General features: G+C 70.9%; 53 protein-coding genes, 1 tRNA gene and 1 pseudogene (2 of these 55 only partly in view). 28 read left to right on the top strand and 27 right to left on the bottom strand.

The features are described 5' to 3' along the window. The 6 genes from ACGF3I_RS13730 to ACGF3I_RS13705 all read right to left on the bottom strand — a co-directional run. On the bottom strand, positions 1–692 hold the 5' portion of the coding sequence (locus tag ACGF3I_RS13730; protein ID WP_393131437.1) for a lysylphosphatidylglycerol synthase domain-containing protein. It extends 259 nt beyond the left edge of the window; the window shows 692 of its 951 coding nt (coding positions 1–692); its start codon is at positions 690–692; its stop codon lies beyond the left edge, outside the window. Then, positions 689–1,648: a UbiA prenyltransferase family protein gene (locus tag ACGF3I_RS13725; protein WP_393131435.1), complete on the bottom strand. Its 960-nt coding sequence runs from the start codon at positions 1,646–1,648 to the stop codon at positions 689–691. Before ACGF3I_RS13725 ends, ACGF3I_RS13730 begins: the two co-directional genes overlap by 4 nt. Before the next feature lie 74 nt (positions 1,649–1,722). Then, positions 1,723–2,742, bottom strand: coding sequence for a glycosyltransferase family 2 protein (locus tag ACGF3I_RS13720; RefSeq protein ID WP_393131433.1), 1,020 nt, complete (start codon positions 2,740–2,742; stop codon positions 1,723–1,725). A 51-nt stretch (positions 2,743–2,793) separates the two neighbouring features. Beyond that, positions 2,794–3,006 carry a hypothetical protein gene (locus tag ACGF3I_RS13715; protein WP_393131431.1) on the bottom strand — a complete coding sequence of 71 codons (213 nt, stop codon included), beginning with the start codon at positions 3,004–3,006 and terminating at the stop codon, positions 2,794–2,796. Between the two features lie 72 nt (positions 3,007–3,078). Beyond that, a complete protein-coding gene (locus tag ACGF3I_RS13710; RefSeq protein ID WP_393131429.1) occupies positions 3,079–3,249 on the bottom strand; it encodes a hypothetical protein in 171 nt (56 codons plus the stop codon). Between the two features lie 327 nt (positions 3,250–3,576). Further along, a complete protein-coding gene (locus tag ACGF3I_RS13705) occupies positions 3,577–4,341 on the bottom strand; it encodes a GntR family transcriptional regulator (RefSeq protein WP_393131768.1) in 765 nt (254 codons plus the stop codon). Between the two features lie 467 nt (positions 4,342–4,808). On the opposite strand from ACGF3I_RS13705, the gene ACGF3I_RS13700 reads away from it, so the two are divergent. From ACGF3I_RS13700 to ACGF3I_RS13660, 9 genes are all read left to right on the top strand, one after another. Next, positions 4,809–6,089, top strand: a complete 1,281-nt coding sequence (locus ACGF3I_RS13700) for an extracellular solute-binding protein (RefSeq protein ID WP_393131427.1) — start codon at positions 4,809–4,811, stop codon at positions 6,087–6,089. Positions 6,090–6,163: 74 nt separating this feature from the next. Next, complete coding sequence (locus ACGF3I_RS13695; RefSeq protein WP_393131425.1) at positions 6,164–7,162, top strand: carbohydrate ABC transporter permease; 999 nt, start codon at positions 6,164–6,166, stop codon at positions 7,160–7,162. 29 nt (positions 7,163–7,191) lie between these two features. Next, positions 7,192–8,061 carry a carbohydrate ABC transporter permease gene (locus tag ACGF3I_RS13690; protein ID WP_393131423.1) on the top strand — a complete coding sequence of 290 codons (870 nt, stop codon included), beginning with the start codon at positions 7,192–7,194 and terminating at the stop codon, positions 8,059–8,061. Positions 8,062–8,069: 8 nt separating this feature from the next. Further along, positions 8,070–9,587, top strand: a complete 1,518-nt coding sequence (locus ACGF3I_RS13685) for a glycoside hydrolase family 3 protein (protein WP_393131421.1) — start codon at positions 8,070–8,072, stop codon at positions 9,585–9,587. Positions 9,588–10,528: 941 nt separating this feature from the next. After that, entirely contained in the window at positions 10,529–11,608 is a 1,080-nt protein-coding gene (locus ACGF3I_RS13680; protein ID WP_393131419.1) for a phytanoyl-CoA dioxygenase family protein, read from the top strand. Further along, positions 11,608–12,927, top strand: a complete 1,320-nt coding sequence (locus ACGF3I_RS13675) for a DUF6271 family protein (RefSeq protein WP_393131417.1) — start codon at positions 11,608–11,610, stop codon at positions 12,925–12,927. Before ACGF3I_RS13680 ends, ACGF3I_RS13675 begins: the two co-directional genes overlap by 1 nt. Next, positions 12,920–14,092 (top strand): type III PLP-dependent enzyme, encoded by a 1,173-nt coding sequence (locus ACGF3I_RS13670; RefSeq protein WP_393131415.1) that lies wholly within the window; start codon positions 12,920–12,922, stop codon positions 14,090–14,092. The genes ACGF3I_RS13675 and ACGF3I_RS13670 overlap by 8 nt, the downstream gene beginning before the upstream one ends. Further along, positions 14,093–14,638: a GNAT family N-acetyltransferase gene (locus ACGF3I_RS13665; RefSeq protein ID WP_393131413.1), complete on the top strand. Its 546-nt coding sequence runs from the start codon at positions 14,093–14,095 to the stop codon at positions 14,636–14,638. Between the two features lie 6 nt (positions 14,639–14,644). Continuing rightward, complete coding sequence (locus ACGF3I_RS13660) at positions 14,645–15,856, top strand: MFS transporter (protein WP_393131411.1); 1,212 nt, start codon at positions 14,645–14,647, stop codon at positions 15,854–15,856. A 336-nt stretch (positions 15,857–16,192) separates the two neighbouring features. Here the strand turns inward: ACGF3I_RS13660 and nagB are convergent, their stop codons facing one another. Beyond that, complete coding sequence (gene nagB / locus ACGF3I_RS13655; protein ID WP_393131409.1) at positions 16,193–16,978, bottom strand: glucosamine-6-phosphate deaminase; 786 nt, start codon at positions 16,976–16,978, stop codon at positions 16,193–16,195. A gap of 528 nt (positions 16,979–17,506) precedes the next feature. On the opposite strand from nagB, the gene ACGF3I_RS13650 reads away from it, so the two are divergent. Then, positions 17,507–18,973, top strand: a complete 1,467-nt coding sequence (locus ACGF3I_RS13650; protein ID WP_393131766.1) for a sensor histidine kinase — start codon at positions 17,507–17,509, stop codon at positions 18,971–18,973. 157 nt (positions 18,974–19,130) lie between these two features. Here ACGF3I_RS13650 and ACGF3I_RS13645 read toward each other — a convergent pair whose 3' ends face one another. Next, positions 19,131–19,388: a WhiB family transcriptional regulator gene (locus tag ACGF3I_RS13645; protein WP_004937597.1), complete on the bottom strand. Its 258-nt coding sequence runs from the start codon at positions 19,386–19,388 to the stop codon at positions 19,131–19,133. 319 nt (positions 19,389–19,707) lie between these two features. Further along, positions 19,708–20,673, bottom strand: a complete 966-nt coding sequence (locus ACGF3I_RS13640) for a diacylglycerol/lipid kinase family protein (RefSeq protein WP_393131407.1) — start codon at positions 20,671–20,673, stop codon at positions 19,708–19,710. Positions 20,674–20,767: 94 nt separating this feature from the next. Between ACGF3I_RS13640 and ACGF3I_RS13635 the strand changes: the two genes are divergently transcribed. Continuing rightward, complete coding sequence (locus tag ACGF3I_RS13635) at positions 20,768–21,202, top strand: hypothetical protein (RefSeq protein ID WP_393131405.1); 435 nt, start codon at positions 20,768–20,770, stop codon at positions 21,200–21,202. Positions 21,203–21,259: 57 nt separating this feature from the next. Here the strand turns inward: ACGF3I_RS13635 and ACGF3I_RS13630 are convergent, their stop codons facing one another. The 3 genes from ACGF3I_RS13630 to ACGF3I_RS13620 form a co-directional block, all read right to left on the bottom strand. Next, positions 21,260–22,210 (bottom strand): RNA polymerase sigma factor SigF, encoded by a 951-nt coding sequence (locus ACGF3I_RS13630; protein WP_393131403.1) that lies wholly within the window; start codon positions 22,208–22,210, stop codon positions 21,260–21,262. Continuing rightward, a complete protein-coding gene (locus ACGF3I_RS13625) occupies positions 22,207–22,620 on the bottom strand; it encodes an anti-sigma regulatory factor (protein ID WP_073718917.1) in 414 nt (137 codons plus the stop codon). The genes ACGF3I_RS13630 and ACGF3I_RS13625 overlap by 4 nt, the downstream gene beginning before the upstream one ends. A gap of 289 nt (positions 22,621–22,909) precedes the next feature. Beyond that, positions 22,910–23,170, bottom strand: a complete 261-nt coding sequence (locus tag ACGF3I_RS13620) for a UBP-type zinc finger domain-containing protein (RefSeq protein ID WP_393131401.1) — start codon at positions 23,168–23,170, stop codon at positions 22,910–22,912. 56 nt (positions 23,171–23,226) lie between these two features. Here ACGF3I_RS13620 and ACGF3I_RS13615 point away from each other — a divergent pair, with 56 nt between their 5' ends. Further along, a complete protein-coding gene (locus ACGF3I_RS13615; protein ID WP_393131399.1) occupies positions 23,227–24,825 on the top strand; it encodes a Na+/H+ antiporter in 1,599 nt (532 codons plus the stop codon). A gap of 581 nt (positions 24,826–25,406) precedes the next feature. On the opposite strand, the gene ACGF3I_RS13610 is transcribed toward ACGF3I_RS13615, so the two are convergent. From ACGF3I_RS13610 to ACGF3I_RS13595, 4 genes are all read right to left on the bottom strand, one after another. After that, positions 25,407–26,288 (bottom strand): 1-aminocyclopropane-1-carboxylate deaminase/D-cysteine desulfhydrase, encoded by an 882-nt coding sequence (locus ACGF3I_RS13610; protein WP_393131397.1) that lies wholly within the window; start codon positions 26,286–26,288, stop codon positions 25,407–25,409. A gap of 115 nt (positions 26,289–26,403) precedes the next feature. Continuing rightward, positions 26,404–26,994, bottom strand: coding sequence for an N-acetylmuramoyl-L-alanine amidase (locus tag ACGF3I_RS13605; RefSeq protein WP_393131395.1), 591 nt, complete (start codon positions 26,992–26,994; stop codon positions 26,404–26,406). A 134-nt stretch (positions 26,995–27,128) separates the two neighbouring features. Further along, entirely contained in the window at positions 27,129–28,427 is a 1,299-nt protein-coding gene (locus tag ACGF3I_RS13600; RefSeq protein WP_393131393.1) for a globin domain-containing protein, read from the bottom strand. Positions 28,428–28,542: 115 nt separating this feature from the next. Next, entirely contained in the window at positions 28,543–28,992 is a 450-nt protein-coding gene (locus ACGF3I_RS13595) for an RrF2 family transcriptional regulator (protein ID WP_393131391.1), read from the bottom strand. Between the two features lie 249 nt (positions 28,993–29,241). Here ACGF3I_RS13595 and ACGF3I_RS13590 point away from each other — a divergent pair, with 249 nt between their 5' ends. From ACGF3I_RS13590 to ACGF3I_RS13575, 4 genes and pseudogenes are all read left to right on the top strand, one after another. Continuing rightward, the gene (locus ACGF3I_RS13590) at positions 29,242–30,639 is read left to right on the top strand and encodes a family 2B encapsulin nanocompartment shell protein (protein WP_393131389.1); all 1,398 of its coding nucleotides are present in this window, start codon (positions 29,242–29,244) and stop codon (positions 30,637–30,639) included. Between the two features lie 76 nt (positions 30,640–30,715). Beyond that, on the top strand, positions 30,716–31,747 hold the full coding sequence (locus ACGF3I_RS13585; protein WP_393131764.1) for a family 2 encapsulin nanocompartment cargo protein polyprenyl transferase: 1,032 nt from the start codon (positions 30,716–30,718) through the stop codon (positions 31,745–31,747). Positions 31,748–31,889: 142 nt separating this feature from the next. Then, a complete protein-coding gene (locus ACGF3I_RS13580) occupies positions 31,890–33,113 on the top strand; it encodes an MFS transporter (protein ID WP_393131387.1) in 1,224 nt (407 codons plus the stop codon). Positions 33,114–33,305: 192 nt separating this feature from the next. Continuing rightward, a pseudogene (locus ACGF3I_RS13575) lies at positions 33,306–33,716 on the top strand (DUF6304 family protein); the annotation flags it as partial. Positions 33,717–33,925: 209 nt separating this feature from the next. On the opposite strand, the gene ACGF3I_RS13570 reads toward ACGF3I_RS13575, so the two are convergent. Together ACGF3I_RS13570 and cpt are read right to left on the bottom strand one after the other, a co-directional pair. Beyond that, positions 33,926–34,336 carry a VOC family protein gene (locus tag ACGF3I_RS13570; protein WP_393131385.1) on the bottom strand — a complete coding sequence of 137 codons (411 nt, stop codon included), beginning with the start codon at positions 34,334–34,336 and terminating at the stop codon, positions 33,926–33,928. Between the two features lie 150 nt (positions 34,337–34,486). Then, complete coding sequence (gene cpt, locus ACGF3I_RS13565) at positions 34,487–35,017, bottom strand: chloramphenicol phosphotransferase CPT (RefSeq protein ID WP_393131762.1); 531 nt, start codon at positions 35,015–35,017, stop codon at positions 34,487–34,489. A 238-nt stretch (positions 35,018–35,255) separates the two neighbouring features. Here cpt and ACGF3I_RS13560 point away from each other — a divergent pair. Both ACGF3I_RS13560 and ACGF3I_RS13555 read left to right on the top strand, forming a co-directional pair. Next, positions 35,256–35,330, top strand: a tRNA-Ala gene (locus ACGF3I_RS13560). Positions 35,331–35,966: 636 nt separating this feature from the next. Then, positions 35,967–38,420 (top strand): SIR2 family protein, encoded by a 2,454-nt coding sequence (locus ACGF3I_RS13555; protein ID WP_393131383.1) that lies wholly within the window; start codon positions 35,967–35,969, stop codon positions 38,418–38,420. 21 nt (positions 38,421–38,441) lie between these two features. Here ACGF3I_RS13555 and ACGF3I_RS13550 read toward each other — a convergent pair whose 3' ends face one another. The 3 genes from ACGF3I_RS13550 to ACGF3I_RS13540 all read right to left on the bottom strand — a co-directional run bounded on the left by ACGF3I_RS13550 (position 38,442) and on the right by ACGF3I_RS13540 (position 41,908). Then, a complete protein-coding gene (locus tag ACGF3I_RS13550) occupies positions 38,442–39,494 on the bottom strand; it encodes a macro domain-containing protein (RefSeq protein WP_393131381.1) in 1,053 nt (350 codons plus the stop codon). 527 nt (positions 39,495–40,021) lie between these two features. Then, a complete protein-coding gene (locus ACGF3I_RS13545; RefSeq protein WP_393131379.1) occupies positions 40,022–40,519 on the bottom strand; it encodes an NUDIX domain-containing protein in 498 nt (165 codons plus the stop codon). A gap of 33 nt (positions 40,520–40,552) precedes the next feature. Next, positions 40,553–41,908: a tetratricopeptide repeat protein gene (locus ACGF3I_RS13540; RefSeq protein WP_393131377.1), complete on the bottom strand. Its 1,356-nt coding sequence runs from the start codon at positions 41,906–41,908 to the stop codon at positions 40,553–40,555. 223 nt (positions 41,909–42,131) lie between these two features. Between ACGF3I_RS13540 and ACGF3I_RS13535 the strand changes: the two genes are divergently transcribed. The 4 genes from ACGF3I_RS13535 to ACGF3I_RS13520 all read left to right on the top strand — a co-directional run bounded on the left by ACGF3I_RS13535 (position 42,132) and on the right by ACGF3I_RS13520 (position 45,163). Then, positions 42,132–42,881, top strand: a complete 750-nt coding sequence (locus tag ACGF3I_RS13535) for a hypothetical protein (protein WP_393131375.1) — start codon at positions 42,132–42,134, stop codon at positions 42,879–42,881. Positions 42,882–42,956: 75 nt separating this feature from the next. After that, on the top strand, positions 42,957–43,868 hold the full coding sequence (locus ACGF3I_RS13530; RefSeq protein ID WP_393131373.1) for an aminoglycoside phosphotransferase family protein: 912 nt from the start codon (positions 42,957–42,959) through the stop codon (positions 43,866–43,868). A 1-nt stretch (position 43,869) separates the two neighbouring features. After that, on the top strand, positions 43,870–44,562 hold the full coding sequence (locus ACGF3I_RS13525; protein ID WP_393131371.1) for a class I SAM-dependent methyltransferase: 693 nt from the start codon (positions 43,870–43,872) through the stop codon (positions 44,560–44,562). A 31-nt stretch (positions 44,563–44,593) separates the two neighbouring features. Continuing rightward, positions 44,594–45,163, top strand: a complete 570-nt coding sequence (locus ACGF3I_RS13520; protein ID WP_393131369.1) for an HAD domain-containing protein — start codon at positions 44,594–44,596, stop codon at positions 45,161–45,163. Between the two features lie 143 nt (positions 45,164–45,306). Here the strand turns inward: ACGF3I_RS13520 and sodN are convergent, their stop codons facing one another. Further along, on the bottom strand, positions 45,307–45,702 hold the full coding sequence (sodN, locus tag ACGF3I_RS13515; RefSeq protein WP_053730656.1) for a superoxide dismutase, Ni: 396 nt from the start codon (positions 45,700–45,702) through the stop codon (positions 45,307–45,309). Positions 45,703–45,876: 174 nt separating this feature from the next. On the opposite strand from sodN, the gene sodX reads away from it, so the two are divergent. After that, positions 45,877–46,302, top strand: a complete 426-nt coding sequence (sodX, locus tag ACGF3I_RS13510; protein WP_393131367.1) for a nickel-type superoxide dismutase maturation protease — start codon at positions 45,877–45,879, stop codon at positions 46,300–46,302. Here the strand turns inward: sodX and ACGF3I_RS13505 are convergent. Next, the gene (locus tag ACGF3I_RS13505) at positions 46,221–46,835 is read right to left on the bottom strand and encodes a CGNR zinc finger domain-containing protein (protein ID WP_393131365.1); all 615 of its coding nucleotides are present in this window, start codon (positions 46,833–46,835) and stop codon (positions 46,221–46,223) included. The genes sodX and ACGF3I_RS13505 overlap by 82 nt on opposite strands. Positions 46,836–46,998: 163 nt before the next feature. Here ACGF3I_RS13505 and ACGF3I_RS13500 point away from each other — a divergent pair, with 163 nt between their 5' ends. Beyond that, positions 46,999–47,751, top strand: a complete 753-nt coding sequence (locus ACGF3I_RS13500) for a class I SAM-dependent methyltransferase (protein WP_393131760.1) — start codon at positions 46,999–47,001, stop codon at positions 47,749–47,751. Positions 47,752–47,876: 125 nt separating this feature from the next. On the opposite strand, the gene ACGF3I_RS13495 is transcribed toward ACGF3I_RS13500, so the two are convergent. Genes ACGF3I_RS13495 through ACGF3I_RS13485 form a run of 3 tightly spaced genes read right to left on the bottom strand, consistent with a single transcriptional unit; the run spans position 47,877 to position 50,571 of the window. Beyond that, positions 47,877–48,644, bottom strand: a complete 768-nt coding sequence (locus tag ACGF3I_RS13495; protein WP_053730660.1) for an amino acid ABC transporter ATP-binding protein — start codon at positions 48,642–48,644, stop codon at positions 47,877–47,879. Positions 48,645–48,648: 4 nt separating this feature from the next. Then, a complete protein-coding gene (locus tag ACGF3I_RS13490; RefSeq protein ID WP_393131363.1) occupies positions 48,649–49,581 on the bottom strand; it encodes an amino acid ABC transporter permease in 933 nt (310 codons plus the stop codon). Between the two features lie 27 nt (positions 49,582–49,608). Beyond that, positions 49,609–50,571 carry an ABC transporter substrate-binding protein gene (locus ACGF3I_RS13485; protein ID WP_393131361.1) on the bottom strand — a complete coding sequence of 321 codons (963 nt, stop codon included), beginning with the start codon at positions 50,569–50,571 and terminating at the stop codon, positions 49,609–49,611. 616 nt (positions 50,572–51,187) lie between these two features. On the opposite strand from ACGF3I_RS13485, the gene ACGF3I_RS13480 reads away from it, so the two are divergent. The 4 genes from ACGF3I_RS13480 (at position 51,188) to ACGF3I_RS13465 (ending at position 54,733) form a co-directional block, all read left to right on the top strand. Further along, positions 51,188–52,396, top strand: a complete 1,209-nt coding sequence (locus ACGF3I_RS13480) for an NADP-dependent malic enzyme (protein WP_393131359.1) — start codon at positions 51,188–51,190, stop codon at positions 52,394–52,396. A 227-nt stretch (positions 52,397–52,623) separates the two neighbouring features. Beyond that, a complete protein-coding gene (locus ACGF3I_RS13475; RefSeq protein WP_393131357.1) occupies positions 52,624–53,589 on the top strand; it encodes a zinc-binding dehydrogenase in 966 nt (321 codons plus the stop codon). 380 nt (positions 53,590–53,969) lie between these two features. Further along, positions 53,970–54,179: a helix-turn-helix domain-containing protein gene (locus ACGF3I_RS13470; protein ID WP_393131355.1), complete on the top strand. Its 210-nt coding sequence runs from the start codon at positions 53,970–53,972 to the stop codon at positions 54,177–54,179. Next, on the top strand, positions 54,179–54,733 hold the full coding sequence (locus tag ACGF3I_RS13465) for a Clp protease N-terminal domain-containing protein (RefSeq protein WP_393131353.1): 555 nt from the start codon (positions 54,179–54,181) through the stop codon (positions 54,731–54,733). Before ACGF3I_RS13470 ends, ACGF3I_RS13465 begins: the two co-directional genes overlap by 1 nt. Before the next feature lie 922 nt (positions 54,734–55,655). Here the strand turns inward: ACGF3I_RS13465 and ACGF3I_RS13460 are convergent. Next, positions 55,656–55,825, bottom strand: the 3' end of a protein-coding gene (locus tag ACGF3I_RS13460) for a helix-turn-helix transcriptional regulator (RefSeq protein ID WP_393131351.1). The gene runs 961 nt beyond the window's last position; the window shows 170 of its 1,131 coding nt (coding positions 962–1,131); its start codon lies beyond the right edge, outside the window — the gene reads right to left on this strand; the stop codon is at positions 55,656–55,658.

Raw genomic sequence — 55,825 nt, 5'->3', positions numbered from 1 at the left:
GCGGGCGCGCCCAGCATCACGGCGAGCGCCCACAGGTGCAGCCCGGACACCGCCCAGGACGCGGCGGCCGAGGCCATCGCCCGGCGCATGCCGCGGTCGCTCGCGGTGGCGGTCGGCGCGGGGCGGCGGGTGAGCCTGGCGCCCAGCGCGGCAAGGGAGTTGATGAGGCCGGGGCGCACGGCGCAGGCCACCGTGACCGCGACCGGGAGCAGCAGCCACCAGGCGTCGCCGCCCAGCGTCCAGGGTGCCGCGACGGGGCCGATGGTGAGCCCGGTGAGGACCGCCGCCATCAGGTTGAGCAGGAAGACGGCCACCATCACCGGCCCCGGCACCCCCACCGCGCGGCCCATCCGCACCTGGGCGAGCACGCCCCACACCGCCCCCGGCAGGTACTTGCTGAGGAAGGAGGTGAAGAAGATCCGGGTGGCGGCGGCCCCGGACACCTTCGGGCCGAGGTCGCCCAGCAGGGTGCGCCAGGTGACCATGGACAGCAGGACGGCGCCCGCGTTGGCGGCCAGCGCGCCGAGCAGGTAGGGCACGGCTCCCGGCCGCACCACCAGGTCGGCCAGGTCGCCGATCCGGTCGTGCAGGGCGAAGCCGATGCCGGCGGCGACGGCGAGCGGGAACAGGACGGGCACGGCCCGGCGCACGAGACCGCGCGGCGCGGCCGGGGCGAGGTCGGCGGCCGTCATGACGCGGTGTGGACGACGAGCACCGAGCCGCCGACCAGGCAGGACCACACCAGTGCGTTGGACACGGTCACGCGGTCCCTGAACAGGGCGCGGGACGGGTTGCCGCCGCCGGAGTCGACCGTGATCAGCTGGAGGTAGCGGGCCAGGCCGAACAGCGCGAACGGGGCGGTGAGCATCGCGACGGCGGTCCCGTGGGAGCCGAACACGGCACTGCCCTGGACCTGGAGCACATAGCTGATCGCGGTCAACACGGCCGCGAACACCAGGAGTTGGTCGAGGAAACCGACGGTGTAGCCGCGCAGGGCCGGGCGGTGCAGGACCCCGCCCACGGTCATCTCGTGGCGCCGCTTGCCGAGGATCAGCATCAGGCACAGCGAGAAGACGCACAGCGCCAGCCAGTCCGGCACCGGCGAGGACGCGGCGAGCGCCCCCTGCACGAGTCTGAGGACGAAGCCGAGCGCGACGATGAAGACGTCGAGCAGCGGCACGTGCTTGAGGCCCCTGCTGTACGCCACGTTGAGGCCGAGGTAGGCGAGCACCGGCCACCAGGCCACGGCCGGAGTGACGCCGAGCAGCGCGCAGCCGGTGACGGCGGCGCCGAGCAGGACGACGAGCACCGCGGCGAACAGGACGGCGGTGCCCACGCCCACCCGGCCCGCGGCGATGGGGCGGTTGCGCTTCTGCGGGTGGCTGCGGTCCCGGTCCCGGTCGCTGATGTCGTTGACCAGGTAGACGAGCGCGGACGCCAGCGTGAAGGCGACGACGGCCGCGACCGCGCCGCCGAGCAGCTGGCCGGCCGGGCGCTGGGCGCCGAGCAGTCCGAACGGCACCACCACCAGGTTCTTGGACCACTGGCCGGGGCGGACGAGCGAGGTGAGGTCACGGAGGAGGCTGGGGGGCCGGGCCTGCTGGGTGCGGGCCGGCGTCTGGGCGAGCGTGGGGCCGTAAGTGGCCATGGACAGGCTCCAGTTGCTGACGGGTGGTGGCGGGGGACACCGGGCGGGGATGCGGGGCGGGGTGCGGACGCGCGTCACCTGCGGCCGGCGGCGGGCACCGGGGTGCGGCGGCGGACGGTGGGCCCGAAGTCCGGTTCGGTGAGCCAGCGCACGACACCGCGTGCGGCGCCGAGCACCAGCGCGAGGTGCAGCACGAAGTGGACGCCGGTGAACCACAGGAGGAAGCCGGGCCCCTTGGTGCGCAGCACGAAGCGGCTGAGCTCCGGGTCGGCGCAGGCGAAGACGAGGACGCACAGGGCCGGCACGAGCAGCAGCCACGGCGACAGGAGGCCGAGCAGCAGGGCGGGTGGGGCGAGGGCCGCGGCGAGCACGCCGAGCGGCCGGTTGGCGCTGAGCCCGCCCGCCCGCATCTGGCCCACGGCCGCGATGAGGAGCTGGGAGCGCCGGTACTGCTCGCGCAGCATCGGCACCAGCCGGTCGACGTCGTCGTGCCGGCCGGTCACGGCGGGCGACATGCGGATGCGGTGGCGCTCGACGAGCCGCCCGCTGTACTCGACGTCCTCGGAATCGCGGAGGTTCTCGTCGAACGGGCCGATCTCCTCGAAGACGTGCTTCCGGATGGCGCCGAGCGCGAAGAACGCGGTGCGCACCTCACCGGCGCCGCGGCGGCGCCAGAAGTGGGCGTGCAGCGCGTGGTAGCGCTCCACCGGGCCGTCGTCGAACAGTGGCTCGGGGTCGAGCACGCCGTGCACACAGCCGAGGCCGGGGTCGGCCACCAGCTCGTCGACGGCGTTCGCCACGGCGTCCGGGGCCAGCGCGGTGTCGGAGTCGAGGAAGAACAGGATCTCGCCACGGGCGGCGGCGGCGCCGAGGTTGCGCGCCGCGGACACGCCCCTGTTGTGGGGGCTCGCGATGAGGACGCACGGGAATTCCCGGGCGATGTCGCGGGAACGGTCGGTGCTCGCGTCGTCCACGACAATGACGTCGAGCGGTGCGCAGGTCTGCGCGAACACCGATTCCAGGCAGGCCCGCAACGTCTTCTCGTAATTGAAATTGGGGATGATGACGGACACGCTCGGGCGGGCCCTGGGCATGACGATTCCGTTTCTGTGCTGCTGAAGGTGGAGTGCTGGGGATTTCGGCGGTCAGAGGAGCCTGAAGTCCGTGATGTGGAAGCGGGCGAACTCCGGCGACGCGGCGAGCAGGCGCACGCAGACGTCCAGGGCCCGGGCCACGGCCTCGGTCTCGTCCGGACTCCGCAGGTAGAGGGCGAGCCGGATCGACTGCCCGATGACCAGCGCACGGGCCGGTCCCGCTTGGACACAGGTCTCGTCGACGCGGCGGAGCGTCTCGATCACCTGCGTCCTCGTCGGGGGTTCGGCACGGTCCCCGGCGCAGGCGGTCATCGAGATGCCGACGAGATAGATGGGTCAGCCCCAGGAGAATCCGTCGCCGGGGTCGCTGGTCGGGACCGCGGCGGTGGTGGATTCGGCGATGTGGTGAACCGGTGCGGCGGAATTCCCCTGCGCGGTCAGTACGAATGCGATCGTGGCGGCGACCGGAAGGAGAAGGGCCGCGATCGAACGGAACCTGGCACGCATGAGAACCACCTTTTCGTCAGGAGCTTTGTCGGAGATTTGCCAGGAGCGGATTTCCTTTGGCGAGTTCAAGATTGGCCGACGGGGGCCGGGGTGTCACCGGGAAACGGGTGGCCACAACCGCGCGGCAGGACGGTGCCACCCCGCCCGGCCGCTACGGACACCCCGGACGCCGGGCCCAGCAGGGACTTCGTCCGGGCGGGCACCAAGGTGCCAGGCACAAGGTGCCGGAGTCCGGACGGAGTTGGACAGGAGCGCCCCGGAACGCACGACGGCCACGCCCCGTGAGCGGGACGTGGCCGGTTCTGAGCGCTGGTGGTCCGGGGGTGGTCAGTCGGTCGGGCGCTTGAGGCGGGCGACGAACTTGTAGCGGTCGCCGCGGTAGACCGAGCGCACCCACTCCACGGGCTCGCCCTGGCCGTCCAGGGAGTGGCGGGACAGCATCAGCATCGGCAGGCCCACGTCGGTGCCGAGCAGGCCGGCCTCGCGCGGGGTGGCGAGCGAGGTCTCGATGGTCTCCTCGGCCTCCGCGAGATGCACGCCGTACACCTCGGCGAGCGCCGTATAGAGCGAGGTGTACTTCACCAGGGAGCGGCGCAGCGCCGGGAAGCGCTTGGCGGACAGATGGGTGGTCTCGATGGCCATCGGCTCGCCGCTCGCCAGGCGCAGCCGCTCGATGCGCAGCACGCGCCCGCCCGCGTTGATGTCGAGCAGCCCGGCGAGGGTGTCGTCCGCCGTGACGTACCCGATGTCGAGGAGCTGGGAGGTCGGCTCAAGGCCCTGGGCCCGCATGTCCTCGGTGTAGGAGGACAGTTGCAGCGGCTGGGAGACCTTGGGCTTGGCGACGAAGGTGCCCTTGCCCTGGATGCGTTCGAGGCGGCCCTCGACGACCAGTTCCTGCAGGGCCTGGCGCACGGTGGTGCGGGAGGTGTCGAACTCGGCGGCCAGCGTCCGCTCGGGCGGCACGGGGGTGCCGGGCGGCAGCGTTTCCGTCATCTCCAGCAAGTGGCGCTTGAGGCGGTAGTACTTGGGCACGCGCGCGGTGCGGGCGCCGGCGCCCGCCTCCGTCTCGCTTCCGCTGCCGTCGGCGGCCATGGTGGTCTGCCTTCCCGAGTGCTGCGCTGCTGCCGTCACCGGCTCCTCCGTCTGTCGCGGCTCACATGGTGGCACGGACCGGTCACGGGTCGTCGCCCTCCGTCAGGGTGTCGGTCCGGGAACGCGATCGACAAGCCCTTCTTATACACCGCCGCGCGGCGGACGTGCGGGGAAGTGTGCAAGTTGGTCTAAACCATTAAAGCCCAGCCCCCTCTCCGGAGGCGCTCGGGGCGGTGCCGGACGGGCGCGTGGGGCCGCTGTTGTGGGGCGTCCCGAACGGTGAGGTGTCGGTCCGATAACGGACGGTCTCAGCGTTCTTATCGACTCTTGACACCCCAATAGGTCTAGGCCAAGCTCCCGGTACTGGTCTAAACCATTAAAGACCAGAACCCAGCCCCACGGGCAGTACTCGTCGTATGTGGCATCGCGGTGGGCGGGGGGTTTCAGTCATCCCTGAGGAGAGTGGCGTGAAGCGCAAGCTCATCGCGGCAATCGGCGTCGCGGGCATCATGATCGGCGCCGCGGCATGCGGCGGCAGTGACAAGAAGGACGGCGCCGCGGGGGGCGACGCCAAGGAGCTGACCGTCTGGCTGACGGTCGACGCCCAGAAGAACTGGCCCGAGCTGGTGAAGGCGGCGGACGACGCGATCGTCGCCAAGCACCCGGGTCTGAAGATCAACCACGAGTACTACGGCTGGCCGGACAAGAACGCCAAGCTCGACGCCGTCCTCGCCACCGACAAGGCGCCGGACGTCGTGGAGATGGGCAACACCGAGATGCTCGCCTACTCGGTCAAGGGCGCCTTCGCCGAGGTCGACGCCTCGAAGTTCGACAACTCCGCCGCCTGGCTCGACGGCCTCAAGGCCTCGGTCACGTACAACGGCAAGACCTACGGCGTCCCCTACTACGCCGGTGGCCGCACGGCGACCTGGCGCAAGGACATCGCCACGGACGCGGGCATCACCGCGACGCCGAAGACCTACGCCGAGCTGACCGCCGACCTGGACAAGATCCAGGCCAAGCAGGGCGACAAGTTTAGTGCCTGGTACCAGCCCACCCGTGACTGGTACGCGGCCATGTCCTTCGTCTACGACGCCGGCGGCTCCATCGCCAAGCAGGACGGCGACAAGTTCAAGGCCAACCTGTCCTCGCCGGAGTCCATCAAGGGCCTCACCGAGTTCAAGAACGTCGTCGACAAGTACATGAAGGGCGACAAGACCAAGGACGAGGCGGACCGCCCGATCGTCTACGGCCAGGGCAAGTCCGCCCTCGTCTTCAGCCCGGCCTGGGAGGGCGCCAACGCCGCCCTGCCGGAGAACGACAAGGTCGGCAAGCTCGCCGACAAGATCGAGAGCTTCGTGATGCCGGCCCCGTCGGGCAAGGCCATGCCGGTCTTCCTCGGCGGCTCGGACCTCGCGGTCCCGGTCAAGTCCAAGGCGCAGGGCCTCGCCGCCGAGTGGATCAACGCGTTCACCGGCACCCAGGGCCAGAAGGGCCTGATCGCCAAGGGCAACCTGCCCAACAACAAGACGGACCTCGCACCGCTGAAGTCGGACCCGAAGACGGCCGTGCCGGCCACCGCGGCCGAGTCCAGCTGGTTCGTCCCGATGGCGCCGGGCTGGGGCCAGGTCGAGAAGGCCAAGACCCTCCAGGACATGCTCCAGGCCATCGGCACCGGTAAGAAGACGGTCGAGGCCGCCGCGAAGGACGCGGACGCCGCGATCGACAAGGTCATCAACACCAAGTGACCTTTGGGCAGGGCCCCGTCACGTGACGGGGCCCTGCCTGGCCAGTTCCAGAGAGGGATCACCAGGAGCGCGCGATGAGTGCCGCAGAGACAACCACCGCCAAGGTGCCGCCGGCGCGGCGCGACCCACTACCGGGTGCTGGATCCGGTCAGCCCGGCAGGCCGGGGAAGAAGCGTGGCACGGGCGGGGGAGCGGCGGTGCCCTGGGCACTGCTCGCGCCCTGTCTGATCGTCCTCGCCATCGTCCTCGGCTATCCGCTGGTCCGGCTGGTCACCCTGTCCTTCGAGAAGTTCGGGCAGCCGCAGCTGTGGGGCTTCCAGGCCGCCGAGTCCGTCGGCCTCGACAACTTCACCAACGTCCTCGGCGACTCCGAGTTCTGGGACGTCGTGGTGCGCACCATCGTCTTCGCCGCCTCCGCGGTCGTCCTGACCATGGTCATCGGCATGCTCATAGCCCTGCTGCTCCAGCGGGTCTCGGGCTGGGTCAAGACGCTCATCAACATCGCCCTGGTGGCGAGTTGGGGCATGCCCATCGTCGTCGCGATCACCATCTTCAAGTGGATGTTCGACAGCGACTACGGCGTACTGAACTGGCTGCTCAGCCAGTTGCCCGGGGTCGACGTCACCGGGCACAACTGGTTCATCGACAGCACCCAGGGCCTCGCCGTCATCATGCTGCTGGTGGTCTGGGGCGCGGTGCCCTTCGTGGTCATCACCCTCAGCGCCGGCCTGACCCAGGTGCCCAAGGAACTCGAAGAGGCCGCGCGGCTCGACGGCGCCGGCTCCTGGGGCGTGTTCCGGCACGTCACCCTGCCGATCCTCAAGCCCATCATCGTGATGCTGGCGACGCTCTCGGTGATCTGGGACATGGGCGTCTTCCCGCAGGTCTTCGTGATGCGCGGCGGCCACCCCGAACCGGAGTACCAGCTCCTCACCACGTACTCCTACGACAAGGCCTTCGTCGTCAACGACTACTCCCAGGGTTCCGCGATCGCCCTGCTCACCGTGCTCCTGCTGCTCGGTGTGATCGCGGTGTACATGCGCCAGATGCTCAAGATCGGGGACGTCGAGTGAGCACCGCGATCGCAAAGGACGGAGTGACGATGGCTGCCTCGACCGCCGCGGCACCCGGCGCCACGCGCGCCAAGCCCACCCGCAGGAAGACCAGGGCCGGCTGGAACCTGCTCGGTCTGCTGGTCTTCGTCACCGCGGGCTTCCCGGTCTACTGGATGCTGAACACCGCGTTCAAGCCGGCCAAGGACGCGATCGACCCCGATCCGCACCTGTTCCCCACGCACGTCACGCTCGACAACTTCAAGCGGGCGCTCCAGATCGGCGACTTCTGGGGTTCGATCGGCCGGTCCCTGACCGTCTCGCTCGTCGTGGTGGTGATCGGCATCGCGGTCGGTCTGCTCGCGGCGCTCGCCATCTCGCGGTTCGCCTTCCGCGGCCGCAAGATCGTCATCGTCGGCATCCTCGCGGTCCAGATGGTGCCGCTGGTCGCCATGATCATCCCGGTCTTCCTGCTCCTGAACGACCTCGGTCAGTACGACAAGCTCACGGGCCTGATCATCACGTACCTGACCTTCATCCTCCCCTTCACGGTGTGGACGCTGCGCGGTTTCATCGTCAACGTCCCCAAGGAGCTGGAGGAGGCGGCCATGGTCGACGGGTGCACCCGCACCGGCGCCTTCATCCGCGTGGTCTTCCCGCTCCTCGCCCCCGGCATGGTGGCCACCTCGGTCTACGGTTTCATCCAGGCCTGGAACGAGTACCTCTACGCCCTGATGCTGATGAGCCAGAACCACCAGACGGCCACCGTCTGGCTGTCCAACTTCACCACGCAGCACGGCACCGAGTACGCCCCGATGATGGCCGGATCGACCATGATGGCCGTCCCCATCGTGATTCTCTTCCTCCTCGTCCAGCGCAAGATGGCCGCGGGTCTGACGGCCGGCGCAGTGAAGGGATAACCCTGCCCATGACGACTATGACCACGGGTTCCGGCACACTGACCCGCGACGCCCTCGCCGTCCTCCAGCCCGGGTTCGTCGGCACCACCGCGCCGGACTGGCTGCTCCGCCGGATCGGCGAAGGCCTCGCCTCCGTCGGCCTGTTCGGGCGCAACATCGTCTCCGCGCCCCAAGTGGCCGCGCTGACCGCCCAGTTGAGGGCCGAGCGGGACGACGTCCTGGTGGCCATCGACGAGGAGGGCGGTGACGTCACCCGCATAGAGGTGCGCACCGGTTCCTCCTTCCCCGGCAATCTGGCGCTCGGCGCGGTCGACGACCTGGAGCTGACCCGCGCGGTCGCCCACGAGCTGGGCCGCCGCCTCGCCGAGTGCGGCGTCAACCTGAACTGGGCGCCGTCCGCCGACGTCAACTCCAACCCGGACAACCCGATCATCGGCGTACGGGCCTTCGGGGCGGACACCGAACTGGTGGCCCGGCACACCGCCGCCTACATCGAGGGCCTCCAGGCGGCCGGTGTCGCCGCCTGCACCAAGCACTTCCCCGGCCACGGCGACACCAACGTCGACTCGCACCACGCGATGCCCCGCATCGACGTCGACCTCGACACGCTGCACCGGCGCGAGCTGGTGCCTTTCCGCGCCGCCATAGCCGCCGGTTCCAAGTCGGTCATGAGCGCGCACATCCTTCTTCCCGCGCTCGACCCCGCACGTCCCGCCACGCTCAGCCCGCGCATCCTCACCGGACTGCTGCGCGAGGAGCTCGGCTACGACGGGCTGATCGTCTCGGACGCGGTGGAGATGCAGGCCATCGCCGGAACGGTCGGCATCGAGCGGGGATCCGTCCTCGCGATCGCGGCGGGCGCCGACGCCCTGTGCGTCGGCGGCGGCCTGTCCGACGAGGGCACCGTACTGCGACTGCGCGACGCGCTGGTCCAAGCGGTACGGGACGGCGAGCTGGCCGAGGAACGCCTGGCCGACGCCGCCGCGCGCGTGCGCGCGCTGGCGGCGTGGACCGGCGCGGCCAGGGGGGACAGGACGGCGCCGGGCGCGGCGGTGCAGGAGGGGACCGCGCCCGGCACCGGCGGCGACATCGGTCTGGTGGCCGCGCGCCGCGCCGCCAGGGTCACCGCGTCGCCGTCGTGGCGCCCGCTGGAGCGGGCCGCGTACGTGGCCACGTTCACGCCCGTGATGAACATCGCGGTGAGCAGCGAGACGCCCTGGAGCATCGGCGCCGAACTCGCCGAGCTGCTGCCCGGCACCGAGAGCGGCACCTTCGGCACGGACAGCGGCGCCGCGGACGTGCTCGCGGCCGCGGGGGAGCGCCGGATCGTCGCCGTCGTGCGCGACGAGCACCGTCACCCGTGGATGGCGGCGGCGCTCGACGCCCTCCTCGCGGCCCGCCCGGACACGGTCGTGGTCGAGATGGGCGTGCCGCGGGCCGCTCCGCGCGGCGCCCTGCACATCGCCACGCACGGCGCGGCCCGGGTGTGCGGACGCGCGGCGGCGGAGGCCATCGCGGGAAGCTGACGCGCTCCGGCGCGGCGAGAAGCAGTGGCGGGGGGGGGGGGGGGGGGGGGGGCCCCCCCCCCCGCGGGCGCGGGGGGGGGGGGGGCGGGCGGGGGGGCGGCGGCGGGCCCCCCCCCCCCGGCCGGCCCCCCCCCCCCGGCGGGGGGCCGGGGGCCGGGCCCCCCCCCCCCCCCCCCCCCCCCCCCCCCCCCACGTTTGCATGTGCGGGTCCTGCCAAGGGTGCGTGGAGGAGATGTACGAACGGGCCGACTTCGGCTGTCCGGGAGGGCCGACTTGTCCCCGCGGCCCGGAACGGGGAACTCCGCCGGTGCTGTCCGCGCGCCGTCAACTGGGTCTCGCGGGGCTCTACTTGACAGTACGTATCCCCTGTGTGTCCGGTGCGTGAACCAGCCCGAATTGTGCCCGGCAGGGCCCCAACTTGGGGGTTGACACCGTAAGTTGGTCTAGTCCACCTTGGAAGTACGCAAGATCGGTGCAGGTATCCTCGGGTCGCGAGTGGTGCCGCATGCAAGGAGGTAACGACCCCGGCCCAGCTTCGTGGAGACCCGCCGTCTCCACCGGGTGACCGGCCGGCGCGACGGTGCGCCGGGCCCGCCAACACCGGTCGCCCCACGCCTGTTTGCCCTCGCAACGCCCGGCCGTGAACCGGTTCGGGCGCGGCCCTGCCGAGGGCACCCCGCATCGCCCGGCACCCGCACATCCCCGGCCCCGGACGGCCGCCAGGTGCACGCCGGACGCGAGCACACCCGTACGCCGAAGCCGTTTCGCCGCAGCGCGCCGCGCCGCCGACCGTGACCTCACCCGGTCCGCGCGGACCGGTGCCGCTGCCCCGTCCCGCCGGCCCCCGCCGCCCGGCACCGCCGTCCGGGCCGCCCTCCCGCGCCGACCGGGAGCGCGGGGACGACACAAGACACCGCCCATCCGACCCCTGGAGTGACCCCATGCCGGGCCCCGACCGCTATCTCTACCGTGCCGCATCCGACGTCCCCTACTTCAGCTCGGACGGCGGCGAGACCTACCTCGCGCGCACCCCGCTGCGGGACATCGAGAAGTCCCGTCCGCTGCGCGTGCTGTCCGACGAGGACTTCGCGTTCTGGCAGACGTACGGCTACGTCGTGGTGAAGGAGGCCATCCCGGCCGAGGCCGCCCGGCGGCTGCTCGACTTCACCTGGGACTTCCAGGGCCTGGACCCGGAGCGGCCCGAGACCTGGTACCGCGACGACCGGGAGTTCGCCACCGAGCTCGAACAGCACCTGCACGTCTACGGGTTCGTCGAGGCCTACCACCACCAGCTCCTGTGGGACAGCCGTCAGTCGCAGCGGGTCTACGACGCGTTCGCCGACGTATGGGACTGCGAGGAGCTGTGGGTCACCCTCGACCGGCTCAACCTGAACCCGCCCAACGTCCGGGACCGCGACCGCGCCCTGATAGAACCCACCGACAAGGGCTTCGACATCGAGCTGCACTGGGACGTCGACACCACGCTCGGCGTGCTGCCGCAGCGCGTCCAGGGCATCATCGCGCTCAACGACACCCAGGACGACCACGGCGGCTTCCAGTGCTCGCCCGAACTCTTCCGCCGCTTCGACGAGTGGCGGATCGGACAGCCCGCCGACCGCGACCCGATCCGGCCCAACACCGACCGCGCCGAGTTCCCGGTCGTGCGGCCCGAGCTGAAGGCCGGCGACCTGCTGATCTGGAACGGCCTCCTCGCGCACGGCGTGGCCCGCAACACCTCTGACAACGGTGTCCGCGCGGTGCAGTACCTCTCGATGATGCCCGCCCTGGAATCGGACCACGAGGTGCGCAAGTCCCGCGTCGAGTCCTGGCGCAGCCTCAGCACCCCCGACTGGAACAAGACCCTGGTCGGCGACGCCCGCAGACACGAGTCCCTGCGGTATCCCACCGCCACCCTCAACGACCTCGGCGCCAAGCTGCTCGGCCTCGAATCCTGGCACGGGCGGGACGCGGCGGAACAGCGCGCGCACCAGCACGCCGAGCGGCCCACCGGAGAGCAGTGATGCGCGCGATCTGCCTGACCCTGCCCACGAACCGGCCCTGCGCCGGCACGATCACGGCGCTCGGCCAGGAGGCCGCGTACGCCGCCGAGCACTTCGGTGTCGAGGTGCACCTGCTGGTCCTGGACTCCTGCGACGAGCCCGTACGCGCCGAACACGCCGCGGCCCTGGGCCGGTTGAGCCCCCGGCCCGACGTCGTCGTGCACCACCTGGACGAGGCGGCCCAGCGCGATTTCCTCCAGCGCGTGATCGAGCGCTCGGGCGTCCCCAAGCCCGATCTGATGCTCGATCTCATGCTGCCCGCCGAGGTCTCCTACGGGGCGTGCACCAACCGCGCCTTCCTGATCGCGAGCGCGCTCGGCTGTGACTCCGTCCACCGCCGGGACTCCGACAGCGACTACCAGCTCCTGGACGGCGATCCCGTCTACCCCGTCCACCACGAGCTGCTCTCGCTCGGCAAGCGGGCCGTGGACGCCGTACCGCACGTCACCCGCACCCTGCTCGACCCGGCCGACGTCTACAAGCCCGTCGCCATGGTCGGCAGCTCCTTCGTGGGGGAACTCTCGGTGGACATCGGCGAGATCCGCGATCTCGACCCGGCCGTCTATTACGAGGTGGTCGGCCTGTGGGCCGAGGCCGGGGCATCCGAACAGGAACGGCGCGAGCTGGTCGACGAGTCGTTCGTCGGAGCCGGCACCGAGCCCTTCACCCACGACGAGTCGACGCTGGGCGAACCCGACATCTGGCGGGTCGACATGTGCAACATCGGCCTTGACCACGAGGTCTACGAACGCGTGCCCCTGCCGCCCGCCACCCGCACCATAGGCAGCGACTACTTCCTGCTGCACCTGGTGCGCGACGCGACACTGCCCGGCGTGGTCCACAACCGCAACATCGTGAACTACTACACCCCCGAGCGCCGGACCGGCGCCGGCTTCACCGCCTACCAGCTGCGGTTCACCAAGTTCCTCCTGTCGATGCTCTACCTCTACCCCGTCTACACGGCGATGGAGAAGGCGCGCGGAGCGCTGCTCGACGAGCACCACCACGTGCGGGCCGCCGCCATCGCCGAGCTCGTCGCCGCGGCCGCGGGCACCGACCGCACCGAGAACGTCCGCAGACTCGACGTGCTCGACCGCTCCTACCGTCAACTGGGCGGCAAATACGCCGAGTTCGCGGATCACCTGGTGCCGCTGCGTGAGCGGCTGCTCGACGAGGCGCAGGCCGACACCGAGGAGTTCGCCCTGCTCATCGAGGCCTGGGGCCCCCTCGTCGCGGCCGCCAGGTCCGAGAGCCCGGACCGGGGTGCCGACCATGCCTGAGAGCGCGGCCCTGCGAGCGGCGCTCGCCGCCACCACCGACGATCGGATCCTCTTCGACCTCGACGGGATCGAGGCCCAGTACGCGTCGCTGCTCGCCGAACTGCCCCGCGTCGCGGTCCGCTTCGCCATGAAGGCGTGCCCGGTCGGCGAGGTGCTCGACCTCCTGGCCCGCCGGGGCGCCGGCTTCGACGCGGCGAGCCCGCGCGAGATCGAGCAGGCCATCGCGACGGGCGTGCCCCTGGAGCGGATCCACTACGGCAACACGATCAAGTCGGACGAGAACATCGCCGAGGCCCACCGCATGGGCATCCGCGACTTCGCGACCGACAGCGTCGAGGACGTCCTGGCCATCGCCCGGCACGCCCCCGGATCACGGGTGTTCTGCCGCCTCGCCACCAGCGGCGAAGGCGCCCTGTGGGGTCTCAGCCAGAAGTTCGGCTGCTCGGCCGGCGAGGCGGTGCGCGTCCTGGAGGCAGCGCGGGACGCGGGCCTCGTCCCGTCCGGCCTGTCCGTGCACGTCGGTTCGCAGCAGATGACGTCACAGGCCTGGCGGAGCGCCCTGGACGACCTCGAAGACCTCCTGGTGGTCCTGGATGGCCGCGGCATCCGGCCCGACCGGATCAACCTCGGCGGCGGCCTGCCCGCGCTCGGCTGCCTCGACAAGCGGGGGCGTCCCCTCGACCCGCCGCTGGACAAGATGTTCGCGGTGCTCCGCGAGGGCATGGAACGCCTGGAGGCGCGGGCCGGGCGAGCGCTGGAGTTCCTGATGGAGCCCGGCCGCCATCTGGTCGCCGACCACGGCGCCATCCGCGCCCGGGTGTCCCGCCTGACGTCCCGGCGCCGGCCCGACGGCGACGTCCGGCACTGGCTCTATCTGACCTGCGGCAAGTTCAACGGCCTGTACGAGATGGACGAGTTGCAGTACCGCCTGGAATTCCCGGGCCACCCGGCCGCCGACACCGTACCGGCCGTGATCGCCGGACCCACCTGCGACAGCGACGACGCCTACGACCACGAGCTGGGACGCGTCCCGGTCCCCGCCGCGGTGGTCTCCGGCGACCCGGTCTGGGTCCGCTCCTGCGGCGCGTACGCCGTCGGCTACACCACCCAGGGCTTCAACGGCTTCGACCCGCTGCCGTACACCTGCATCGGAGGTTCGAGGTAGATGACCCCGCCGGACACCGGGCTCCTCCCGGACGCCCGCTCGGCCGCCGACGTCCTGGTGCGCCCGCTCGCCGAGCGCGACTGGGACGCCATCGTGGCCCTGGAGGCGCGCGCCTACGCCGCGGACGGACTCTCGGAGGGTCGCGAGGCCCTCAAGTCCCGCTACCACCAGGGCACTTGCTTCGTCCTGGACGATGCCGAAGGCCGGCTCGGGGGCTACCTCCTCGCCCTGCCCTACCCGCCCTTCGCCAGCCCCGACCTGAGCCGCGCCGAGCGGGCGGAACAAGGAGCGGAGCACTCCGCCCGCAACCTGCACGCGCACGACCTGGTCATCGCCGAGCACCTGCGCGGCCGGGGTCTGGGCCCCCGGTTGCTCACTCATCTCCTGCACACGGCAGAGGAGTTGGCGTATGAGCGCATCTCCCTGGTGGCCGTGCGGGGCGCCCACGTGCTGTGGGCGGAACTCGGCTACCGCGCGCACCCCGAGGTCGAACTGCCGTCGAGCTACGGCGCGAACGCGGTGTACATGTCCATGGAAGTAGGCTGAATTCGCATGTATCGCGTCCGCGATGACTTCCGCAGATCGCAGCTGGCGATCGCGGCACTGTTCTGCTGTCTCGGGTTCCAGTACGCCACCTGGGTCTCCCGGATCCCCGCCCTGAAGACCAGGCTCGACCTGTCCGAGGCGGAACTCGGGCTGCTGCTCATGGTGTGCGGGGCGGGTGCGGCGCTGTCCTTCCCGCTGGTGGCGGTCCTGACCAGGCGGCTCGGCTCGCGGCGCCTCGCGATCCTGTCGGCGCTCGCCCTCGGTCTCGTCCTGCTCGCCCTCTCGGTCACGCCGAACTATCCGGTCACGCTGCTGGTCGCCGCGTGCGACGGGGTGGCGGTCGGCTGTCTGAACGTGGCGATGAACGCGCAGGCGGCGGCGCTCGAAGTCACCTACGGGCGGACCACCATGGCGAAGATGCACGCCACCTTCAGCGCGGGCTCCCTGCTCGCCGCCCTGCTCGCCTCCGGCGTGACCTCCCTGACCACCGCCCTCCCGGCCCACTTCGGCACGGCCACGGTGCTGCTGGCGCTGCTGGTCCTGGGCGCGCGGGGCGGCCTCCTGCCGGAATCCGGGGACGCCGCCGACGCTGCGGGCCCGGCCGAACCCGCCGCTGCGAAGAAGCGCCGGGGCCTGACCCTGCCCACCCGCGTGACGATCTGGATGGGGCTCGCGATGGCCTTCGGCACCGTGACCGAAGGGGCCATGAACGACTGGTCGGCGCTGTACCTGAAGGACTCGGCGGGGGCGTCGGCCTCGCTCGCGCCGCTGGGCATCGCCGTCGTCTCGGTGATGATGGTGCTGGCCCGGCTCTTCGCCGACGGCTGGCGCACGAAGTGGGGGGACGCGCGGATCGTGCGGGCCGGCAGCGCGGTGGCGGGCACGGGGCTCGCGCTGGCCCTCCTCGTCGGCGGCGTGGTCCCGGCGCTGCTGGGGTTCGCCTGCGTCGGGCTCGGCATCGCGGCGGTGACGCCCTGCGTGTACGTGGCCGCCGCCCGCCAGGGCTCGGACGCGCTCGCGCTGGTGGCGGCGATGGGGACGACGGGGTTGCTGGCGGGGCCGGGGGTGATCGGGTTCGTGGCGAACGGGACGAGCTTGGTGTGGGGGATGGGGGTGGTTGCGGTGACGGCGCTGGCGGTGTCCGCCTGCAGCACCCGGATCCACTTCCCCACCCCGGCCCCGACCCCTGCCCCTGTCCCGACCCCGGCCGAGGGGTAACCCCGCCCCGGGCGCGCATTTTGTCTGCGGGTGGTGGGGGCTGGTCGCGCAGTTCCCCGCGCCCCTTGCTTTCCGTGCGGACCGTGCTGGGTTGCTCGCGCAGTTCCCCGCGCCCCTGGGGGGTGAAGGTGGACCCGACGCGAGGGTTCAGCGCCCCGAAGGGGCGCGGGGAACTGCGCGAGCAGCCACGCACGGTCCGCGGCCAAAGGTGCTTGGGGGCGCGGGGAACTGCGCGACCAGCCGCGCACGGGCCGGGGCAGGGGAGAGCCCCCTCGGGGGTGGGGCCGAGGGGGCTGGGCTCCCAGGGGCTAGACCGAGGGGGCTGGGCCCCAGGGGCTAGAGGCCCTGCCAAGTGGGCTTGTTGGTGAAGGTGTGCCGGAAGTACGGCGCAAGCTTCAGCTTGGAGGCGGCCGCCTCGTCGACGACGACCGTCGCATGCCGGTGGAGCTGAAGCGCCGACGCCGGCACCACCGCCGCCACGGGCCCCTCCACGGTCTGCGCCACCGCCTCCGCCTTCCCCTCACCCGTCGCGAGCAGCACCAGGTGCCGGGCCTCCAGGATCGTCCCGATGCCCTGGGTGATCACGTGGTGCGGAACCTGGTCGATGTCGTCGTCGAAGAAGCGCGCGTTGTCGACCCGCGTCTGCTCGGTCAGCGTCTTGATCCGGGTCCGCGAGGCGAGCGAGGAGCAGGGCTCGTTGAACCCGATGTGCCCGTCCGTGCCGATGCCCAGGATCTGGAGGTCCACCCCGCCGGCCGAGGCCAGCGCCAGGTCGTACGCCTCGCACGCGCCCTGGACGTCCTCGGCCGAGCCGTCGGGCCCGATGAAGGAGTCCGCCCCGAGCCCGAGCGGCTCGACGACCTGGCGGATGACGGTGGCCCGGTAGGACTCGGGATGCCCGGCGGGCAGCCCCACGTACTCGTCGAGCTGGCACACGCGGGCCCGCGAGACGTCCACCTCGCCGGCGGTCACCTTCGCGGTCAGCGCGTCATAGATCGGGATGGGCGTCGAGCCGGTGGCCACGCCGAGCAGCGCGTCCGGCTTGCGGCGCCACAGCGCGGCGATCGACTCGGCGATGAGCTCGCCGCCTGCCTTGGCGTCCGGGACGATGACAACTTCCACGTGGGCCTGCCGATCTGGAGACGTGAAAAACGGGTGTGGTATAGACCAATCTAGCAGAGTGCGGGCCCCTCGGACCGGTGAAGCCGACCGCTCCCATGGTCGACCGGCCGGGTTGCTGGAACGCATACGGAGACGGCCATTCGGGGGCGGGGGACATGACGCGGGGCGACCCGGGCCCGCACGGGCGCACCGCCCGCGCGGGAATCCGACGCGGCGGCCCGAAGGGTTGCGCCCCCGGGGCCGGCAGGGAATATTGCGGGGTGCAGATGGATGGACATGCAAGAATGGTCTAGTCCACAATGAAACAACACTGAGCTTCCGCCCACCCCGCACAGGCGGGCGGAACCGAGGCCCCGGCGCTCTCTGCCCTGACTGCGCCGTGACCTCCCTTTGAAGGCCGGGGGGACCGCACACCCGCCGGCCGGCAACCGGGCTGCGGTGCCCGGACGGGCTGAGGGTCCCGTCCTGGCGCCGCGGCCCGCAGTCCTTCCCGGGCCGGGTCGCGGGTACGCTCACAGCGTGCCCTCCATGAACGACCTCGTACGCCAGCACACCGCTCTGAGTGAGTCCGACCTCGAGTGGCTCCATCTGCTGGTCTCGGAGTGGCAACTGCTCTCCGACCTGTCCTTCGCCGACCTGGTCCTGTGGGTGCCCACCCTGGACGGCACGCGCTACGTGTCGGTCGCGCAGATGCGCCCCAACACCGGCCCCACCTCCTACCAGGACGACATGGTGGGCCACCTCGTGCCGCGCGGCCGGCGCCCGCTGCTGGACGCCGCGCTCGACGAGGGCCGCATCGTGCGCGAGGGCGACCCGGAGTGGCGCGAGGAGGTGCCGGTCCGCGTCGAGTCGATCCCGGTCCGCCGCGAGGGGCGCGTCCTCGGCGTCATCGCCCGCAACACCAACCTGCTCACCGTGCGCACACCCTCGCGCCTTGAGCTGACCTACCTCCAGTCCGCGTCCGACCTCGCCCAGATGATCGCCGCGGGCTCCTTCCCCTTCCCGGGCCAGCAGGTCGACATGGACGCCTCGCCGCGCGCCGGTGACGGCCTGATCAGGCTGGACGCGGACGGCATCGTGCAGTACGCCTCGCCCAACGCGCTCTCCGCCTACCACCGCCTCGGCCTCGCCTCCGACCTGGTCGGACAGCACCTGGGGCAGCTGACCTCCGACCTCGCCCCGGCCCGCGGCCCGGTGGACGAGGCCATCGTGAAGCTCGCCAGCGGCTACGCGCCGAGGGAGGCCGAGGTCGAGGGCAACGACGGCGTGATCCAACTGCGCGCCATCCCGCTGAAGCCGAAGGGGCCGCGCATCGGTTCCCTCGTGCTCCTGCGCGACGTGACCGAACTGCGGCGCCGCGAGCGGGAGTTGATCACCAAGGACGCCACCATCCGGGAGATCCACCACCGGGTGAAGAACAACCTCCAGACGGTGGCCGCGCTGCTCCGCCTCCAGGCCCGCCGGATGGACTCCGACCAGGGCCGCGAGGCGCTCAACGAGGCGGTGCGGCGCGTCGGTTCGATCGCGATCGTGCACGAGACGCTGTCCCAGAACCTGGACGAGCGCGTCCAGTTCGACGAGATCGCCGACCGGGTGCTCGCCATGGTGGCCGAGATCTCGCCCGGCAAGGTCAACTGCCGCCGCACCGGCCGCTTCGGGATACTCGACGCCGAGGTGGCCACCCCGCTGTCCATGGTCCTGACCGAGGTGCTGCAGAACGCCCTTGAGCACGCGTTCGCACCGGGGGAGCAGGGGTCGGTGGAGGTCGCGGCGCTGCGCGGCGGCACCCGCGAGGACGCCCGGCTGCTGATCACGGTGCGGGACGACGGCCGCGGGCTGCCCGAGGGATTCGACGCCCAGCGCACCGGCAACCTGGGTCTCCAGATCGTACGGACGCTGGTGGAGGGCGAGTTGGGCGGAAGCTTCGACATGGTGCCGGCCGCCGAGCGCGGCACCAAGGTCGTCCTCGACATCCCGGTGGGTCCCGACAAGTAGGGCCGGTAAGCGAGTAGGGCACAGCAGCGAGCCCCGAACCGGAAGAACCGGTTCGGGGCTCGAATGCTGTGGGTTACTGCTGCGCGCTGCGGCTCGGGGGGCGGTGAGTGCGTACGCTCTGTACGCGCCGCGCGGGGCTAAGGCAGGAAGTGGTGGCTCAGGCGGTCGCGTTGCGCGCCCGGTTGCGAGCGGCACGGCGCTTCATCGCGCGGCGCTCGTCCTCGCTGAGGCCACCCCAGACGCCGGAGTCCTGGCCGGACTCGAGCGCCCACTGCAGGCACTGCTCCATGACGGGGCAGCGGCGGCAGACGGCCTTGGCTTCCTCGATCTGCAGCAGCGCAGGACCGGTGTTGCCGATGGGGAAGAACAGCTCGGGGTCTTCCTCACGACAAACGGCGTTGTGACGCCAGTCCATGGCTGCTACCTCTCTTGGTGTTGCGTGCAAAGGGTGCTTGTGAATGTGAACGCTTTCACGAATCCCTCAACAAGGGAAGGGCCATCTTCCAGTTGGACTGGTGGTGGTCCGAGTTTGAGGAGGGGTTCTGGCTTTCAGTGGAGGCTGGTGTTGCGGGCCGTCCCGATCGCCATGTAGAGATTCGCAAACCTCGGCGGCGGATACAACCCCTTCAGGAAAGTTTTTTTGGATTCCTCGGTGTCGACTGGGTCACAGTCGTACTTCCATGGGGTGGATGCCAGCCTAAACGTTCGAGTGAAAGGACTTTGGGCCCTTCCACTCACACAATCACACGCAGTGCACGGCGTACGCCTGTGAACGCGACGCTCGTGCGCAGGCCCAGGTGGTCGCCGTCCATCTGGAAGGGGAGCGGAGCCTTGGAATGCAAGGTGAACTCCGTCAGGTCGTGCAGTGATACGGCGTGCTTGCCGTGCGGACCCCGCTCCGGCGTGGAAGTGAGCAGCTGGGTCGCGTAACGCGTCGCCGACGGCGTGGTCATCCGGGTCAGCGCCAGGACGTCCAGGGCGGCCTCGAAGGAGGCGTCGGGGGAGGCGTACAGCGGACGATTGCCCAGGTAGGTGTAGGGGGAGGTGTTGCAGACTATCGACAGGACGAGGTCCTCGACGGGGTCGGCGCCGGGCCGCTCCAGGGTGATCTGGCCGTGTCTGCGGTGGGGCTCCCCGAAGAACTGACGGGCCACCTGGCGCAAATAGAGCGCGTGCGTCGAGCGCTTTCCGCGCTCCCTCTGCTGTTCGACCCGGCCGACCACACCCGCGTCGAATCCGAACCCGGCACAGAAAGTGAACCAGCGTTCCGGTACGCCCTCGTCGACGCTCCCGGGGACTCCGGAGGCGAGACCGAGGCTCACCGTGCGGCTGCGCCGCTCGCGCAACGCGTCGAGAATCACACCGGTCGACTCCACCGCGTCGTTGGGCAGCCCCAGCGCGCGGGCGAACACATTGGTGGAACCGCCGGGGACCACCGCGAATTCCGGGAGCTTCTCGCTCGGCCCGTTGTGCAGCAGACCGTTCACGACCTCGTTGACCGTGCCGTCGCCGCCGAGCGCCACCACCAGGTCGATGTCACTGCTCTCGGCGGCCCTGCGCCCCAGGTCCTTGGCGTGCCCGCGGTACTCGGTGGTCACCGCCTCCAGCTTCATCTCGCTGGCGAGCGCGTGGATGAGGACGTCACGCGTGCGCGCACTGGTGGTGGTAGCCGCCGGATTGACCACGAGAAGTGCACGCATGGGCGCCAGACTACCTACCGGGGGGTACCGGGGCGCACCTGGGCCGGACCGGCCGCCCCGGGGCGGGCCCCGCCGCCCGGGCTACCCTGGCCGGGTGAGTACTGAGCAGACCCCCGAAGCCCCCGCCGCACCGCGCCCCGGCCGGCTGACCGCCGCGGCGGCGCTGTCCGCGCTGGAAGGGCTCGCCCTGGTCGCCGGTGGCCTCTACATGCTCGTGATGGGCCTGACCGGCAAGCCCGACCGGCCCACCCAGGCCGAGACGGGCGGACTGACCCTGATGGTCCTCGGCCTGATCCCGCTGATCGCCGCCCGCGGCCTCCTCGGCCGGCGCCGCTGGAGCCGGGGCCCCGCAATGATCACCCAGATCATGGCGCTGCCGGTCGCCTGGATGTTCCTCAACTCCGACGGCGCCCCCTGGATCCCGGCGGGCATCGCGCTCGCCGCGGTGGCGATCACCGGGCTCGTCCTCCTGGTGAACCCCGCCACCACCGAGGCGCTGGGCATCCGCGGGCCGGTCCGCGACGCGTGAACGAAAGGGTCCGGAGGCACCGCCTCCGGACCCGTCCCGCCCACGACGTCTCCCGGCCTACTCCTCGACGAGGAGCTTCTCGCGCAGCTGGGCCAGCGTGCGGGCCAGCAGCCGCGAGACGTGCATCTGCGAGATGCCGACCTCCTGGGCGATCTGCGACTGGGTCATGTTCCCGAAGAACCGCAGCAGCAGGATCCGCTTCTCGCGCGGCGGAAGGTCTTCGAGCAGCGGCTTGAGCGACTCGCGGTACTCGACGCCCTCCAGCGCCTCGTCCTCCGCGCCCAGCGTGTCCGCGACCGCGGGGGACTCGTCGTCCGTGTCCGGCACGTCGAGGGAGAGCGTGGAATAGGCGTTGGCCGACTCCAGGCCCTCCAGCACCTCTTCCTCCGAGATGCCGAGCCGCTCGGCCAGTTCGTGCACCGTCGGCGAGCGGCCGTGCTGCTGGGACAGCTCCGCCGTGGCCGTGGTCAGCGAGAGCCGCAGCTCCTGGAGGCGGCGCGGCACCCGCACCGCCCACCCCTTGTCGCGGAAGTGCCGCTTGATCTCGCCGACGACGGTGGGTGTCGCGTACGTCGAGAACTCCACGCCCCGCTCGGGGTCGAACCGGTCCACCGACTTGATCAGACCGATCGTGGCGACCTGCGTCAGGTCGTCGAGCGGCTCGCCGCGATTGCGGAAGCGCCGGGCCAGGTGCTCGACCAGCGGCAGGTGCATCCGGACCAGCCGGTTGCGCAGCTCCGCCTTCTCGGCCGAGCCCTCGGGCAGCTTGCGCAGCTCGATGAACATCGCCCGCGCCCCGCTGCGGTCGTGTGGATCGTGGTGCCTGTGCTCGGTGTGCTCGCTCATAAGGGCCGCCCGCTCTGCCTGCTCCGCCGCGTACAAAACGCCATCTGGGCCATTCACAGGGCTGTCCACCGGATGCGGCCGGGCCTGTTGCTCCGGAATGCCCGCGGGGCGCACCGCTTCCGGGATGCGCTGGTCGTCCCGCACCGGACCCTCCCCGCTCACGCCGGTCCGGGTCCCGCGCCGCGCTGTTTGTACAGGCTGATGGAGACCGTACGGTCCTCGGCCACCGTGGAGTCGACCTTGCCGGCCAGGGCGGAGAGCACCGTCCACGCGAAGGTGTCGCGCTCCGGGGCCCGTCCGTCGGTGGTCGGCGCCGAGACGGTGACCTCCAGCGAGTCGTCGACCAGGCGGAACACACAGCTCAACACCGAACCCGGGACGGCCTGCTGGAGCAGGATCGCGCAGGCCTCGTCGACCGCGATGCGCAGGTCCTCGATCTCGTCGAGGGTGAAGTCCAAACGTGCCGCGAGACCGGCCGTGGCCGTACGCAGCACCGACAGATAGGCACCCGCGGCCGGCAGCCGGACCTCCACGAAGTCCTGATTCCCGGGCTCGCCTGCGATCTGGGACACCCTCACCTCCAAGGTGGCACAAGCTCTGTCAAGGCCCGGGAAGGGGGGATGTCCCGGGGCCGTGGGTACGGGGTCCGTACCTGGACTGGCGACGCTATCGCGATCCATGGTGCCCTGTCGCCGGGAGCTCTCCCGGCGGCTGTCACTCATGGTAAGCCTATGAGTACGGACAGTGGCTAGAGGTTGGCAGTGCCCAATTGCTGTGAACCGGGACCGGGTTGACGTACCCAGGCATCACCGACTTCGAACCTTCCCGCCCGCCCGGTACGAGCGGCACGCGAGGCGATCCTCACACCAGCAGCCCGTCCACGAAGCACCAGCGCCAGCTCTCGCCGGGCTCGAAGGTCCGCATCACCGCGTGACCGGTCTCCTTGTAGTGTCCGGTCGCGTGCTGGTGCGGCGAGGAGTCGCAGCAGCCCACGTGTCCGCAGACCAGGCACAGGCGCAGCTGTACCGGGTGCGTACCGTCCTTCAGGCACTCCGGGCAGGTGTCGTTCAGCGGGGCCGGCTCGGGGCGCGGCAGTTCTGCAACGTGCGGGCACTCGCTCATGATGGCCAGGTTACGACGGAGCGCGCGGCGCTGGTGTCTGGGGAGGGACGGTTCTGATGGACGCATTGCCGCTGGTGGCGCTCATCGCGGTGAGCGCGGCGGTCGCGGGGGGTGCCCGCAGGACACCGGTGCCCGCGCCGCTGCTCCTGGTGGCGGTGGGTCTGATCGCTGCGTACCTGCCCGGTGTTCCGGAGTACACCCTGGATCCGCACGTCGTACTGCCGCTGGTGCTGCCGCCGCTCCTGCACACCGCCGCCCTGGAGAGCTCCTACCTCGATCTGCGGGCCAACATCCGTCCGGTGGCGCTGCTTTCGGTCGGTTACACGCTGTTCGCGACCGTGGTCGTCGGCTGTCTCGCCTATCTTCTGGTACCCGACCTCCCGCTGACGGCGGCGCTGGTGCTCGGCGCCGTCATCGCGCCGCCGGACGCGGTCGCCGCCACCGCCATCGCGCGGCGGCTGCGGCTGCCGGGACGCATCACGACCGTGCTGCAGGGCGAGTCCCTGGTGAACGACGCGACCGCGATCACCGCCTACAAGGTGGCGCTCGCGGCGGCCGTGGGGGCGGGGGCCACCTGGGCGGGCGGGCTCGGCGAGTTCGCGCTCGCCTCGCTCGGCGGGGTCGGCGTCGGACTCGTCCTGATGCTGCCCATCCACTGGCTGCGCCGCCACCTCCACGAGGCGCTGCTCCAGAACACGCTCTCGCTGCTCATCCCGTTCGTCGCGTACGCGGCGGCCGAGCAGGTCGGGGCGTCCGGAGTGCTCGCGGTCGTGGTCGTGGCGCTCTATCTCGGCCACCGCTCCTGGCAGGTGGACTTCGCCACCCGGCTCCAGGAGGAGGCGGTCTGGAAGATGGTCGCCTTCGTCCTGGAATCGGCGGTGTTCGCGCTGATCGGGCTGCAAATGCCGGTCGTCCTCAGGGGACTTGGGGAGTACGGGGTCGGCGAGGCGGTTTGGTACGCGGTCGGGGTCTTCCTCGTGGTGGTGGTGACCCGGTACGTCTGGGTCTTCCCCGCGACGTTCTTGCCGCGCGTCCTGTCCGAGCGGATCCGGCGCCGCGAGCCGGACACCAACTGGACGGCCCCGGTGATCGTGGGGTGGGCGGGGATGCGTGGCGTGGTCTCCCTCGCCATCGCCTTCTCCATCCCGCTGACGATGGAGAACGGCGAGGGCTTCCCGGCCCGCAACCTGGTCCTGTTCCTCACCTTCACCACGGTGATCGGCACGCTGGTCGTGCAGGGGCTCACGCTGCCGCCGCTGATCCGGCTGCTCAAGCTGCCCGGACGGGACGTACGGGCCGAGACGCTCGCCGAGGCGCAGGCCCAGAGCGAGGCCTCCCGGGCGGCCGAGGCCCGCCTCGACGAACTCCTCGCCGACGAGGACAACGCCCTGCCACCGCCGCTGGCCGACCGGCTGCGGACGGTGCTTGAGCGGCGGCGGAACGCGGTGTGGGAGCGGTTGGGGGCGGTCAATGAGGCGACGGGGGAGTCGGCGGACGACACCTACCGGCGGTTGTCGCGCGAGATGATCGCGGCTGAGCGGGAGGTGTTCGTGTCCCTGCGGGACGGGCGGCGGATCGATGACGAGATGATGCGGACGTTGTTGCGGCGGCTGGACCTGGAGGAAGCCGCCGCCTACCGCGAAACCGAGCCCTGATCATCTGGGGCTTCCGGCCCCGGGCCCCCTGGGGGGTTCGCCCACCCACCCGCCCGTGCGGGGGTTGGCTGGCCCCGGCTCCCTGGGGCTCCGCCCCAGACCCTGGGGGGTTCGCCCACCCACCCGCCCGTGCAGCGGGATGAAGGGTGAGGCCCCTGGGGCTGCGCCCCAGACCCCCTGAGGGGCTCCGCCCCTCGAACCCCGGCGGGGGCTCCGCCCCCTGCACCCCCGGTCGCGCCTTAAGGGCGCTCGTCCTCAATCGCCGGACGGGCTGAGGTGGCCGGTGCTGACCAGCACCATGCAGTTAAGGGGCGCGGGGAACTGCGCGAGCCAGGCCGGGCTACACATGCGGCCCAGCACCGGTCCCGCCAAGGGGCGCGGGGAACTGCGCAAGGCAGGCTGGGGTCCACGTGCGGGCCCGCACCGGTCCCGCCAGGGGCGCGGGGAACTGCGCAAGGCAGGCTGGGCTCCACGTGCGGGCCCGCACCGGTCCTGCCAAGGGGCGCGGGGAACTGCGCGAGAAGCGAGCACGGTCCGCAGACGTACAGGGGGTTCAGGGGCGCGGGGAACTGCGCGAGGGGCTACGGGCGGCCCGTCAGGGTGGCTGTCAGGCGGGTTCCGGGAGGGAAGGCCCCCTCGCCCACCAGCACCCCCAACCCGAACAACAGCTTCGCCACGTACACCCGCTCCACCCCCACCCCATGCCTCCCCTCGAAGTCCCGGGCAAACTCCTCCAGCTCCCCCGGCACCCGCCCGTACCCCCCGAAGTGGAACCGCTCCTCCAGCGACCAGTCCCCCCGCACCCCGCCGAACGCCGCCCGCTGCAGCTCGCGGATTTCCTCCCCCAGGAAGCCCCCCTTCAGGACCGGCACCCCGATCACCCGCTGGCCCGGGGCGAGGCCGGCGGCCAGGCCGGCCAGGGTTCCGCCCGTGCCGCAGGCCACCCCCACCACGTCCGTGACCCCGCGCAGCTCCTCGCCCAGCTCCTTGCAGCCGCGCACCGCAAGGGAGTTGCTGCCGCCCTCCGGCACCACGTACGCCTCGGGGCACAGCAGGTCGAGGAGGGCCGTGGTCACCTCGGGGTCGGACTTCCGCCGGTAGGTCCCCCGGTCCACGAAGTGCAGGCGCATGCCGTCGGCCACGCAGCGGGTGAGGGAGGGGTTCAGGGGGCGGCCTTCGAGTTCGTCGCCCCGTACGACGCCGATCGTCGGGAAGCCGAGCAGCCGTCCGGCGGCGGCCGTCGCGCGGAGGTGGTTGGAGTAGGCCCCGCCGAAGGTGAGGACGGGGCGGCCCGCTGCGGCACACAGGTTCGGCGCCAGCTTGCGCCACTTGTTGCCCACCAGGTCCGGATGGATCAGGTCGTCCCGCTTCAGGAACAGCCGCACCCCGTGCCGCGCGAAACGCTCGTCCGTCACTTCCTCCAAGGGGGAGGGCAGGCGGGGGGCGAGCGTTCCGGGCGTCATGGCTCCATTGTCACGTCCGCAACGAACCCTGGCCTGTGCGGCGAACCCTGGCCTGCGAGACGACCCCTGGCGCCCCCGGCACCGCGCCCGCCCGCCCGCACCCCCCCGGCCCCCCTCACTTCAGGCGCTCCCGCACCCGCTCCCGCAGCCACTCCATCGTGAAGCCGCGCGGATCCACCTTTCCGACCTGCCACTCCTTGTGGCCGATGACCGAGCGCTCGGTCCAGCCGTAGTGGCGGCACACCGCTGCCGCCGCTCGCACGATCGCGTCGAGCTGGGCCGGCGGCCAGGGGTCCTTGCCGTCGCCCAGGTTCTCGCACTCGAACCCGTAGAAGTGGGTGTTCCCGTCGGTGTCGTTCCGCAGCGGCGGCGGCAGCCGCTTCTCGGCGATCACCGCGCGCAGCACGTCGGCGTCGCCCGCTCCGGCGTGGTTGGCCCGGCCGTTGCCCACGAGGTGGACCTTGCCGTCCTTGGTGATCACGCCGTGGCACAGCGGCCCGGGCAGGCCCTCGTAACCGTCGTAGCAGATGCGGACCGAGGCGGCGGCGCCGCTGGTGGCGGTGTGGTGGACGACGACGCCGTTGACCGGGCCCCACCCGCCGTGGCCGGCCCGGTTGTGGGTGCGCCACTGGCCGACCTCGACGACGGTGAGGCCCTCGGCGCGCAGGGCATGGACGAACTGGTCTGCGGACAGGGGAGGGGCCATGGCCGCCTCCTTCCAGAGCGGTGCGGAATATCTCGTACCGCTTGTACCCCAACTCCCGCTATGGGGCGATCTGTTCGGTTTGCCGTGCGAGCCGATCCGGACAGGCCGCGCCCGCACCACGGACCCGGCCCGGGTCAGTCCTGGGCGAGCCACAGGTCGGGGCCGAACACCTCGTAGTGGATGTCCGCCGCCGGCACGCCCTTGGCGAGCAGCTGGGTGCGGACGGCGCGCATGAAGGGCAGCGGACCGCAGAGGTAGGCCCGTGTGCCGGACGCGATCACGAGCCCGCTCAGGTCGACCAGACCGGTGCGGTCGGCGGGGTGGCCCGGCTCGGGGGACTCGTACCAGAAGTGGGCGGCGCCGTCGGCGAGTTTGGCGGTCAGCGCGGCGTGGTCCTCGCGCAGCGGATGGTCGGCGGGGGAGCGGTCGGCGTGCACCACGGTCACCGGCGCGCGGTGCCCGGCGGCCGTGAGCTGCTCCAGGATGGCCAGCATCGGGGTGCAGCCGATGCCCGCCGAAGCGAGCAGCAGCGGAGCCCGCCCGCCGCGCCCGCCACCCGCCCCACCAGGGCCGACCTCGCCAGGGCCGGCCTCGCCAGGACCGGACTCACCAAGGCCCGCCTCGCCGAGACCCGCCCCGCCGAGCACCTCCGCGTCCAGGACCAGGTCGCCGTACGGGGCCGAGACGCGCAGCCGGTCGCCCTCGCGGAGCCTGGCGTGCAGGTGGCCGGAAACCTCTCCGTCCGGGTCGCCCGCGACGCGCTTCACCGTGATCGAGCGGACCTCGCCGCCGGGCGCCGAACTCAGGCTGTACTGGCGTATCTGCCGTGCGCCGTCGGCGAGTTCGACCTGCACCGAGACGTACTGGCCGGCCTTGAAGGCGGGTGCGGGCGCGCCGTCCGCGGGGCGCAGCCGGAAGGTGGCGCAGTCGGCGGTCTCCTCGGTGCGGCCCACCACCGTCCACTCGCGCCAGACGTCCCCCGCGAGTACGCCCCGCTCCGCGTAGAGCCGGGCCTCGATGGCGATCAGCGCGTTCGCCATCAGCCAGTACACCTCGTCCCACGCCTCGGCGACCTCGGGCGTCACGGCCTCGCCGAGCACCTCGGCGATCGCCGCGAACAGGTGCTGGTGGACGATCTCGTACTGGCCGGCGGTGACGCCGAGCGAGGCGTGCTTGTGGGCGATGCGGCCCAGCATCACGTCCGGGCGGTCGTCGGGGTGGTCCACCAGGTACGTCGCGAACGCGGCTATGGAACCGGCGAGCGCCTGCCTCTGGAGGCCTGCCGCCTGGTTGCCGCGGTTGAACAGGTCGCGCAGCAGCTCGGGACGGGCATCGAAGAGGCGCCCGTAGAACCGCTCGGTGATGGTGCCGATGGCCGCTCCGACGGCGGGCAGGGTGGCGCGGACGGTCGCGGTCGACTTCTCGGACAGCATCGGCTGGCTCCTCCGGGATGATAAGTGGTATGTGAGATGCGTATTAAGAGGCAGGAGCGCAAGGCGGATGACGTGCGTGTACGGGCGACGGGCGGGCGCGGGACCGCTCCTGTCGTCAGCCGCCGCGGCTCGTGATGCCGAGCAGGAGCGGGCCGGTCGGCGAGGCCACCAGGTCGTCCACGGTGATCTCGTCCAGGGAGGCGTAGAACGCCTCCTGCGCGCGGTGCAGCGCACGGCGCAGCCGGCAGGCCGCGGCCAGCGGGCAGGGCGCCGCCCCCTCGCAGTCCACGACGTCGCCGGGCCCCTCCAGTTCGCGCACCAGGCCCCCCACCGAGGCGAGCCGGCCCGCCGTGGTGAGCGTGAGACCACCACCCCGGCCGCGGCGCGCCTCGACCAGCCCGAGGTGCTGGAGCCGGGCGACGACCTTCGCGGTGTGCGTGTACGGAATGCGCATCGAGTCCGCCACCTCGCGCGTGGTCGGCGGGGTCTGGTCGTCGGCGCGCTCGATCACCGCGAGACGCATCAGTACGCGCAGGGCCAGGTCGGTGAATCTCGTCAGGCGCATGCGAGCACCGTAGATAACTTGCATCTTGGAGGCAAGTTAAGGGCTGGCCCCGAGATCGTTGTCGGACGGTGTGTGCGAGGACGCCGAGTGAGGGGCGTACAAGACCTGTTCGAGCGCTTCGGGGCGGCTGCCCGCCCAACTGGTGCTCTAATCCCACTCATTTGAGTAATGGCGCGGAGACTCTCCGTGATGGAAGTGTTCTCAGCGCAGTGCAGCTTGAAGCTCGTGAGAACGCTCAGAAGGAGTCACATGTCGGTCGAGGCAGGTCCCGAGAACCGCGCCCAGCAGAGTCTCGGCACCGCAGCCGCGCGGAACTTGGCGACCACCACCAAGTCCGCGCCCCAGATGCAGGAGATCACCTCCCGTTGGCTGCTGCGGATGCTGCCATGGGTGCAGGTGCAGGGCGGTACGTATCGGGTCAACCGACGCCTCAGCTACTCGGTGGGTGACGGGCGGATCACCTTCGTCCAGACCGGCGAGCGCGTCGCCGTCATCCCGGCCGAGCTGGGCGAACTGCCCGCGCTGCGGGACTACGAGGACGAGGCGGCGCTCGGCGAGCTCGCCAACCGCTGCGAGCAGCGCGAGTACGCGGCGGGCGAGATCATCGCCACCGCGGGCGACGTGACCGACCGGGTCCACATGCTGGCCCACGGCCGCGTGGAGAAGGTCGGCACCGGACAGTACGGCGACGAGACCGAGCTCGGTTTCCTCGCGGACGGGGCGTACTTCGGCGAGCAGGCGCTCGTCTCCGGCGACGACGTGTGGGGGTGCACCTACCGCGCCACCACCGCCTGCACCGTGCTGACCCTGAGCCGCGCCGACGTGCTCAACCTCGCGGAGCGCTCCGAGTCGCTGCACGCCCACCTCGTGATGGCCTCGGCCCAGCCCGAGCAGCGCACCAACAACTACGGCGAGGCCGCGATCGACCTGTCCGCCGGACACGTCGGCGAGGCCGTCATCCCGCACACCTACGTCGACTACGAAGCCGCGCCGCGCGAGTACGAACTGTCCGTCGCGCAGACCGTCCTGAAGGTCCACAGCCGCGTCGCCGACCTCTACAACCAGCCGATGAACCAGACCGAGCAGCAGTTGCGGCTCACGGTCGAGGCGCTGCGTGAGCGCCAGGAGCACGAGCTCGTCAACAACCGGGAGTTCGGCCTCCTCACCAACTGCGACTACGACCAGCGCCTCCAGCCGCACGACGGCGTGCCGAGCCCCGACGACATGGACGAACTGCTCTCGCGGCGCCGCGGCTCCAAGCTCTTCCTGGCCCACCCGCGGGCCATCGCCGCCTTCGGCCGCGAGTGCAACAAGCGCGGTCTGGTGCCCGAGTCGGTGGAGGTCGCCGGGCACCACGTGCCCGCCTGGCGCGGTGTGCCGATCTTCCCGTGCAACAAGATCCCGGTCAGCGAGGCCCGTACGACCTCGATCATCTGCATGCGTACCGGTGAGGCCGAGCAGGGCGTGATCGGGCTCCAGCAGTCCGGCATCCCGGACGAGATCGAGCCGAGCCTGTCGGTCCGTTTCATGGGCATCGACGAGCAGGCGATCATCTCGTACCTGGTCACCGCGTACTACTCGGCAGCGATCCTGGTGCCCGATGCGCTGGGTGTCCTGGAGAACGTCGAGGTCAGCCGCTGGCGGTGATCCCCCGGGCCGGGCGCGCCCTCCTCGGTGTGCCCGGCGCCGTCCTCAACTCCAAGGAAAGGCACCCTAGTTGGCAATGCCGGATGCCATGGAGGGCCGCGAGGCCGTCGAACTGCTCGAACGGGCCCGTACCGTCGTCAACCCCCAACTGCGCGCCACGGTCGAGTCGCTGCCGGGATCCATGCGGCGGGTCGCGATGTACCACTTCGGCTGGGAGCGGGCGGACGGCACCCCGGGCGGCGGCCGGCCCGGCAAGGCGATCCGCCCGGCCCTGGTGCTGGCCGCCACCACGGCGCTCGGCGGTGACCCGCGGTCCGCCGTGCGGGCGGCCGCGGCCGTCGAGCTGGTCCACAACTTCACGCTGCTCCACGACGACGTCATCGACGAGGACGCGACCCGCAGACACCGGCCCACCGCCTGGACGGTCTTCGGCAGCCCGGACGCCATCATCGTCGGGGACGCCCTCTTCGCCCTCGCGCTGCGGCTGATCGCCGAGGACGAGCACCGCGCGTCCGCGGCGGCCTCCGCGCGGCTCGCGGCCTGCGTCATAGAGCTCTGCGCCGGCCAGCAGGCCGACTGCGCCTTCGAGCACCGCGCACCCCAGGAGGTCTCGCTCGGCGAATGCCTCGCCATGGCGATGGCGAAGACCGGCGCCCTGCTCGGCTGCGCGTGCGCGCTGGGCGCGCTGTACGCGGGCGCGGGTGACGAGGAGGTGGCCGCGATGGACGCGTTCGGCCGGGAGGCCGGGCTCGCCTTCCAGCTCATCGACGACCTCATCGGCATCTGGGGCGACCCCGGGCAGACCGGGAAGCCCGCCGGCGCCGATCTCGCCGCGCACAAGAAGTCGCTGCCCGTCGTCGCCGCGCTCGGCTCGGGCACCCCGGCGGCGGCCGAGCTCGCCGAGCTGTACCGGGGCCCGATGGGGGCCGCCGCGGTGACCAGGGCCGCGGACGCGGTCGAACGCGCGGGAGGGCGCGACTGGGCCCAGGTCCACGCCGCCGACCGCATGGGCCGCGCCGTGGACCACCTCGCCCGCGCCGTCCCCGACCTGGCGGCGGCGGGCGAACTGCTGGCCCTGGCGGAATTCGTCACGCGCCGCACGCGCTGAGGGGTCGGCGCGGGCGGGACCGGAGGTCGGTTGCGGGGGTTTAGGCCCGGGTGCGCGCCCGGGGCGGCCCCACCGAATGGCCCAGCCGATCAAGCGGCAAGTGGCCCTGACCACCGGCCACTTGGGTTGCTTGGATGGGGGCATGCCCTCCCGCATCCTGCCTCCCGCCGGCCCCGCCCGCGGCCTGGCCGTCGCCCAGCTCGTCAACGCACTCGGGGATGGCGCGTTCCTCGTCACCTCGGCGCTGTACTTCAGCCGCGTGGTCGGCCTGCCCGCCACCCGGATAGGGCTGGGCCTCACCCTGGCCTGGGCCGTCGGCGCCCTCGCCGGGGTGCCGCTCGGGCGGCTCGCCGACCGCCGTGGCCCGCGCACGGTCGCCGTACTGCTCGCCGCCGCCACCAGCGCCTCGGTCACCGCCTTCCTGTTCGTCCGCGGCTTCCTGCCCTTCCTCGTGGCCGCCTGCTGCTACGCCACCGCGCAGACCGGCCTCTCGGCCGCCCGTCAGGCCCTCCTGGCGGCGCTCGTCGAGCGCCGGGACCGTACGCACGTCCTCGCGCACCTCCAGTCCACCCTGAACGCCGGGCTCGCCGTCGGCGCCGCGATCGGCGGTGTGGCGCTCCACTACGGCACCCGCACCGCCTACTTGGCCGCGTTCGCCCTGGACGCGGTGGCCTTCCTGCTCTGCGCGCTCGTCCTGCTCCGGCTGCCCGCGGTGGCACCCACGGCCACGCCCCCCGGCGGCCGGCCGGGCTTCGCGGTGCTGCGCGACCGGCCCTACGCGCTGGTCACCCTGCTCAACACCCTGCTCCTGCTGCGGATGCCGCTGATCAGCCTCGCCATCCCGCTGTGGACCGTCACCCGCACCGACGCGCCGGGCTGGCTGGTCTCGGCGCTGCTCGTGCTCAACACCGGGGCGGTGATGCTGTTCCAGGTGCGTACCGCGTCGGCCGTGCGCGACCTGTCCACCGCGCGGCGGACGGTGTCGCGCGGCGGGATCCTGATGCTCGCGTCCTGCGCGGTGTTCGCCCTGAGCGCCGCCGGCTGGCCCGCCTGGGGCGCCGTGGTGGTACTGCTCGCCGCGGGCGCCCTTCAAGTGGCGGGCGAGATGATGCAGTCGGCCGGCGCCTGGCAGATCGGCTTCGACCTGGCGCCGGCCGAACAACAGGGCCAGTACCAGGGGTTCTTCGGCATGGGCGTGCCGCTGGCCAGGATGCTCGGCCCGCTGCTGCTCACCGCGCTCGTCGTCGACTGGGGCGTGCCGGGCTGGCTGCTGCTCGGCGCCCTGTTCCTCGCGGCCGGCCTCGCGCTGGGGCCGGCGGTGCGCTGGGCGGAGCAGGTCAACTCGCGTCTGGTGCACGCTGGTTGAGGCGCGGCGCCGCATCCCGCTCGGCGTGCGCGAGCCGGAGCGCGGGAGGGGCACCGGTACCGGGCGAGGGGAGCGGGCCGGGTGCGAACGTCCGTCAATGGGGCGCTCGCGGCGAAGTGCACAAGGAAGCGGTACCACCCATTTCGGTCACCCCCTGTGACGAACGGCAGGGTACGCCGCTAATCTCCGCCCATGACACCACAGTCATGGGCGGGTTGGTACCGGGACCGCCTAGGATCCGAAGCGCTGACGATCACCACCGACGGGACGCAATTGCGGACCCGGATCAGGGGTGTCGACTTCGCCGGAGCGAGCTTCGACTCGCTCGGCCCGGTACCGGGGATACCGACGGAGAGCGGCACGTTCGCGCTCGACGGCGGGAACCTCCGTGACTTCGTACTGGAATGGGACATGCCCGTGCCCGTCGCTTCCGACGACGGCGCCGTCCAGCAGGCCACCCTCAGCTGTCTGCTCTCCCTGAAACCGCCGGAGCCCGACCTCGGGGTCGCCCTGCACTTCGGTGGGGCGGTGTACGCCAGCGGACGGGCCGAGCTCGACTTCGGTTCGGTGCTCGCCGACATCCGGCGCCAACTCCCGTACGGCTGGGGCCTCCAGCCGTCCGCCCTGGACACGATCTAGCGTTCCCCTTCCCCCGCCCGTTCCCCCACGGCCGCCGCGCACCGGGAGTCCCGATGACTCCACGCTGTCGGCGGCCGTTTCTCCGTCCACGCCTGGTCACCGCGCCTCGGCCGGGGAAGGGGGCGTGGGTCTGGTCAGGCAGGGCCTCGCCCGAGCCGGCCGAAGGCACGGGCTCAGTACGTCTGCAGCTCCACCAGGTTCCCGTCCGGGTCCAGGAGGTGCGCGGCGCGCAGACCCGGGCCCCACGCGGGCAGGTCGCGGGCTGGTTCGGCCACGAAGCCGCCCGCCTTCACGCAGAGGGCGACGGCGTCGTCCAGGGCGTCCCGGGTTGCCACGTGGATCACCAGGGACGCGCCCCCGCCCGGCACCCGCGCCTCGCCGAGCGCGGCGACCATCGCGGCGCGGGCGAAGAGCGCGAGGGCGGTCCGGCCGTCGGCGGCGTCCCAACTGGCGTATCCGGACGATGCGTTGCCGCGGGCCAGGGTGCAGCCGGTGAGCTCGGGCAGCACGGCCTCGTAGAAACGGAACGCCGGTTCGTAGCGCTCGACGAGAAGTCGCGGGTACGGAGGATCCAGAGGTTCCATGCTCTCGAACCTAACCCGGACGACGGCCTTCCGCGGTGTGCCCGTGATCACGCGCCCGGCGCGAGGCCGCCGGGTTCCGCGGCGTACGGTGCCGGGGGCCACCGGCGGCCTCGTCGTCGAAGAGTGACGCCCAGTCCATGGCGGTGCGGGTCAGCCGCGGCGGGCATGTCGGTCGGCGATGAGCAGGGCGCAAGCCATGGACTCCCTCCCCGCCGAGTCCACTTCCACGTCGTACCGCACCCCCTCGTGCACCGCGTCGGCCTGCGCACGGGCCATGCCGGGGATGCGGTCGCCGCGGGCGATCTCGCGGGCGGCGGCTGTATCCGGGTCGCAGCGGATCCCGACCCAGAGGACGTCGAGGCCGTCGAGCGCGCGCGTCCAGCGCCGCTGCCCTGCGGCGCCGTCGAGGAGGACCTCGTCGAGGACGACCTGGGCCCCGGCGCGCACCATAGCCGCAACTCCGTGCGCCCAGGCGTCCGAGAGCCGGCGGTAGGCAGGGCCGACGGCCACGACGCCGTCGGGGCGGAGTTCGATTCCGTCGCCGCCCTGACGCAGCGACGAGGGCATCGCCGCGTCCAACGAGTCGACCCCGAACGCGAGCCAGGCGCCTGGCAGTACGGCCTGGAGGCAGCGCGCGATGCCGGATTTGCCGGAGCTGGAGCCGCCGTTGAGCACGATCACCCGGCAACCGGGCTCGGGGTTCTCGCTCTTGTTCTCGTTCACGGGCGCCAAGGTAGGTGACCGAGGGGTCCGGGCCAACAGAATTCCCCCAGGCCTATCCGCATGCGGTGAGCCCGGCGGCCCGGAATGACGGGGCCGCGCCGATTCGGGACGCCGAGTCGGGCCCTGGCACGGGCCGTGCAGGCGATGGGCCCTGTCGGGCCCCGTTCCGCCGGGCGCACGTATGATCTTGCCCAAGGCGGGGTCGTAGCACAGAGGTAGTGCGCCTACACAGCATGGAGGAGGACGCCGGTTCGAATCCGGCCGCCCCGCCCCCTCACCGCTCCGGCCGCTGCCGACCCGCGGCCGACGATTCACCGAACCGGCCCCGAGCCCGGCTGGACACCCCGGAACGCAGACCGCACCCGACCCCCTGCGGTCGCCGAGGTTCGGCGGCCCGGGGTGGCGTGTCCTGCGCGGGGGGCGGAACGGCGGCCTGATCGGGGATCAGGCCTTCTTGGTCTCTAGGAATGGGCCGGGTTGGTGACCTGCAGCGTTGACCGCTGCACATCGCGGAACTGGCCTTTTGCTGTTGGTTAGCGATGGGTTGCGACGGTCCTGATTGAATGTCCTGCGGACTCTATGCGGACTGCTGGAGCTTAGTGCCTCCTCAAGGGGCCTCTTCGTCCAGCAGGAGCGCCTGACGTCTTCTACCCCAGGGTCCCTCACCGGCTACGCCTTCGGCGTGCAACCCTCCCGCACTATGACGATGCAGGGCGTTAGCGCGGTTACTCCGGTCGTCGCATACGCCTCGGCCACGGCCTGGACTCGATACGATCTGCCTGACCGGGGGTCGCGAACTCACCCATGAACACGGCCCGTTGGGCTGACTGACCGCTCGAACCCGTCATGGGGGCGCCCACGCTGTGGCGCAGCACCGCGCCCACGCATCTCAAGAAGGAGTCGGGTCTTGCCAACACCGTGGATGTCGGGCGAGCAGTGGGGCAGCATGATGCGGGCCATCACCGAGTCGAAGTACCAGCTGCTGCTGGGAGCCGGCGCCAGCCTGGACTCGGAAGGACCGCTGGGGCGGCTTCCCGGTGGCTGGGACCTCGCCCAGGAGATGGCTACGGCGTTTGCGCTGCCCGGCAATTCGCGCGGGAACCTGCGCCAGGTCTTCTCGATGGCGAGGTCGCGCGTCACAGCGGACGGCCAGAACGTCATGGCCTTTATGGCGGACCGCTTCACCAACTGCACCGCTCCGTCGTGGTACGCCGACCTCGTCTCGATCCCGTGGCGGTACGTCTGGTCGCTGAACATCGACGACTCGGTCGAGAGCGCCTACAACAAGCAGTTCGCCGAGCACGCGGCCAAGGAGCTCGTCTCCGTGTCCTGGACGGACTCCCACCGCGTGCCCTCGGGCCACCAGGTCATCCTCGTCCACCTGCACGGTGTCGCCTGGGCGAAAGAGACGGACGACCTCGTCTTCGACATCTCGTCCTACGTGTACGCGGTCGCCCAGCGCCACCGCTGGCACAGTATCTTCGCCGACAGCTACTTGGAGACGCCCACCATCATCCTAGGCGCGAGCCTCAACGACGAGATCGACCTGGAGAATGTCCTAGAGAAGGGACGTGTGCTGGGCCGCGGCTCCGAGCCCTCTGTGATCGTCATGCCGACGATCGACGACTTCGACAAGGAACGCTTCCGTCAGTGGGGCCTCATCCCGGTCGAGGCCACGGCCGAGGAGTTCCTCGCCAAGGTCCGGGCCAGCTGGCCGGACTACTTTCAGCAGGCCGACGTGTTGGCGGACAACCCCAGCCGCATTAACCCCAATGTGCTGAGCTTCCTGAGCCAGTGGCATCCCATCCGCACAGGCGCCGAGTACCGCCTCGACGACCGGCACGACTTCTACGCCGGGCACGAACCCATCTACTCCGACATCCTGCGCGACCTCGACTCACACCGCGTCCTCACCGACAGCGTCTTCCGCGAGGCGATGTCGGACGAACCGCAGAAGGTCGTCTGCCTGACTGGTTCCGCGTTCACGGGGAAGAGCACGATAGCTCTGCGGGTGGCGAGGAAACTTGCGGAGCAGAACTGGACGCCTTATCTGCTCGATCCCGAACTGCGTCCCTCTCTGGAGGCCACCCTGTGGTGGCTCAGACAGCATCCGCGGACCCTCCTCATCGTTGAAGGCGCCGCCGACTTCGCGAACGACCTCGCCGACATGGCCCTGCGCGCCAAGGAAAGGGGCATTCCCTTCAAGCTGCTGGCCGTGGAACGGCGCTCGCGCGCCCGAGAGGTGCGCCGCAGCTTCACGGGCGTGGGGTTCGCCGACGCGGAGGTCTCCGACAGGCTGAAGGACACGGAGATCGATGCTCTGATCCGGCAGCTCAAGGGGCACGGACGGCTCGGCATCGTGGCCGACGCCGGCCACACCGAACAGGTCAAGTACTTCACGCAGAAGCACCGCAGGAACCTCTTCTCGGCGATGTCGAACCTGGAGGAGGCCGACGGGTTCCGCAACAGGGTGCGGACGGGCTACTCGCGTCTGAAGAGCGAGACCGAACGAGCGGTATTTCAGGCCGTGTGCATCACCTCCGCCCTCGGATACGGGCTGCCGATCGGCGCTGCGGCGTCCGTCTGCGGGCTGCCGGCGAGCCAGCTGAACGCTCTGCTGCAGTCTGAATCGGTGCTCGCCGATTTCATCCGTGTCGACGGGGGGCGTCTACACCCGCGGCACCGGGCGTTCGGCTCGTACATGCTGGAGAGCGCCTTCAGCGCACAGGAGAACTACGACGTCACCCTGAAACTCGCCCAGCACTACGGCGTGCAAATCTCCCCGGCGGCTATTGTGTCGCGCACGTTCGCCTACCGGATGGTGCGCCAGCTCCTCGACCACGAGATTCTGACCGTGTGGCTGGGCGTGGAACGCCTGGACGCCTGGTATGAGGCACTGCAGAAGACGTACGCCTGGAATGCCAGGTATTGGGAGCAGCGGGCCCTCGGAGCGAGCAAGCGCGGGCGGCACGCCCCGGCTAGTTCATGGGCCCGCCAGGCCATCGCCCAGCACCGTGACGCGTTCGCGCTGAACACGCTGGCCACCGTGCTGTTCCGCAGGTACCTCGCCGAGGACGGGCCGGAGCACGGTAGGACGGAGAACCTGCTGGAGGTAGCGGGGTACCTGGAGGAGGCGCGCGCCATGGCCGCCGAGGACTCGGAGTACCCGTACATCACCTTCTTCAAGTACACCCTCACTTGGGCGGAACGGGCAAAAAAGGCGAACGGTTCCATTGACCGGCGTATCGTCCGCCGGTGGAACGACTGGATGTACTTGGTCAACATCTCCGCGATCACGCGTTCGCCGGAGGTCCAAGACCAGTTGAAGTCGTTCCGCAGGAAGTGGCTTCTGCTGGCCTGAGGACCGTCGGCTCCGGGGTGGTCAGCCCGCGCTCTCCGGCGAGAGGGCGGGCTCCGAGTCGAGAGCCGCCCGGCACACGGTGGCCTGCACATCCGTGTAGGCGAGCAGATAGACGACGCGGATGCGCGATGCCGCGTGGGAACGGAAGTAGCTCACAGTCGCGGCCAGCAGGGCGTCCACGGTCTTGCCAAGGTCGCTGTTGCCGCCGCCGGTCCCGAGAAGCGGTAGCACCACCGAGCGCAGCGGCTCTCCGGCCGCGGCCAGCCGATCCACCTCGGCGAGGACGTTGCGCACGCACCGCTCCAGGTCCATGACTTGCCGGTACCCCGAGCCGGGTTCTCCCTCCACGGAGGCGACATGCAGGATGCGCCGGACCTGGTGGCTCTCCTGCAGCTCTCCCGGACCCGTGACCAGCACAGAGCCAGCCGTCACATGGGAACGGCCCGCCATGCGTTCGGCCAGTTCCAGGGCGATCGTGTCGTTCACTAGATGGCCTGCTGTGTCCCGGCGGCCGCCGTGGTATCGGATCGTCGCGGAGAGGGTGGGCTCGTCGACGCGTGACATCTCCATCCGCGTGTTCTCGGAGTTGACCCACACGTCCGTCCCCAGCACGTTGGCGACGTTTCCGGTGACCATCCCGATGCGATGGCGCCGGTAGCCCTGCAACGGCAACTCGTAACGGGTGCACTGCAGGGTGGGCCGCGGAGTGTTCTCTGCTGGTCGCTGTTGCGACAGTTGTCTGCGTAGCGCGGTGTTCTCCCGAGTCGCCTTCTTCAACTGCGCCGAGACCTCGTCCAGACGCCGGGTCTTGCTGAGCCATGTGAACGACGCCAGGAGGAAGAAGGCGGCGAACCCGGCGGCCCCGCCGATCCCGAAGCCCAAGGCTCGGCCCTCAGTCATCGAATCGGGAAAGGCGGAGAACAGGAAGAGAGCTGCAGCCAGGGAGTACAACAGGCTCACCGGCAGCAGGAGAGAGTGCTGCCGCCCTGCCCGGTCTGGCGCGGACGACCAGATATGCAAGGCGATGCCGGAGATGCAGAGGGCTGCAGTGATGGAGAGCTGCAGCGGACTCATTTGTCCTGCCCCCTACTCGTCGCGTCATTGAACCATCGATCGCTTTGCGGGACGGCCCACCTTGCCTCCGAGCATACGGCTCGCCGTGGAGGGGTCATGCGGATCGATTGAATCAACTGCAATGGAATTGATGACACTTGCCCTCTATATGACTCGCGGCGGGGACCCGTCTGCCACTTGTGCTCGTAGCCGCCACGCCGTTGATGGAGATTCGCCATCCCGATCAGCCGCAGTCACGATGTGACCGCTCACACCACCAGCCCGGACACGAGCGGGGTGCTGATCAGGATGGGAGCCCCGTGCCGATAACGGCGCCAATGACATGAGCACGACCTGCTCGGTTGGACTCGCCGGGCTAGTAGCCCTCCTCGATCGGATCACGGCTCCTCGGCGGCGTGCGGGCTGCTGCTCCCGCGCGGGGCACACGGCCGTCGGCGGCGAGACGCCGCAAGCCCGGCCAGGGCGGGTAGACAAGTGCCCGGCTTGATGCGGGAGGGCCGCTCCGGCGTACCGCCAGTTGCGCTCGTCTACTGCCATCCGTCCAGCGACACTGGGGCTCCGTTAGTCAGAAAGCGGTGGAGGGCATTGGCGGTGGTGTCGACGAACGCCTCGGGGATGGCATCGGTACGGATCCAGCGGACCTGGGAGTGCTTGTGCGGTTCGCGGTTCTCCGGTTCTCCGGCCCATTCGTGGGCGGCGAAGACGACCGTGAGGAAGCCGTTGGGGGCTTCGACGCCCCAGGCTCCGTGGATGATGTGGGCGACCTTGAGGGACTCGGGCTTCACTGTGAGGCCAGTCTCCTCGTACAGCTCGCGGACGGCGGTCTCCGTGATGGGCTCGCCCGGCTCGCTCTTGCCGACGGGCAGGTCCCACATCCCCTGGGCGAACTTCGCGTTCTCGCTGCGCTGGAGGAGGACGACGCGGTTGGTGGCCTCGTCGTGGACGATGACGGCGGCGACCAGCAGGGTCATCGATTCGAGCGCCGCCTTGAGGGCCTTCGGCTGGTCGTCGGCCTGCTGGGTCACGGTGTTCCCTTCGTCGGGCGGTTGTTGGGCATGTTAGGCGAGGGCCTCGCGGGCGCGGCGGGCGAGATCGGCGGCACCGGGAACGCGGCGGCGCTGGTAGACCGCGAGCGTGGAGCGGATTGAGGTGATTGCCTTACGGGTCCGGTCGGAGGTCATGCCCTCCATGAGGACCAGGGCCTGGGTCCAGGCGGCGACGGCCTCGTCTGCGCGGGCCTGAGCGGCGAGGCTGTCGCCGAGGTCGGCGTGGGTGAGGGCGTGGACGCGCTTGTACTTCTCGGGGTCCCAGCGGGTGAGGGCGTCGCGGTGCTGCTGTTCGGTGCCGATGTGGTCCGCGAGGTCGGTCAGAGTGCGGGCGGTGTGGCTGGCCACGGTGCCGGCGGCCGGGCCGCTCACGCGGGAGTAGCTGGGCTGAGGGCCGTCGTCACGGAGGAGGGCGTCCTCGGCGGCGAGCAGGGCGCGTGTGGCCGACGAATTCTCGTCGGTGGCGGCGTAGGCGCGGGCGTGGGTGATGTGGAGGAGGGCCTCGGTCTGGCCGTCGACGTGGCCGAGACCTGTGCGGAGGGCGCCTTCGACGAGGTCGACGCAATGATGGGGCTGTTTGAGGCTGAGGGCCTGGTGGGCGAGGGCGCGCATCATCCAGGCGGCGTGGCCGTGGGGGTCGGCTTCGCAGGCGAGCTTGTAGCCGACCTGGTAGTAGCGCTGGGCGGCACCTTCCTGGCCGAGGTCGTGGTGCTTCCACCCTGCGAGGTAGGCGAGTTCGGCGACGGCGCCGAAGGCGGCCCGGCGTAAGGCCTCATTGATGAAACGTCCGCGCAACATGGGGGCGGCCGTGTCGGCTAGGTATGCGGTGACGGTAGTCAGGCCGTGCCCGCCGCCGAGGCGCTCGTCGGCGGCGCTGAAGGCTGACGTGATCTGCCGTACGACGTCCAAGTCCGTTGCGCCCGCCAAGGACGTGCCGGTGCGGGCGCGGAGCATGCGGGCAGTGGCTTCGTGGTCGTAGCCGAGTGGCATGGCGACGCCGGCGGTGGTGAAGGCCGCGATGGCGAGGAAGCGGCGGCGCTCGACGTCGGCGCGGCCCAGGTCGGTGGCGGCGAGGACGGGGTCGGATTCCGCCGGCGTTTCGGCATCGCTGGCTTGGAGGCCGATCTCGGTCTGGGTGATCGTGCGCCCCGCTCGGCGGGACAGCGCTTCGGCGAGGTACTGGCCTACTCGGCCCGACGGGGCACGGGTGCCGTTCACCCAGTGGGAGATGGCCGACTTGTTGGTCTGGAGGATCTCGCCGTTCTCGGCGGCGATGCGCCGTACGTCTCTGGCGAGGGCTTCGTAGGTGCAGCCGACCGCGTCGATGGCGTCGCGCAGGCGGGAGTTGGGGTCTCGCTTCGCCGCCACGATCGCCTCCGCCCTGGAGCTGTAAACCGCGTATACCACTTCAGCTGCCCACCACCGTACCCACTGAGCGTGACCAACGGTTCACTTATCAGCAGCCGCCCGGAACGGCGTGACCGTGATCCAGGCTCCCCCTTGGTCCGGGCGGCACCCCGAAGTTCCGTACACCCCCGCTGGGTTCGGGCATTCCTGTGCCCGCACCCGGACGATCAGAGACGGAGACACGGTGACCACCATCGACACCACGGCCATCACGGTCGAACTGCCCGAGGCGTTCGACCCGCGCTGGAACCGCCTGCCCGGCATTCAGGTCGACGGCCGGCGCATCACGATCGACCCGGCCGAGTACTTCTTCCGCTTCGAGTCGAACACCTGGCTCGTCGCCGACTGGGAGCTGGTCAAGTCCCAGCTCCTGGACGTGGACGAGACGACCGAAAGCGCGGTCGAGCAGCTCGCGCTCGACTTCATCAAGCAGCACAGCGAGTCCACGTCCGACGCGGCCCGCGTCCTGGCCACCGCGTACGAGGTGTACGCGTGCCTCTTCCGCGAGGAGCACCTGGCCGGCCTCGGCCTGCCGCAGATCACCGCCGACCACCTGCGGATGCTCCGCGAGGCGGCCACGCTCATGGCGCTCAACAAGGTCGAGCTGGACGGGTACATCTCCAACGTCGGCCCGTGCTGGTTCTTCCCCGCCGCCACCTCCGTCGTCTTCGACCTGGACGACGAGATGGGCGGGATGCTCGACGAGGTCTACCACGGCGGCTGGTTCAACGAGCACCGCCGGATCGAGTCCATCAAGGCGCACGCTGCGCTCGGCGGCCGACTTGTGCACGGCTGCCAGTCCGTGCCGGACCAGTCCGGCGGCGTGGTCGCGCCCTACGGTGCCTCGATGGCCAGGTTCCGTGACGACCTCGCCGCGTTCAAGGCGGGCTGGATCGAGCGGATCTACGCCCACCGCGTGAACCCCGCCGCGTAGCCCACCCGATCAGGCTCCGGGGCGGGCCGGCCTCCCCAGCCCGCCCCGGACGCCACCATCTCTCGGAGCTTTCACATGACCCCGAACCCCAGCGCCGAACTCCTCGACAACCTGCTCACCGCGACCGGCCAGATCACCGCCGCCCGTGAGGCGGTACGTGTGTGGTCCATGTCCGGAGTCGAGCGTGTCACCTTGCCGGACGGCTCCACGGCCATTTTCAAGTACGCCAAGAAGCCCTTTGACAGCGAGGACCAGGCCCTCCGCCTGGCCCACACCCTCGGCGTACCCGTCCCCCGGATTCACGCCTCCGCCGTCCTGGACGGCTGGCTCGGCATGCTCATGGAGGACCTCGGGCCGTCCGTCCGCGAGGCCGGCGACCTCGACGGCGTCGCCGCGGCCGTGATGCTGCACGGCACCCGTATGGCTCCGCCCTTGCCCGTCCTCGACCAGGAGCGGCTGCGGACGCTCCCGGCCCGGGCGCTGGAGCATCTCGAGCGGCTGCGCAAGGCCGACCGGTGGCAGGACGCCGACGACGTCGAGGACGCGCTCGACCGTATCGCCCGGGCCGCTGAGGCCCGCTCGGCCGGAGCGACCCTGGGACCGTTCGGCTGGGTGCACTCCGAGTTCCACCCCACCAGCCTCCACATCGGCGAGCGCGGCTGGCGGCTGCTCGACTTCGCCCGTGCCTTCACCGGCCCTGGCCTGCTCGACCTTGCCAGCTGGCACGGCACCATCGAGCCCCCGCGCCCCGTGCGCCTGCGCGTCTTACTGGAGCAGTACGTCACCGCCGGCGGCACCCCCGACACCCTCGCCCCGCGCGGCGGGCTGACCGCCGAGAACTGGGCCCTGGGCTGGCACCGCATGTGGGCCGTCGAGTGGTTCATGGAGCAGTCCATCCGCTGGATCAACGACCCGGCCACCGACCCCGCCTACGTCGAGGCAGTCCGCCGCCACCTCACCGACGTCCTCCACCTCCTGGAGATCTGACGTGCTCGCCCAGGTTTCCCCGTGGCACGCCCACGCCCTCCAGCGCACCGCCGCCGGACTCGCCGAACCCCTGTCCGTGCCTGCGCGGATGGAGTGGACCACGAGGCCCGGCCAAGGGCCGGGAGCCGAGATCCTCGGCCCCGACCTGCGAGGCAAGCGGCTACTGGAACTCGGCTGCGGCCCCGGCCACAACGCCGCCCACCTCGCCACCCGCCACGGTGCCCACGTCACCGGCGTCGACCTGGTCGGCCTCCAAGTACGCCGCGCCCGCTCCCACTACGGACGGCTGAACAACCTCACCTTCGTCGCCGGCCACGCCCTGCACTACCTGCACGCCTCCGACGAGCAGTTCGACGCGATCTACTCCGTCTTCGGCGCCGTCGGCCTCGTCGCCCCCGAGCTCCTGCTCCCAGCCATCGCCCAGCACGTCACGCCCGGACGAGTGCTCGCCTTCTCCGTCCCCCACCCGCAGCGCGGCGGCCGAAGCCCCTCCGGTGACGACCGGCCCCGACGCGACCACGTCACCCTTCCCGACCGTATCCAACTCCCCATCGCCCGCTGGGAGTTCGGTATCGAGCGCTGGGAGAAGCACCTCAGCCGGGCCGGTTTCCGACTCACGTCGGCCCAGGAGTACCACGACCCCCGCATGGGCCACTGGCCCACCACCCTGCTGATCCGCGCCCGCAGGCGCTGACAGCTGCGTTCATCCGGCCTGTGGAGGACCGATGCGCCCGCCCTACCTGCTCCTTGACATCGACGGCGTCCTCATACCCTTCCCTGACGAGCACGGCTCGACCCCGGCCACCCATACCTGCCACGACGTCGTCCCCGCCGGCCGCAGCGCCGACAGCCCGGTCACCGTCTGGCTCCGCCGTGACCATGGCCGACTACTCATGGACGTGATCCGCACGGGCCTGGTCACCCCTATTTGGTGCACCAGTTGGAGGCAGGACGCCACCAGGCTCATCGGCCCCCTCCTGGGCCTCCCGGCCCTGCCGTACATCGACCTGCCGCATCCACAGATCGCTACCAGCCACCCCAACGGATACCTCTGGAAGCGAGACCATGTCGATGCCTGGCTGGCAGGGGCTCCCGCCGTCTGGATCGACGACGACTTCACCCACCTCGACCGCGCATGGGCCGCTGAACGGGATGCTCGCGGTACGCCTACCTTGCTTGTCCAGCCCGATTCTCATGCCGGGCTGCAGGAGCGGCACTTGGTTGAGGTCCGCGCGTGGGTGGAAGGGCGGAGAGTCAGGACCGATCGGCCGAACGGAATTGACGTCGAGCGTTGAGACCGTAGCCCGGGGCCAGTGACGGCCCCCAACGCAAACCGCACCCGCCCCCCTGCGGTCGCCGAGATTAGGCGGCCCGGGGGGCGGGTGCGGGCTGGGGTGGCGTGTCCCGCGCGGGGGCGGGACGGCGGCCTGATCGGGGATCAGGCCTTCTTGGTCTCCCAGAAGATGCGGTCGATCTCGGCAATGAGGTCGAGCGCCTTCTGGCCGGTCGCCGGGTCGGTCGACGCCTTGGCGGCCGAAAGGGCCTTCAGGGTGTCGTTGACCAGCTGGTGCAGCTCCGGGTACTTCTCGAAGTGCGGCGGCTTGAAGTAGTCGCTCCACAGCACCGACACGTGGTGCTTGGCGAGCTCCGCGCGCTGCTCCTTGATGACCACGGCACGGGCACGGAAGTGCGCGTCCTCGTTGGCCTGGAACTTTTCCTGTACGGCCTTGACCGACTCCGCCTCGATGCGGGCCTGGGCCGGGTCGTACACACCACAGGGCAGGTCGCAGTGCGCGCTGACCTTCACCTTGGGGGCAAACAGGCGGGAAAGCATTGAGCTGTCCTTCCTCGTGATCGTCTTCTCAGGTGGGACATTACTCGGTGAGAGACGGGATTTCGCGGGTGCCCCCATGGCCTAGGTCAAAAGTCCAGGGTGGTCCCGGGACTCGTGGCGGAACGTACCGTGGGAGTGGCGGCGGGGTGCCGGTGGCCGGGAGGTGGGTGTCGTATGACGGATGAGGGGCGGGAGCCGAAGGTGCCGTTGGGGATCGCCGAGGTGCTGGGGACCTCGATGGTTCCCACGCTGCTGCACGGGGACCAGCTGCTCGTGCACTACGGGGCGGAGCTCAGGGTCGGCGACGTGGCCGTGCTGCGCCACCCTCTGCAACAGGACCTGCTCGTCGTCAAGCGGCTCATGGAGCTGCGCGAGGGCGGCTGGTGGGTGCTGGGCGACAACACGGACGACGAGGTGGTGGACAGCCGGGCCTTCGGCGCGGTGCCGGTCGAGCTGGTGCTCGGCCGGGTGCGCGGGCGGTACCGGCCGATGACGGCCGGGCGCCGGCGCACCTTCGGCTACGTGGCGTCCTGGGTGGTGTCCTCGGTGCGGCCGGTGCTCTCCGACCGTTCGGTCTCCAGGCGCTTGCGGGCCCGGTAGGCGGCCACGTTGGCCCGGGTCGCGCAGCGGTCCGAGCAGTAGCGGCGCGAGCGGTTGGTCGAGGTGTCGAGATAGGCGTTGCGGCAGGGTGCGGCCTGGCACAGGCCGAGCCGGTCCACGCCGTACTCGGTGAGGTGGAAGGCGAGGCCCATGGAGGCGATCGCCGCGTAGCCGGCCGTGGCGTTCGACGGGTGGTCGGCGAGGTGCATGTGCCACAGCGGGCGGCCGTCCTCGTCGCGGTGCTCGTGGCCCGACACCTGGGGGCTGACCGGGAATTCGAGGAGCAGCGAGTTGAGCAGGTCCACCGCCCGGACCTCCTCGCCCCCGTCGGCCGCCTCGAAGACCGCCCGCAGCCGGGCCCGCACCGAACGGAAGCGGGTCACGTCCGCGTCCGTGGCCCTGCGGGCCGCCGACTTGTTCCCCCCGAACAGTTCCCGCACCGCGTCGACCGAAGTCAGGGAGTCTTTGTTGCGGGCCGGCTCCTCGGTGTTGACCAGGCGGACGGCGTAGTCCGAGTAATAGGCCAGTTCCACTTGTAGTCCTTACGGCGGCGGTCTAGGGTCGGGAGGGATTCTGGTAACGGCTGGGTACCCTTCGAGGGTATTACAGAGTGGCTCCCGAGGAGGACTTCCGGTGACGGACGCGAGCACGGAGACGAGTACGGGGACCCCGGCGGGCGCGGGAGCCGGGGCGGCGGTGGGCGCGCCGGAGTCCTGGCGGGCCTGGCAGGACAGCTGGGACCGGCAGCAGGAGTGGTACATGCCGGACCGCGAGGAACGCTTCCGGGTCATGCTCGACATGGTCGAGGCCTGCGTCGGACCCGCACCGCGCGTGCTCGACCTCGCGTGCGGTACGGGGAGCATCACGGACCGCCTCCTCAGGCGCTTCCCGGACGCGGTGAGCACCGGAGTGGACCTGGACCCCGCGCTCCTGGCCATCGCCGAGGGAACCTTCGCCGGCGACGGCCGGGTCACCTTCGTGACCGCCGACCTCAAGGACCCCCGCTGGGTGGAGGCGCTCCCCTACGACGACTACGACGCCGTACTCACCGCCACCGCACTCCACTGGCTGCACAGCGAGCCGCTGGCGGCGCTCTACGGGCAGGTCGCCGGGCTCGTTCGCGACGGCGGGGTGTTCATGAACGCCGACCACATGATCGACCCCGGCACGCCCCGCATCAACGCGGCCGAGCGCGCCCACCGGCATGCCCGGATGGACAACGCGAAGGAGCGGGGCGCCCTCGACTGGGCCGACTGGTGGGCGCTGGCCGCCCAGGACGCGGTGCTCGCGGGGCCCACCGCCGAGCGGTACAAGATCTACGGCGAGCACGCCGACGGCGACATGCCCTCCGCGTCCTGGCACGCCGCCACCCTGAGGGCCGCCGGCTTCGCCGAGGCCAGGCCGGTCTGGGCCTCGCCGTCGGACACGCTGCTCCTCGCCCTCAAGTAGGCGCCGGCAGGCTCGCGCCACGTCCGAGAGCCCACAAGTGGCGTACGGGTAAGGGGGGTTGCGGAACCGAACCCGCAACCCCCCTTACCGCGACGGGAGTTACCCCGCTCACTAAACGCCCGGCGTTACAGCACCTTCGACAGGAACGACTTCGTCCGGTCGTGCTGAGGGTTCGTCAGGACGTCACGCGGGTTGCCGGCTTCGACCACCACGCCGTCGTCCATGAACACCAGCGAGTCGCCGACCTCGCGCGCGAAGCCCATCTCGTGGGTGACCACGATCATCGTCATGCCGTCCTCGGCCAGGCCCCGCATGACGTCCAGGACGTCGCCGACCAGCTCGGGGTCGAGCGCGGACGTCGGCTCGTCGAAGAGCATCAGCTTCGGCTGCATCGCCAGCGCGCGGGCGATGGCCACGCGCTGCTGCTGGCCGCCGGAGAGCTGCGAGGGGTAGTTGCCCGCCTTGTCGGCGAGGCCGACGCGGTCGAGCAGCTTCAGTGCCCGCTCGCGGGCCACCGCCTTGGACTCGCGCTTGACCTGGACCGGCGCCTCCATGACGTTCTCGACGGCCGTCATGTGCGGGAACAGGTTGAAGCGCTGGAAGACCATGCCGATGTCCCGCCGCTTCAGGGCGACTTCGCTGTCCTTCAGCTCGTACAGCTTGTCGCCCTTCTGGCGGTACCCGACCAGATCGCCGTCGACGTAAAGACGCCCGGCGTTGATCTGCTCCAGGTGGTTGATGCACCGCAGGAAGGTGGACTTGCCGGAGCCGGAGGGACCGATCAGGCAGAACACCTCGCCCTCGGCCACCTCCAGGTCGATGCCCTTGAGGATGTGGGCGGGGCCGAACGACTTGTGGACGCCCTCCGCCTTGACCATCGGTTGTGCAGTCATGGGGTCACCGCCGCCAGTTGGAGAGGGAGAGCAGGTTCGACTTGATGCGCTCCAGCGGCGTGGGCGGCAGGGCGCGCAGCGAACCGCGGGCGAAACGGCGCTCCAGGTAGTACTGGCCGACGCTGAACACGCTGGTCAGGGCCAGGTACCAGATCGAGGCGACGAAGAGCATCTCCATCACCGCGAACGAGGTCGCGGCCACGTCCTGGGCGCTGCGCAGCAGGTCCTGGTACTGGACGGCGACGACCAGGGACGAGGTCTTGAGCATGTTGATGAACTCGTTGCCCGTCGGCGGGATGATCACCCGCATCGACTGGGGGAGCACCACCCGGCGCATGGTCTGCATCTGGGTCATGCCGAGCGCGTGCGAGGCCTCGGTCTGGCCCTCGTCCACCGACTGGATGCCGGCCCGGACGATCTCCGCCATGTAGGCGCCCTCGTTCAGGCCGAGGCCGAGCAGGGCGGCGAGGAACGGAGTCATGACCGCGGTCATGTAGTCCTTGTAGAACCCGAGGTTCAGGATCGGGAAGATCAGCGCCAGGTTGAACCAGATGAGCAGCTGTACGTAGACCGGGGTGCCGCGGAAGAACCAGATGTACAGCCAGGCGACCGAGCTGGTCACCGGGTTCTTCGAGAGCCGCATCACGGCGAACAGCACACCGAGGATCAGACCCACGGCCATCGAGACGACGCTGATGAGCACGGTGTGCCACAGGCCGGTCAGGATGCTGGGGTCGAACAGCTTGTCCGTGACGGTCGCCCAGCGCACATTGCCCTGGGCGAACGCGTACGCCAGCGCGCCGAGCACGGCCACGACGACCACGGCGCTGATCCAGCGCCCGTAGTGGCGCACCGGAATGGCCCGGATGACGTCCGGTGGAACCTGCTCCGGGGCGGCGTCGGCCGGGCCCGGAGTCTTGTCGAGCTTGTCAGTCACAGCGACTGCCCTTCAGTGGTGCGCGGGTCAGGAGCCGCCGTTGATGGCTGCCTTGGTGACGGCGCCCTGCGCGCCGCCCCACTTGTCGATGGCCGTCTTGTACGTACCGTCCGCGATGATCGCGTCGAGCGCGGCCGAGAGGGCGTCCCGCAGCTGGGTGTTCTTCTTGTCCACCGCGATGCCGAACGGGCCCGCGTCCGACTTGTTGGCGACCGCCTCGAAGTCGGCGCCGCCGCCCGCGGTCTTCGCGATGTACGCGGCCACCGGGGAGTCGTTCAGGTCGGCCACCGCGCCGCCGGCCTTGACGCGGGTCTGCGCCTCGGCGTCGGTGGCGTACGGCTCGAAGCTCAGCTCGCCCTTGCCGTCCGCCTTGCACTTGGCGGCGAGGTCCTTGGCGGCCTGCTCGTACGTGGTGCCGCGCTGCACGGCGATCTTCTTGCCGCACAGGTCCTCGGTGGACTTGATGCCCTCCGGGTTGCCCTTCTTGACCAGGATGCCGGTGCTCGCGGTGTAGTAGTCGACGAAGTCGACGCCCGTACCGGTCTTCTTGCCGTCCTTGTCGAGGCCCTCCTGGCGGGCCTTGGTGTCGCTGACCGAGGACATGACCGCGTCGTAGCGGCCGGTCGGCAGCGCGCCGAGGAGGGTGTCGAAGGTGCCGCTGGTGAACTCGAACTTCACGCCGAGCTGCTTGCCGAGGGCCGCGGCGATGTCCGGGTCGATACCGACGATGGTCTCGCCCTGCTTGAACTCCATGGGGGCGTACGTGGCGTCCGTCCCCACCTTGATCACGCCGGCCTTCTGGATGTTCGCGGGCAGCTTCGAGAAGAGCGGGGCGGACTTGGAGGCCCCGCCCGAGGACTCGGGGGCCGAGCCCTTCTTCGTCTGGTCACCGCAGCCGGTGACCAGCAGGGCGCCCGCGACCGCGATCGCGCCGACCGCGGCAATCCGGGACTTGGCGGCGGTCGTACGACGGGTGGTGCTTGCGGTCATGGTCGGGTTCCTCCGGCAGGTGTTGAGTGGAGTGGCCATGGAGTGCGAACGGCGAAGAACGCACAGGTCCTGGGATGTGGTCGTGCACGCATCCTCGGGTGGCGCGACCGCGGTGTGAACCGCGTGTGAAGTCGCATCTTGCCATTCGGACCCCGGAAATCAGGGTCGCAGCCATGTCAAAATCGGATAACGGGTCACCCCCCGAACCCGATAAGGCCGATACGGCAAGGCGCACCTGGCCGGACCATGTGCGGAATGCGCCCCCGACAACCGGAGAATCTCCGGTTCATCTCGCGGTGTGGACAGTTTTCATGCCGCGTAGCCGACTTGTCGTGACTTCACACCAAGAGTGGCGGCTCGTCACGGAGGCCGCTTGCGGCCGAGCACGGACGCTGGGCCACTATGGACTCGTCGGCGGACGCTTCTGTCCGGTAAGAAGGATCCTTACACCCCTCATCCGGGGCTCAGGGCGCGTGTGCGGCGCGCCCGCGCGTACGTACCTCCACCCCGCGGGGCGGGCCAACCGCCCTCAGCGGGGAACGTACGCGGGTCCGCCCACCCCTCCTCAACAAGGAGTGGCCACCCTCAACTGATGAAGACTTAAGGGGTAAACACAATGGCAGCGGAGATCGTCAATCCTCGCAGCGACAGCAGCACGGAGGGTTCGGACGAGCCCTTCGACCCGGCCTTCGCGCTCCACCGCGGCGGCAAGATGGCCGTGCAGGCCACCGTGCCGATCCGTGACAAGGACGACCTGTCCCTGGCCTACACGCCGGGCGTCGCCAAGGTGTGCAGCGCGATTGCGGAGAACCCCGAGCTGGTCCACGACTACACCTGGAAGTCGCAGGTCGTCGCCGTCGTGACGGACGGTACGGCGGTGCTCGGGCTCGGAGACATCGGCCCGGAGGCCTCCCTCCCGGTCATGGAGGGGAAGGCGATCCTCTTCAAGCAGTTCGGCGGCGTCGACGCGGTTCCGATCGCGCTCGCGACCACGGACACGGACGAGATCATCGAGACCGTCGTCCGGCTCGCCCCGTCCTTCGGTGGGGTGAACCTGGAGGACATCTCCGCCCCGCGCTGCTTCGAGATCGAGCGCCGGCTCCAGGAGGCCCTGGACATCCCGGTCTTCCACGACGACCAGCACGGCACGGCCGTGGTCACCCTGGCCGCCCTGCGCAACGCCGCGCAGCTCACCGGGCGCACGCTCGGCGAGCTGCGCGCGGTCATCTCGGGCGCCGGCGCGGCCGGTGTGGCCATCGCCAAGTTCCTGCTCGAAGCGGGCCTCGGCGACGTGGCGGTCGCCGACCGCAAGGGCATCGTCAGCAGCGACCGTACGGACCTGACGGACGTCAAGCGCGAGCTGGCCGAGCTCACCAACAAGGCCGGTCTGAGCGGCTCGCTCGAAACCGCGCTGGCCGGCGCCGACGTGTTCATCGGCGTCTCCGGCGGTACGGTCCCCGAGCCCGCGGTCGCCTCCATGGCGCCGGGCGCCTTCGTCTTCGCGATGGCCAACCCGAACCCCGAGGTGCACCCCGACATCGCGCACAAGTACGCGTCCGTGGTGGCCACCGGCCGGTCGGACTACCCGAACCAGATCAACAACGTCCTCGCCTTCCCGGGCATCTTCGCGGGCGCCCTCCAGGTCCGCGCCTCGCGGATCACCGAGGGCATGAAGATCGCCGCGGCGAACGCGCTGGCCGACGTCGTGGGCGATCAGCTCGCCGCGGACTACGTCATCCCGTCCCCGTTCGACGAGCGGGTCGCCCCCGCCGTGACGGCCGCGGTGGCCGCCGCCGCCCGCGCCGAGGGTGTGGCGCGCCGGTAGGCACGCGCGTGGTCGTACAGTCCCGTGCCGGGCTCTCCTTCGGGGGAGCCCGGCACGGCGCTTTTCCGGCCCGTCCTGGTGTGCGGCCTGTCCTGGTGTGTGGTCCGCCGGGTGTGCGGCCCGTTCCGGTGTGCGGCCCGTTCCGGTGTGCGGTCCGTCCCGGCGTGCGGGGTGTCACAGCCGTGGGAGGTTCCGGCGGCCGGGCCGGGCGCCCTAGGGTCAGGCCCATGTTCGCCGCATACGCCGCACGCATCGACCGTGACCAGCCGCTCAGCGGCCTTGAGTTGGGGGAGCGCCCGGCCCCCGAGCCACGCCCCGGCTGGAGCCTCATCGACGTACGGGCCGCGTCGCTCAACCACCACGACGTCTGGTCGCTGCGCGGGGTCGGACTCAGCGAGGACAAGCTGCCGATGATCCTCGGCTGCGACGCGGCCGGCGTCGACCGGGACGGCAACGAGGTCGTGCTGCACTCGGTGATCGGCCAGACCGGTCACGGCGTCGGCCCCGCGGAGGGCCGCTCGATCCTCACCGAGAAGTACCAGGGCACGTTCGCCGAGCAGGTCGCCGTACCCACCTGGAACGTCCTGCCCAAGCCGAAGGGGATGAGCTTCGCGGAGGCCGCGTGCCTGCCGACCGCGTGGCTGACCGCGTACCGGATGCTGTTCACCAACGCCGGTGTGCGGCCCGGGGATTCGGTCCTGGTGCAGGGCGCGGGCGGCGGCGTGGCGACCGCCGCGATCGTCCTCGGCAAGGCGGCGGGCCTGCGGGTCTTCGCCACCAGCCGGGACGAGCACAAGCGCGAGCGGGCCGTGGAGCTCGGCGCGGTCGACGCCTACGAGCCCGGCGCGCGGCTGCCGCAGCGGGTCGATGCGGTGATCGAGACGGTGGGCGCCGCGACGTGGTCCCACTCGGTCAAGTCCCTGCGCCCCGGCGGCACCCTGGTCATCTCCGGCGCCACGAGCGGCGACCGCCCCGCACACGCCGAGCTGACCCGGATCTTCTTCCTGGAGCTCAAGGTGGTCGGCTCGACGATGGGCACGAAGGACGAGCTGGAGGACCTGCTGGCCTTCTGCGCGGCGACCGGCGTACGCCCCGTCATCGACGAGGTGCTGCCGCTGGACCGGGCGCGGGAGGGCTTCGAGAAGGTGGCGTCGGGGGACCTGTTCGGGAAGGTCGTTCTTTCGGTGGGGTGAGGGGGAGGGCCGGCCGGCTGTGGGTGGCCGGCCTTTTCGGGGTCGCGGTTCCGGGTGCGTGCGGAGGGTGAATGCGCGTGCGGGGGCCGCGGCCCTTTTTGTTGGGTCGGGCCGGTCGGGCCCTTTTGTGTGGGGCGTCGCGGAGTGCTGCGGAGGTTGCGGAGGTTGCGGAGGCTGCTCGGGGCCTTGCAACGGGGTGGCCTTAAAGGTCTGTTTCCGGCATTGGTGTCTTTATTTGGTTGTCGAGTATTTTGTCCGTCCCCAACTTGGGTTCGCCCATTTCCGTAGGTAGTTCCGTGGGCGGTTCCGTAGGCGGTTCCGTGCGGCCGTTGTGTCAACCAGGGTTGACGGGTGTTCGTTGTCAATGTACGTTGACAACCATGACCGAGGCCACCGATCTCGCCGCACGAGCCGGCGACCGCGACCCGAGGGTCGGACTGCGAGCCGTCGCCGCGCTGCGACGGCTGCTGGAACAGCTCGAATCAGTACAGGTACGGAGTGCCCGTAACCAGGGTTGGTCCTGGCAGGAGATCGCCGCAGAGCTGGGGGTCAGCCGTCAGGCGGTCCACAAGAAGCACGGGAGGGCTTGATGTTCGAGCGATTCACGGTGAACGCCCGCGGGGTGGTGGTGGGCGCCGTCGAGCACGCTGCGCGGGCGGGGTCGCCCGTGGTGACGGAGGAGCACCTGCTCCTCTCCCTCCTCGACCGCGAGGACAGCAAGGCGGCCTTCGCGCTGGCCTCCCTCGGCGTCACGGACCACCGCGCCGAACTCGTCGCCGAGTTGGGGGCGGCACGGCGCCGGGGAGGCATGTCCAAGGCGGACGCCGATGCGCTGGCGGGGATCGGGATCTCCGTCGACGAGATCGTCGCGAGGGTGGAGGAGGCGCACGGGCCGGGTGCGCTGACGGTCGGGGCGCCGGCCGGTAAGGCGCGGGCCCTGCGGCGGCCGTCCTTCACGAAGGGGGCGAAGGGGGTTCTGGAGAGGGCGTTGCGGGTGGCGCTGGGGCGGAAGCAGAAGTTCATCGGGGATGAGCATTTGCTGCTGGCGCTGATGGTGGTGCCGGGGGTTGTGGGGGAGGTGCTTGCGGAGTTCGGGGGGAGTTATGGGGGTGTGGAGAGGGTGCTGTTCGGGGAGGCGGCCTGATCCTGGGCCCTTTTGCGCAGTTCCTCGCGCCCCTGGCAACGCTGGTCGTGTGCGGACCGTGGTCGCTTCTCGCGCAGTTCCCCGCGCCCCCTGGCAGGGCTGGTGCCGGCCCGCATGTCTATTCCTGCCTGCCTGGCGCAGTTCCTCGCGCCCCTGGGGGGCTGGTGCCGGCCCGCATGGGGGTTCCGGCCTGCTTTGCGCAGTTCCTCGCGCCCCCAACCCCCGGTGACGTGCGGACCGTGCGTGGTTGGTCGCGCAGTTCCCCGCGCCCCTTCAACCCCCGGTCGTGTGCGGGCCGTGGTCGCTTCTCGCGCAGTTCCCCGCGCCCCTAACCGCATCGGTGCGGGCCAGCATGCGTATCCCTAGCCCGTCCGGCGTTTGAGGACGAGCGCCGTTCAGGCGTGAAGGGGGGTCCGGGGGCGGAGCCCCCGAGAGGGGTGCTGGGGGCGGAGCCCCCGCGTGGGGGTGCAGGGGGCGGAGCCCCCCGCCGGGGTTCGAGGGGCGGAGCCCCTCGGGGGGTCTGGGGCGCAGCCCCGGGGCCAGGCACCTTGCAACCCGCTGCACGGGCGGGTGGGTGGGCAGCCCCCTGGGGGTCTGGGGCGCAGCCCCAGAAGGGCACCCTCCCACCCGCTGCACGGGCAGGTGGGCAACCCCTGGGGGGTTTGGGGCGCAGCCCCAAGGCCTCGACTTCTCGGGGCCCGTCACGGGTGGGTGGGTGGGCAAGCGCCCTGGGGTCTGGGGCGGAGCCCCAGGGGCCGGGCCTACCCAACCCCCTGCGCGGGTGGGCGGGTGGGCGAACCCGCCGGGGTCTGGGGCGGAGCCCCAGGGAGCCGGGCCCATCCGACCCCCCGCACGGGCGGGCGGGTGGGCAAGCGTCCCCGGGGTCTGGGGCGGAGCCCCAGGGTGGCCGGTGCGGGGGGTGTTATGAGGCGCGCCCCCGCAGCACGACCCCGATCCGCCCAGCCGCCCCCACCAAACACCCCCGCACCTCGGCAAGCTGCTCCTCCGACACCCCCTCGTCCCGAGCCGCATCCCGCACCCCGTCCCGGAACCGGTCGAGCAGCCGCTCCAGGTCCCGCCCCGGGTCACCGG

It is taken from the genome of Streptomyces sp. NPDC048111, from assembly GCF_043202815.1.
GTDB lineage: Bacteria > Actinomycetota > Actinomycetes > Streptomycetales > Streptomycetaceae > Streptomyces.
Note: the sequence above shows the minus strand (reverse complement) of the source record. Positions and strands in the feature narration are given on the sequence as shown.

Bases quoted from the DNA above. Each gene is read 5' to 3' on its own strand.
- ACGF3I_RS13725 (WP_393131435.1), bottom strand. From the start codon at position 1,648: ATGGCCACTTACGGCCCCACGCTCGCCCAGACGCCGGCCCGCACCCAG.
- ACGF3I_RS13720 (WP_393131433.1), bottom strand. From the start codon at position 2,742: ATGCCCAGGGCCCGCCCGAGCGTGTCCGTCATCATCCCCAATTTCAAT.
- ACGF3I_RS13710 (WP_393131429.1), bottom strand. From the start codon at position 3,249: ATGCGTGCCAGGTTCCGTTCGATCGCGGCCCTTCTCCTTCCGGTCGCC.
- ACGF3I_RS13705 (WP_393131768.1), bottom strand. From the start codon at position 4,341: ATGGCCGCCGACGGCAGCGGAAGCGAGACGGAGGCGGGCGCCGGCGCC.
- ACGF3I_RS13695 (WP_393131425.1), top strand. From the start codon at position 6,164: ATGAGTGCCGCAGAGACAACCACCGCCAAGGTGCCGCCGGCGCGGCGC.
- ACGF3I_RS13690 (WP_393131423.1), top strand. From the start codon at position 7,192: ATGGCTGCCTCGACCGCCGCGGCACCCGGCGCCACGCGCGCCAAGCCC.
- ACGF3I_RS13685 (WP_393131421.1), top strand. From the start codon at position 8,070: ATGACGACTATGACCACGGGTTCCGGCACACTGACCCGCGACGCCCTC.
- ACGF3I_RS13680 (WP_393131419.1), top strand. From the start codon at position 10,529: ATGCCGGGCCCCGACCGCTATCTCTACCGTGCCGCATCCGACGTCCCC.
- ACGF3I_RS13675 (WP_393131417.1), top strand. From the start codon at position 11,608: ATGCGCGCGATCTGCCTGACCCTGCCCACGAACCGGCCCTGCGCCGGC.
- ACGF3I_RS13670 (WP_393131415.1), top strand. From the start codon at position 12,920: ATGCCTGAGAGCGCGGCCCTGCGAGCGGCGCTCGCCGCCACCACCGAC.
- ACGF3I_RS13665 (WP_393131413.1), top strand. From the start codon at position 14,093: ATGACCCCGCCGGACACCGGGCTCCTCCCGGACGCCCGCTCGGCCGCC.
- ACGF3I_RS13660 (WP_393131411.1), top strand. From the start codon at position 14,645: ATGTATCGCGTCCGCGATGACTTCCGCAGATCGCAGCTGGCGATCGCG.
- ACGF3I_RS13650 (WP_393131766.1), top strand. From the start codon at position 17,507: ATGAACGACCTCGTACGCCAGCACACCGCTCTGAGTGAGTCCGACCTC.
- ACGF3I_RS13645 (WP_004937597.1), bottom strand. From the start codon at position 19,388: ATGGACTGGCGTCACAACGCCGTTTGTCGTGAGGAAGACCCCGAGCTG.
- ACGF3I_RS13640 (WP_393131407.1), bottom strand. From the start codon at position 20,673: ATGCGTGCACTTCTCGTGGTCAATCCGGCGGCTACCACCACCAGTGCG.
- ACGF3I_RS13620 (WP_393131401.1), bottom strand. From the start codon at position 23,170: ATGAGCGAGTGCCCGCACGTTGCAGAACTGCCGCGCCCCGAGCCGGCC.
- ACGF3I_RS13615 (WP_393131399.1), top strand. From the start codon at position 23,227: ATGGACGCATTGCCGCTGGTGGCGCTCATCGCGGTGAGCGCGGCGGTC.
- ACGF3I_RS13610 (WP_393131397.1), bottom strand. From the start codon at position 26,288: ATGACGCCCGGAACGCTCGCCCCCCGCCTGCCCTCCCCCTTGGAGGAA.
- ACGF3I_RS13605 (WP_393131395.1), bottom strand. From the start codon at position 26,994: ATGGCCCCTCCCCTGTCCGCAGACCAGTTCGTCCATGCCCTGCGCGCC.
- ACGF3I_RS13600 (WP_393131393.1), bottom strand. From the start codon at position 28,427: ATGCTGTCCGAGAAGTCGACCGCGACCGTCCGCGCCACCCTGCCCGCC.
- ACGF3I_RS13595 (WP_393131391.1), bottom strand. From the start codon at position 28,992: ATGCGCCTGACGAGATTCACCGACCTGGCCCTGCGCGTACTGATGCGT.
- ACGF3I_RS13590 (WP_393131389.1), top strand. From the start codon at position 29,242: ATGTCGGTCGAGGCAGGTCCCGAGAACCGCGCCCAGCAGAGTCTCGGC.
- ACGF3I_RS13585 (WP_393131764.1), top strand. From the start codon at position 30,716: ATGCCGGATGCCATGGAGGGCCGCGAGGCCGTCGAACTGCTCGAACGG.
- ACGF3I_RS13580 (WP_393131387.1), top strand. From the start codon at position 31,890: ATGCCCTCCCGCATCCTGCCTCCCGCCGGCCCCGCCCGCGGCCTGGCC.
- ACGF3I_RS13570 (WP_393131385.1), bottom strand. From the start codon at position 34,336: ATGGAACCTCTGGATCCTCCGTACCCGCGACTTCTCGTCGAGCGCTAC.
- ACGF3I_RS13550 (WP_393131381.1), bottom strand. From the start codon at position 39,494: ATGAGTCCGCTGCAGCTCTCCATCACTGCAGCCCTCTGCATCTCCGGC.
- ACGF3I_RS13530 (WP_393131373.1), top strand. From the start codon at position 42,957: ATGACCCCGAACCCCAGCGCCGAACTCCTCGACAACCTGCTCACCGCG.
- ACGF3I_RS13520 (WP_393131369.1), top strand. From the start codon at position 44,594: ATGCGCCCGCCCTACCTGCTCCTTGACATCGACGGCGTCCTCATACCC.
- sodN (WP_053730656.1), bottom strand. From the start codon at position 45,702: ATGCTTTCCCGCCTGTTTGCCCCCAAGGTGAAGGTCAGCGCGCACTGC.
- sodX (WP_393131367.1), top strand. From the start codon at position 45,877: ATGACGGATGAGGGGCGGGAGCCGAAGGTGCCGTTGGGGATCGCCGAG.
- ACGF3I_RS13495 (WP_053730660.1), bottom strand. From the start codon at position 48,644: ATGACTGCACAACCGATGGTCAAGGCGGAGGGCGTCCACAAGTCGTTC.
- ACGF3I_RS13485 (WP_393131361.1), bottom strand. From the start codon at position 50,571: ATGACCGCAAGCACCACCCGTCGTACGACCGCCGCCAAGTCCCGGATT.
- ACGF3I_RS13480 (WP_393131359.1), top strand. From the start codon at position 51,188: ATGGCAGCGGAGATCGTCAATCCTCGCAGCGACAGCAGCACGGAGGGT.
- ACGF3I_RS13475 (WP_393131357.1), top strand. From the start codon at position 52,624: ATGTTCGCCGCATACGCCGCACGCATCGACCGTGACCAGCCGCTCAGC.
- ACGF3I_RS13470 (WP_393131355.1), top strand. From the start codon at position 53,970: ATGACCGAGGCCACCGATCTCGCCGCACGAGCCGGCGACCGCGACCCG.
- ACGF3I_RS13465 (WP_393131353.1), top strand. From the start codon at position 54,179: ATGTTCGAGCGATTCACGGTGAACGCCCGCGGGGTGGTGGTGGGCGCC.